This window comes from Mycoplasma sp. 744 (assembly GCF_034863305.1).
Taxonomy (GTDB): domain Bacteria; phylum Bacillota_I; class Bacilli_A; order Mycoplasmatales; family Metamycoplasmataceae; genus Mycoplasmopsis.
Window position 1 is genome coordinate 1 of sequence record NZ_JAYFFF010000002.1, and the last position, 57,671, is coordinate 57,671.

The window sequence follows — 57,671 nt, forward strand, 5'->3', positions numbered from 1 at the left end:
GAATTAATTTATCTTTTTCTTTTTGACTTAAATGAGAATTATTTTGAATACTTTGCTTAATTTTTTCTTTTTTAAATTCATAATTTAAATCACCATCAAGTGCTTCTTTAGCCTCAATTAAATCTTTTTCTAATTGATTAACAGCTTGAGAATCAAAATTTTGCATTGAATTAGTTTCTAATAAATCTAATGCTTGATTTTTTAATTTATCATAATTATTTTTATTTCTTGGACTAGCTGCTTTGTAAGAATCATTATTTTCTTGATTTAATTCATTTTCTAAATTTTGCAACGTATTAGCAAGTTGTTGCATTAAATTATCTAAAGTTAGAGCTTTATTAACTATATCATCTACATCAGCAATTAATAAAGCATTATCAATTTCATTTTTTAAATCTTCTTTTTGAGCATTATTTAATTTAGTTAATTGATCAATTTTTTCTTTAGCTTGATTTTGTTTATTTTTAAGTAATTGTTCACCATCTAAATCATTATATTTAACTTCTAAATCTTTTGCTAATTGTTCAATTGTTTTTTGATCAATAACATTAGCACCTTTTTCTTTATCAACCAGATTTGCTGCTTGATTTTTAATATCTTCAAAAGTAAGTTTTTTCTCACTTGAAGCATTTAAGTATTTTTTATCAGTAGCTAAGCTAGCATATTTAGCTAATTGATTTTTAAGATTTTGCATTGTTTGATTAATATTATTTGCTAAATCTTTTATTACTAAAATTTTCTCATTTTCAACTTCTTTATTAACTTGAGCAATTAAATTTTCTTTTTGTTTATCATTAAGATTATTTAATTGATTAATATAATTGATTACTTGCTTACGAGTTTCGATAATATTATTACCATTTAAATTATCAATAGCATTATGAAGATTTTGATTTTGTTGATTTACTAAATTTTCATTTAATAAATCATCATCATTATTATTTTCTAATTGTTTTAATAAATTTTGAGTTTTGATAATTTCTTGATTATAAACTTGTTTTTTATCTGGTGAAGCATTAAGATAATTATTGTCTGTTTTTAAAGTTTTTTCCTTAGCAAGATAATCTCTTAAAGTTTGCATTTGGCCATTTAATACTTTATTTTCATTATCAGCTTGATTAATTTGTTCAAGATTATTGATTTGATTAATTTTTTCAATAGCTTTAGTTTTTTGTGCCTCAGTTAATGAACTATATTCATTATTAATTCTACTAATAGCATTTTCTTTAGCTTCTTTAACTTTTTCTTGACCATTAAGATTATTTTCTGCTTGTTTTAATTCATTAATTTTAACTTCAATTTGTTCTTTATTTAAGTTTAAACCATTTGTTTTATCAATGATACTTTGGCGCTCTTCTAAAGCATTATCATAAGTTTTTTGTGGATTTTCATCAGCTTGTGAATATTTAATATCATTTTTATCCACAACTTCAATTGCTTTATATTCTTTCATAACATCATCTAAAGCTTGAATTTTAGTTTTTAATTGATCTATTTGATTAGAATGAGCTAAAGTAATTTCATTTCTTAAAGTTGTTTTTTGCGCATCATTTAGAAAATTTTTGCTTTCTAAAAATTCTTTTAATGCTATTTTTTGATTATTAATAGTTAGAGCTTCTTCATAAAATTCTTGAATATTTTGATCTCAAATTTGGTCATTTTTACTCGCTAAATCAATTTTTTGATTTATTTCATTTTTTTCAATTTGATTTAAATTTAATAATTGATTAATTTTAGTTTTAATATTTAATTTAGCCTCTTCAAGAGCTCGGTTAATAATTTGATTTAATTCTGCTTCACTTAAATTTTTATTTAAAGAATTTATTTGATTATTAAATTGATTTTTTTCTTCAGTGGTTAAATAAAGCATTTTTTCAATATTAGATACTAAAAATTTTCTTTTACCATCTAAAGCATTTGTTATTTGAATTAAATTCTCATAATCAGTATTTAAATTATTAATTTGTTCATTAAGATTTGATAAATTTATATTATTTAAAACAGTTTCTAAAAATTGATTTAAATTATTTTTAGCATTATCCAATATTGAATCATATTGTTTTTGTGTTTTTAATTCTTCAGCTTGATATATTAAAGAATTTTTAATTTCATTTTCATTATTTAATTGATTATTTATTAAATTTAAGTTTTGATCTAATAATGAAGTTAAATCATTTATTTGATTAATATTTTTTAAAGTATCTTGTTGATTAATTAGAGCAATAAGTTCTTTTTTATGCTTATCAGTTATATTATTTAATTTTTCAATCTTATCAATTGTTTCTTTTTTAGCTTGAAAAATATTATTACCATTTAAATTATTAATAGTTTGGTTAATATTATTAATAGCATTTTTAACATTAGAAATTTCAAGTAAATTATCATTATCAACAGTATTTAAGTTATTTAATAATACTTTAGAATTTTCAATAGCTTGATCATAATTATCTTTAATGTTTTTAGTTGCATGAATATAATTATTATCATTTTGAATATTATCTTTTTGATTAATTAAATTTCTCATTTCAAGCATTTTTTGATTTAATTCATTGGCTTGATTTACTATTTGTTCAATAGTTGTAAAATCATTACTTTGATCTATTAAATTAATTAATTTATTTTTTTGTAATTTAGTTAAATTATTCAATTGTTCAATATTATCTTTTGCTTGTTTTTTGCTTTGATTTAATTTATTTAAACCGTTTAAATTATTTTTAGCATTTTCTAAATTTTGTATATATTCTTCAATAGTTACTAAATTTAAATTTTGCTCACTATTATTATCAACAATTGTTTTTCTTAAATTATTTGTTTGATCATAATTATCTTTTAAATTACTATCAGCTAAAATATAATTTAAATCAGTATGATCTATTTCGCTAATTGCTTGATAATTTTGCATTGCTTGATCAAGTTTATTTATATCATTTATAATTTGTTGTTCATTTATTTCATTAGCTGTTTTAATAATTTCTTTAAAATTATTTTTTTGTCCTTGATTTAAAAAGATTTTTTGATTTAAAGTATTTAATAAATTTTCTCTAAGTTTATTTAAATCTTGCGCTTGCTTATAGATATTAGCTATATTTTGATCTAAAATATCATTATTTAAATCTGCTTCTAAAATTTGTTCTTTAAATTGTGCTTTTTCTTCTTGTGATAAATTATTTAATTTATCAATTTCTAAATTAAGATTTTCTTTAGCCTGTGTTAAAGCTTGATTAAGAATTTGATTTTTGGCACTTTGATCAATAGTATTTTTGTCTAAAAAATTAATTTGTTCAATAAAATTATTTTTTTGATCTTTATCTAAATGTAAAGCTTTGTTAATTTGATTTTTTAAATCTGTTTTTCTACCATCTAAATTATTTTGTGCACTTTGCAACTCACTAGTTATGTTTGCACTTTGATTAATTTTTTCAATAATGTCATTAGTATTTAAATGAGTAAAATCTAAAGTTTCTAAACTATTTTTAATTATTTGAGATTGATTCAATGTCTCATCATAATTATTTTTAATTTCTTGATTTTCCAGTTGATAATCTAAAGATTCTTTAACTGAAGTTTCTTGATTAATTTGTTCTTTTAAAACACCAAATGTTGAATCTAAAACAATAATTTGATCTAGTAGATTTTTAGCTAAAGTATTATCATTTTGTGATAATAAATTAGTTCTAATTTGATTTTTTTGTTCTTTAGTAAAATTGCTTAAACTTTCTAAAATTTTAAATTTTTCACTTAGTTCTAAATCAAAATTTAAATTATTAAAATCTGTTTTTAAATTATCTCTAATTTCTTGATAAAACCTTAAATTATTTAAATGTAAATTACTGTTTTCTTTATTTTGTTGTGCTTTTTCTCAAGAAGTTTTGAACTTATTAATTATTTGCTTGGTTTTATTAATAAAAGGAAGAATTTCGTCAATGTTATTGGTTTTAGTAATATTTATTATTTGATTAATTTGATCATTAATTTCAACTACAACATTTCTTTTAAGTTCTATTTCTTGATAATTATTTTGAATAATACTAAATTGATTATCAAAATCATCATTAGAAGGATTTAATTCATCTAATTGATTAATAAAATAATCTTGATCATTTTTAGCAATAAATTGATCATTTTGAATAATTTTTAATAAATTAACTTTTCTTGGAAAATTGGTAACAGTTGTTTTATTTGGCTCATTAGTAAAAAGTTGTTTTAAATATTTAGCTTCTTGTTCATTGTTTAATGCATTATCATCAATTAATTCTTGAGCATAATCTAATACTAAATTTAAAAGACTTAGTTTACTATTTTCATTATTAGTATCTAAATCTAAATCATTATCAACATTGAAATTACTAATATAATTAATTAATTTGTTTTTATCTTCTAAAGTAAAAGTTTTACTATTAATATTATCTATTAAATCTAATTTAGCTTTTATGCGTGTTAATTTATTGATTTGTTCTAAGTTATTTTGAGCATGATCAAAAACTACTGATAAAATTTCAGCATCAATTTTTTCTTTAATAGCATTTTCTAAAGTTGGATTTTTAGTAGCAGCATTAATTAATAAACTTAATTTGCTTTGATTATTGTTTGTGGCAATTTCATAATTAATTGCATTAGTAATTTGTTCTTGTGTTAAAAGCAATGATCAATTTGCTATTTGACTTTTAAAATTTTCTAAAGTATTATTATCAATACTATTAATATTATTAACATCATTTAATTTATTAATATTATCAATAATAATATCTAAATTTTTTACAGCTTGTGAGGAATTATCACCCAAAGTAATATCACTAGTATTCAAATTAGCAACTGAAGTATAAAGAATCATTTTGTCTTGATCTTTTAAAGAAGAATTTTTAATTTTATCTAAGAGAGATAAACGATTTTCAATGTTAGTTTTTACAGTTTCTAATTGATTAAAATCAGTAGTATTTTTAACTTCTTCAATGTATCTATTTAAAATGGTTTCAATATTATTTTGTCCTATTTCATTTCTATTATTAATTTGTTCATTGATAGGGAGCATTTGTTTAATTTTACTTAATTCATTTGCAAAATTAACATTAGTATCAGTAGTGTTTTCTTGATTAACTTGAATTCAATTAATTGTTTTTTCTATTAAAGTGTCTTTTAATTCATTTTTAGCATTAGAATTTTCGATATCTTTAATTTGCTGTGCTCTTTTATATTCATTAGCTAATTTATTATCTAGATCAATATGATCTTTAGGCATGATATTAAAATCTGTTATTACTGAAGTATTAGGTTTGTGATTACTAGCTATTCTTAATTGACCAATTTGGGCTAATGTTTTTGCTCTTTTTAAATAATCATTAGTAAAACTGACATAATCAGAAGAATTGATATCTTTTTGATCAACAATTTCTATTATTTTTCTTATTTCTTCATAAGTAATTAAAGATGTATCAATTGTATTTTGTCCGTTAGGTTGATTAGTATTATTAAGTTGAATTAATTTAAAAATTTCAGTATAAGCGTCAGTTGTTTTTTTTGTTTCTGTAATTTTTTGAGTAATATCATTAATTAATTTTTGTTTTTCTTCTTCACTTTTTTGAGGATTTGAATTATCAAATTGATTTATTTTAAAAATTTTAGCAATATTTTGCATTAAAATGTTTTTATCATTTTGAGGAATATATTTATTTGTCCCAATCTCTTTAATTTGTTGTGTTGCTTTTTCTAATAAATCGTATTTTTGTTCTTGTTTTAAACCATTAGTTTGTTTGTAGTCTATAGCATTAATTTCTTTTAATAAATCAGCTTTAAGATTATCAGCACTATTAGAAATATCACCTTGCATATTATCTAAAACAATAGCTATGGCTTTTGATTTTTTAGTTGCTTCTTCTAATTTAGTGGCAAAATTTTCTTTATTATTATCATAATCTTTCATTCAACCACTAACGGTACTTAATCATTCTCTTCTGGTTGTTCAAGGAATATTGTTATTATTATTTCTAGCATTTTCTCATTGTTGTTTAATATCGGCATTAATTGGTTTATTGTTTTTAATTTCAGTCATTGCGTCAATGTATAAAGCAATATCATTGAATTTTTTTGTAAAAGCTTCAACATTATCAGGCGATTCTTCTAAAACAACTCTATTTAATAAAGTAGTTAAATCTAATTGCACACCAATATTTTTATCATTAGGATATTTTGATGTATTAGTATTATAAATATTAGTTGGTATAGGTCAAGAATTATTAATTTTGGTAATTATTTCCGCTCTTAAATGTTCATTTTTTAATTTTTTCTTAATATTTTCTAATTCTAATTCATCAATTTTGGCTGCGTTCATTGGGTTAGGAAAACGATCTATTAAATCTTTCATAGATAAACCAGTAACAATACTTTGCATATAAGTAGTTACTCTTCCTTTTTGATTGGGAACGGTGAAAAAATTATTAGATTCGCCATTCATAAAAGCAGTTTTTTCTTCGTTATTAGTATTTAAATATTTTCCTCCGGCTATTAAATCAATACCTTTAGCAACTTCATAAAAAAAATCTAATTTAGCAAATAAATTGACTTCATAAGTTTGATTATTCTTTTTTTGTTCCTTAATACGATCTAACTGCTTAATAAGTTCATTATTTTTATAAGTAGATTGATTATTTTTATAATTAGGTAATTGTCTAATTTGATTTTTGATTTGTTCAATTTTCTCATTAACAGTTATATTGGTGTCATGATTGACTTCAGTAGAAATAATAGGCACAAATGTTAAAGCAGTTAGTAATGGGCTTACAATTAGTAATTTTTTCTTTAATATTTTTTTAACTTTTTTCATTTATCTCTCCATATTTAGTTTATGTAAAAATAAACTTTATTTTTAGTAAATCCTTAAAATTAATTTAATAATTTTATTAAAAATAATTATAATACAGATACATATATATATATATATATATTAGCATAAAAAATAAAATCAGGATTTTTCCTGATTTTTAATTATTTTATTTTTTATTGTTAAATTTTTTAACTAATAATCAAACTAAATAAGTTAAACCAAAAGTTAAAATGATACTTGTTCATAAAAGAATAAGAATTAATCAATCAATATATTTATTGTGTTCTTTATTTAAAGCATTTTCGTGATTTACTAATTGATTTAAAATCTTTTTAACTTGATTAATATCTTTGGCATTTTGAATTTGTTGTTTAAATTGATTTTTTTCTTCTAAAGAATAATTTTCTAAATTATTTACTTTTTTATTTGCTTCTTCTTTAAATGAAACTAAATTAATTTGTCCATTTAAATTAGCTATAGCATCTAAAATATTTTGATTAGTTGTTTTAATAAGATTTATATTGAATAAATCATTATTTTGTTTAATTAAATTATTTAAAAGTTTTTCACCATCATTAAGAACTTGATCATAATTATTTTTATTTTCTTTTGAAGCATCATAGTAATTATTATTTGTTGTAATTTGGAATTTATTATTTAAATTTGCTCTTAAAGTTAGCATTAAATTATTTATATTTTGATAATTAGCATCTAATTCTTTTAATGTATCTAAATTATTAATTCGATTTATATTTTCAATAGCTTTATCTTTTTGTTTATTAGTTAAAGCTTGATATTCTTTGTTAATTTTATTTTTTATCAATTCTTTTTGTTTATTTACTTTAGCATAACCGTTTAAATTATTAATAGCATTTCTTAATTCATTGATAGCTTGATTAACTTGATTTAAATCTAGATTATTTCCTTTTATTTTATCTATTATTTGTTTTTGATTATTTAAAGCTTTATCATAAGCTTGTTTTAAATCTAAATCGGCTTGTGAATAATTAATATTATTAGTATCAATTATTTGAATATCATTGTAAGTTCGCATTGCTTGATCTAATAAAATAATTTTATTTTTTAAAAAATTTTGATTTTGTCAATTAAGATTTGCAATTTCTTTTTCTAAAGCTTCTTTTTGTGCATTATTAATATATTTAGTTTGTTTTAAAAATTCGCTTAATTCTTTTTGAGCATTTTGATCTTTTTGTTTATTAATTAGCTCGTTAAATTTATTATTAAATTCATTAACTTTATTAGCAAAATCTTTATTTGTAGGATCTAAATTATCAATTAGATTATTTAACGTTTCTTTATCTGCTTGATTTAAAATTGGTTCATTTTTAACTTTTTGATAAAGATTTTCTTTAGTTGTTAAATTAATTTTACTTTCTTTGAAATTATTTAAATTATTAGTTTGATTTTCTTGATCATTAACAACTATATTTAATAAATCATCTATTAAATCGTTTTGTTGTTCGTCAGTTAAATTAGTTTTATTTTTAATTTCTTGAATTAAATCTTTTTTATCTAGTAAATGATCAACTTGTTCATTAAATCATTTGATTTGTTCAGCATTATTTACATCGTTTGGTACTTTAATGTTATCAATTTGTTGAATTAATTTATCTTTTTCTTTTTGATTTAAATGAGAATTATTTTGAATACTTTGCTTAATTTTTTCTTTTTTAAATTCATAATTTAAATCACCATCAAGTGCTTCTTTGGCTTCAATTAAATCTTTTTCTAATTGATTAACAGCTTGAGAATCCAGATTTTGCATTGAATTAGTTTTTAATAAATCTTGTACTTGATTTTTTAATTTATCATAATTATTTTTAGTTCTTGGACTAGCTGCTTTATAAGAATCATTATTTTCTTGATTTAATTCATTTTCTAAATCTTGCAAAGTATTAGCAAGTTGTTGCATTAAATTATCTAAAGTTAAAGCTTTATTAACTATATCATCTACATCAGCAATTAATAGAACATTATCAATTTCATTTTTTAAAACTTCTTTTTGAGTATTATTTAAATTAGCAAGCTGATCAATGTTTTCTTTAGCTTGATTTTGTTTATTTTTAAGTAATTGTTCACCATCTAAATTATTATATTTAGCTTCTAAATCTTTTGCTAATTGTTCAATTGTTTTTTGGTCAATAACATTAGCACCTTTTTCTTTATCAACAAGATTTGCTGCTTGATTTTTAATATCTTCAAAAGTAAGTTTTTTCTCACTTGTAGCATTTAAGTATTTTTTATCAGTAGCTAAGTTGGCATATTTAGCTAATTGATTTTTAAGATTTTGCATTGTTTGATTAATATTATTTGCTAAATCTTTTATTGCTAAAATTTTCTCATTTTCAACTTCTTTATTAACTTGAGCAATTAAATTTTCTTTTTGTTTATCATTAAGATTATTTAATTGATTAATATAATCAATTACCTGCTTACGAGCTTCAGCAATATTATTACCGTTTAAATTATCAATAGCATTATGAAGATTTTGATTTTGTTGATTTACTAAATTTTCATTTAATAAATTGTTATTATTATTTTCTTCTAATTGTTTTAATAGATTTTGAGTTTTGATAATTTCTTGGTCATAAACTTGTTTTTTATCTGGCGAAGCATTAATGTAATTATTGTCTGCTTTTAAAGTTTTTTCGTTAGCAAGATAATCTCTTAAAGTTTGCATTTGACCATTTAATACTTTATTTTCATTATCAGCTTGATTAATTTGTTCAAGATTATTGATTTGATTAATTTTTTCAATAGCTTTAGTTTTTTGTGCTTCTGTTAATGAACTATATTCATTATTAATTCTATTAATAGCATTTTCTTGAGCTTTTTTAATTTTTTCTTGACCATTAAGATTATTTTCTGCTTGTTTTAAATCATTAATTTTAGTTTCAATTTGTTCTTTATTTAAGTTTAATCCATTTGTTTTATTAATGATATTTTCACGTTCATCTAAAGCATTATCATAAGCTTTTTGTGGATTTTCATCGGCTTGTGAGTATTTAATATCATTTTTGTCTAAAGTTTGAATTTCTTTATATTCTTTCATTAAATCATCTAAAGCTTGAATTTTAGTTTTTAATTCATCGATTCCATTAGAGTGAGCTAAAGTAATTTCATTTCTTAAAGCTGTTTTTTGCGCATCATTAAGATATTGTGTATTATCTAAGAAATCTTTTAAATCAGTTTTTTTCTTATTAGCTTCATTAGCTTTATCTAAAATCTCTTGAAGTTTATGATCAAGAATATTATTATCAATTGGAGCTTTTTCAAGTTCATCATATAATTGATCTTTTTCTTCTTGCGCTAAATCTTGTAATTGATTAATTTTAGTTTTTACGTTAGTTTTAGCTTGATTGAATGCTTCTAGTTTAATTTCATCAATTTTATCTTGATTTAAATCTTTATCTAGAGCATCAACTTTATTTTTAAAAGCTGATTTTTCATCATCGCTTAGATTTAATGTTTTATCAATTTGTGTTTTTAAAGTATTTCTTTTACCGTCTAAATTATTTTGAGAATTTTGTAAATCATTTAAAGCATTAGTTGTTTGGTTAATTTGATTTAAAATAGTTGATACATTTAAATTATCAAAAGTTTGATTTTCTAAATTTTGAATAATTTCTTCAGCTTTGTTTAAAGCATCATCATATGCTTTTTTATTTTGAGCATTTTCTAATTGATAAACATCATTATTAATTAAATTATCTTTTTCTTTAACTTGTTCTTTCAAAGCATTTCAAACATTATCTAAAATTAAAACTTGATCTAAAATTGCTTTAGCAGTTGTATTATCATTGATATCTTTTAATTTATCTTTAATTATTGTTATTTGATTTTTATTAAAAGCTTTTAAATTATTTAATTGAGCTAATTTTTTAGCTAATTCACTATCAAAATTTAAAGCAGCAAAATCAGCATTTAAATTATCTCTAATATCTTCATAGAATTTAAGTTCGTTTTTTAATAAATTATCGTTTTCTTTATTATTAATTGCATTAGTATAACTAGTTTTAAATTTATCAACAACAGTAGTTTCTTTATTTAATTGTTTAACTATTTCATTCAAAGTAGTTGAATTTGTAATTTGATGAATTTGATTTAATTTATTGTTAATTTCATTAATAACATTCCTTTTTTGTGTTAATAAATCATAATCATTTTTGATTTTTTGATAGTCACTAACAAAATCATTATTTGAAGGATTAAGTTCATCAAGTTTATTAATTAATTCATTTTTATCATTATTACCTATGTTTTGATCATTTTTAATAGTTTTAACTAAAGAAACTTTTTGCTCGAAATTATTTACTGTTTCCACAGATGGATCATTGGTAAATAATTGTGTTAAATATTTTTCTTCTTGCACATCATTTAAATCAATTTCATTAATAATTGTTTGTGCATAAGCAATTGTTTTTTCTAAAGCATTGATTTTACTATTAAGATTGTTAGTGTCAAAATCATCAATATTAGCAATATTGAAATTAAGAGCAAATTCAACTAGTTTTTGTTTATAATCTTCTTTTAATTGTTGATTATATATTTTTTCCACTAAATCTAGTTTATTTTTAATTCTTATTAATTGTGATTCCTTATCTTGATTATTATTATTAGTATAATCAAAAACAACATTTAAAATTTCTTGATTTAATTTAGTGGCTTGAGCTTCTGTTAATTTAGTTGTTGTTTTATTAACAATATTTTCTAATAAACTTAATTTGCTATGTTCATTATTTTGTGCTATTTCTTCATTAATAGCATAATCAAATTGTTCTTGTGTTAAAGTTAAAGGTAAAGAAGCTAAATTATTGCTTAATTTAGCCTTATTATCTTCAGTTATTATTGAGCTATTTAAAAGAGGAATTTTTTCTAAAATAGTTTCAAGATTTTTTACTGCTTGACTTTTATTAGGAGTTAATTCAATAGCATTAGTTTCCAAATTTGCTATTGCAGTATATAAAATTTGTTTATCTGAATCTTTTAAAGTAGATTCTTGAACTTTTTTAATCAATTCTAAACGATTTTCATTATTTGTTTTAACTGTTGTTAATCCTGTTAAATTGTTTGTATTTTTTACTTCATTAACATAACGATTTAAAATGGTGTTTCTAGAATTTTCGTTTATATCACTAAGTTGATTAATTTTTTTGCCTAATTCCAACATGTTTTTTATTAGTTCTAATTCACTAGCAAAATTAGAATTAATAGTTGTATTAGTATTATTTTCATTAACTTGTGGATAATTAATAGTATCATTAATTAATTTTTCACTTAATTGATTATTAAAATTATTATCTTCAATTTCTTTAATTAATTTTGCTCTATTTAATTCATTTTCTAATTTTTGTTCAATTGCAGAATCATATTGAGGAATAATATTAAAATCGTTTATAACATTAACATTTGGTTTATGATTTTGTTGTATTTCTAATTTTCCTATTTCAATTAAAGTTTTATTACGTTTTAAATAATCTTGACTTTGTTTTAAATAATCTTCATCATTAACATTTTTTTCATTAATTTTTTGAATATTAGCATTAATTTCTTCATAAGTTAAAAATGATTTATCAATAGTATTTTCACCATCAGGAGTTGTTGAATCTGTTTGCTGAATATTTCTATAAATTTCAGTTAAACCATTAGTTATATTTTTTATTTCTTGATCTTTAGCTTTAATATCTTCTACTAATTTAGTTTTTTTTTCTTCAGGTGTATTAGAAGCATCATCATAAACATTAGGAGTAAAAACATTCGCTAAATTTTTAATTAAAGTATCTTTATCTTTTTGTGTTAAATATTGATTGGCACTAATTTCTTTAATTTGATTAATTGTTGCTTCTAAAAGTTCATATTTTGTTTCAATTGCAAGACCATTATTTTTTGTATAATCAATAGCATTAATTTTTTTAATTAAATCTGTTTTGGTGTTTTCATCATTAATGCCAATTGAACCATTAACACTATTCATTATATCCATTATTGCTGTTGATTTAATTACAGCTTGTTTTAAAATTTTGTCAAAATCTGCCTTTTTGGTATCATATTCTTTAATTAAACCTGAGGTAGCTTCAATTCATTCTTTTCTTGTAGTAAAAGGTAAATTATTTTGATCTCTAGTTGAAGCATCTCATTGAGCTTTTACTTCATCTGAAGTAGCCACATTATCTTTTATATCTGCTATTGCTTTAATAAATGTTTCTATATCTTCAAATTTTTCACTAGCTGCAGAAATATTTACTGGTGATTCATTTAAAGTCATATTCATTAATTCAGTTAAATTTGTTTTAATACCATATTTAATATCATTAGGATAAAAATTTTTTTGTTCAGGTTTACTATATCCATCAATAGGTCAATGACTATTTATGTAAGTAATTGTTTGTGCTCTTAAATTTTCATTTTTTAAACGTTGCTTCATTTCTTCTAAGGATAAATTTTTATTTTCTTCTTTATAAACAATGTCTGCCATATAGGAAGCAACATAAGATTTTTGATTACCCATATCAAAATATATACCAATTGAAGTTGAACCAGCAAAAAAAGCTTGTCTTTTTATATTATCTTTATCTAAATAATGTCCTCTTTGTTCTTCATCAATAATTAAAATATTATTAAAAATCGTTTCATGAAAATCAACTTTATCTAAAAGATCTTGCGTAATTGTATCATCGCTTGTATGAGCTGCTTTGATTTTATTTAAACTTTCAATTAATTTTTCTGTTATTGGAGTATTTCTTTCTCTTTGGATTCTTTGAATAATTCTATTGGCTTTTGTAGTTAATTCACTAACAGTTAAATTAGAAGTTGCGCTTGTACTAGATAAAACAGGAATTATTGCTAAAGGAGCAAAAATCAAACTGTTTGAAATAATTTTTTTCTTTAATAAATTTTTTGTATTATTTTTCATAATTTCTCCAAAATAAAAATAATATTTATTTTATTTTTAGTAAAAAAGCAAATATAAGTTAAAATATAATATTTTTTGCTTTAATTAAATTATATATATATATATATATATATTCATTAAAATAATAATGAAAAAATAATTTTTTTGATATTATTTGTGAACTTTTAATATATTTTTTTATTTTTTGTTGTATTTATTAAATTTATTTAAGTAAAAATTAAGTTATTTAAATAACTTATTATAATTAGTTTATGCCAGAAATGCCAGAAGTTATTACAGTTTGTAAAAATTTAAATGCTTTAATAGTTAATAAAACAATTAGTAAAGTAGAAATTTTTAAAGATAAAATGATACAAAATGTAACAGTAAATGAATTTATTAATAATTTAGAAGGAGAAACAATTTTAAGTATTACCAATTTTGGTAAACATATTATTTTTAATTTAACTAATGAAAAACATATTATTAGTCATTTAAGAATGACGGGCAAATATAATACTTATAAAAGAAGAAGAGAATTAGAAGCCCACGATTATGTAGTTTTTACTTTTAGTGATAATAGTGCTTTATTTTATAATGATTATCGTCAGTTCGGAACTTTTCATTTTAAATATAGTAATGAACTTTTTAATACTTTACCTTTAAGTAAATTAGCACAGGAACCAGCTAAATTAAATATTGATCAAACTTGAGAAAAAATCAAAAAACGTCGTATTAAAATTAAAACTTTACTATTAGATCAAAGTATAGTAGTAGGTATAGGTAATATTTACGCAAATGAAGCTTTATGAGATCAAAAAATTCATCCAGCAACCAATATTTGCAATTTAACTAAAAAAGAATTTAGACAAATTATTAAATCAGCTCAATTAATAATGGAAAAATCAACAGCTTTAGGCGGTTCATCAATACAGTCTTACACTTCTGTTGATGGTAAAAAAGGATTTTTTCAAAATTTTCTAAAAGTTCACGGTCATGAAAACGATCCTTGTGTTCGTTGTGGTTTTAAAATCATTAAGATTTTTCTAAATCAAAGAGGAACATATTTTTGTCCAGAATGTCAAAAAACAAGAGAAAATTAAAATATAGTATGAAAATTGATAATTACCATCAAGCTCTAGATTTACACCATTTAAATCAAACTCAAGCATTAAGTAAAATATCTTTAGCTTTAATTGAAGCTAAAGAAACTAATAAAAATAAACTTTATATTATTACAGGTAAAGGCAAAAAGGTTTTGCAAAATACTTTGGATAATGTTTTATTAGAAAATAATTTAGAATATGCTCTTTATAATCAAGGTAGTGTTTATGAAATTCAAATACCTTCTAATAATAATCAAAAGTTTAATTTGAATATAGAAAATGCTTTTAATTTATGAAAAAATTTAGATCAAGAAAGTCAAGAAGATTTATTAAATTATATTGATGAGGAATTTAATTAAAATGTTAAGAGTTATTTCAGGTAAATATCGTTCACGTATATTAGAACAACCACCATTAGAAATTACAAGAGCTACAATTGACCGTATTAAAGAAGCTATTTTTAATAGTATTCGTTTTAATTTAGAAAATAAAATTGTAGTTGATCTTTTTGCTGGAAGTGCCAATTTAGCAATTGAAGCTTTAAGTAATAATGCACAAAAAGCTTATGCTGTTGATAATAATTTAATGGCTATTAAGTGTATAGAAAATAACAAAAAAAATTTAAATTTAACGAATTTAGAAATCATTTGTTCTAATGCAGAAGATTTTTTAAATAAACTTGATTTTGAATGTGATTATTTTTTCTTAGATCCACCTTATAAAAATATAAATTTATTAAATAATGCTTTAAAAATAATTAATAATTCTAATTTATTAAGTCAAAACGGTTTAATTATTATTGAAACTGATAATGATAAAGAAATCATAATTCCTTCGAATTTACAAATTAAACGTAAAAAACAATATGGTAAAATTAACATAATTTATTTAGAAAAGAAAGAATAATAAAAATGAAAATAAAAAGAATATTATGCTTAGGAATTTGTATTATTAATGCGACTTTACCAATATTAATTGCTTCTTCTTGTGTAAAGAAAAATGAAAACGAAAATGTTATAAAACATAAAGATAAAAACAAAAAAGATTCATCAAATAAAGATAATCACAAACAAACAAAAGTTGAACAAACTGTTATTAATTTTAGCGATCCTTCTGGTAATGTTTTAAATACTTTTGTTTTAAAAAATATTTCAAATAATTTATTAGAAGAAATTAAAGTTTTAGTACCACAAAATTATTTATTACCTCAAAGTGTTACCAATGAACAATTAAAAGTAAATGATATTAATGATATTAAATTAATTCAAACAAAAGTATCTGATGAGTTATGAAATCAATATATTCAATTAAAAACTCAAATTGAGACTTTGCTTAAAGAAAATGAAAATAATCAAATAATTGCTAAAAGAATAAGTTATTTAAAAAGTTTGTTAAGTGATGCGCCGAGTGAAAATAAAGATTTAGAAGATATTAGAATTAGAAATTATCTTTTTTCTTTTCAAAGAGAATTAAATATTAATGATGATTTAATAAAACATTATCAAAATAAATTTAAACATTTAAATAATTTAACTTCGCAAATTTTAACTTTTTTAGACAGTTTATTAAATAAATTAACTGATAGTGAGAATAAAAATAATTTAAGTAATTTAAAGAATCTTTTGTTAAATTGAAAAGACTATAATTTAAATAGTCCTTATTGAGAAAACGAACTTAATTTTCTTTTTGGTAGTTTTGTAAATTTATTCAAATATTGATTTAATAGTTTAGAACAAAGCACAGAAACACAAACTAATATTAAACAATTTAATGAATATTTAAGTGGATTAAATGTTTTAACTTTAAGAATTATTAAAGCAGGCGATGAAAACGATCCTATTAATTTTAGCCCTTATTTATTTAATGAATTATTTGAGAATATAATAAATTTTTGGTCTAATGATTTATTAAATTTAGAAATTAAAACAATTAAAAATCAATTATCAACTTTTAATAATGTATTTGCCAATAAATTAGCATCTTTGAATAACGAATTTAATAGTAAAAAAGACTTTTATGCTGATAAATATTTACTTACTTTTAATGAATTTATTGATATTAAAGATCAAGATTTAAGAACTTTTAAAACATTGACTTCTATAATTAATAATCTAAATAATCAATATCTTAATTTAGTTGTTGAAATAGATAAATTAATTGCTAAATTTAGTTTATTAAATTTTTATAATCAAAAATTTGATCAAATAAATTTTGATAAAAAATATCAGGAATTAAAAAATCAATTAGCTAATTTAATAAATAAATTTAAAAATGATAATCTTAAACTCATTCATACAAATTTCATCAGTGAAATAAATAATGTTTACAATAATTATTTAGATAAAGATAATAAAAATGTACAAGAAAATCTTATTCAAATAAATGATATTTTGCAAAATCTTAAAAAGTTAAATTTAGAAGAAAATAACGCATTTGTTGATTTGGTAAATTTATTTAATAATTATTACGGTGTGATTTTAAATATTTTAGAAAGTTAATAAATTATGACTTTATTTGATTTATTAAAAGAAAATAAAGAAAATAATCAAATTTTACATAAAAAATTATATGAAGTGACTATTTGGTCTAAAACTTTTAAAGATTTTGATAAAACAAAACAATTAAAAAATTTACAAAAATATTCTTATTTATCTGCAAAACAAATAGAAGAATTAAGTGATAATAATGGAAATATTAAATTATTAAATTAAGAATTAAAAGAAATTGTTGCCCGTCAAGCTATTTTACGTAACGAAATTGATAAAATCATCAATGAACTTGAAGGATAAAAGTAATGAAATTATTTGATGAGTTATTAGGAAAAGAATTAAATTTAAATGAAAAAAAATTATCAGATATAGCTAATGTAATTGTAGGTGAATGTATTACTAGAAAAGAAATTTCTGAAAAGGGGAATTTTCCTGTTATTAGTGGCGGGGTTAATCCATTAGGTTGATACAATAAATATAATTCTGATAGTTCAATAACAATTTCAAGAGCAGGAACAGCAGGATATATTGGGTTTGTTGAAACAAAATATTGATTAACAGATAAATGTTTCTCTGTATCACCTATAGATAAAAAAGAAATTAATACAAAATTTTTATTTTATTATTTGATAAGTCACAAAAGTAATATTGATAAAATAATAAAAAAAGGCACTGTAAATACTATTAGGATTTCTGATTTGAAAGAAATAAAAATAAAGTACCCAGAAATAAAGGTTCAAAACAAAATAGTTGAAATTCTTGACAAATTTAACGAGTATTCGGCGGAACTGAAGGCGGAACTGAAGGCGAGGGATGAGCAATATAAATTTTATAGAGACAAATTGTTGTTAAACAACAATTTGTCTACAAATTCTAATTTTATTTCATACAAATTAGAAGACATTTTAATCAGTCTAAAAACAGGTTTAAATCCTAGGAATCACTTTAAATTAAACACTGAAAATGCCAATAATTTTTATTTAACAATAAAAGAAATAATAAGTGGAAAAATTGTGTTTAATGAAAAAACAGATTTAATTAATGATGAAGCAATGTTAAAAATACAAAGTAGATCAAATTTAGAAAAAGATGATATTTTATTATCAAGTATAGGAACTTTAGGAAAGGTTGCTATTGTAGATATCCCCATTAACAATTGAAATTGCAGTGAATCAATTTTTTTATTAAAACCTAATAAGCAAATAGTTGTTCCTAAGTTTTTATATTACATTTTATCAAGTTCAAAAAGTCAAGAATACATTAAAAAAAATTCATCAGGTACTGCTTTAAAGGGTATAAGAAAGGATATTTTAAAAGAATTAGAAGTGAAAATACCTTCTTTAAAAACTCAAGAAAAAATAGTTAAAGTTCTTGACAATTTCGAATCGATTTGCAAAGATTTACACATCGGTCTTCCTGCTGAAAAAGTAAAAAGACAAGAACAATACGAGTATTATCGCGATGCAATTTTCAAATACCTTGAAACCCGAATTATAGATAATAAAGGTATTGGAGAGAGAGAGAGAGCAGCTAATTAAATTGCTTCTTTTGATTTTTGAAAAAGTAAATATTCAATTAAAAGATATAGTTAATTTTCAAAGAGGTAAAGTTATAAGTAAAGAATATATAGAAAACAATAAAGGTATATATCCAGTATATTCTTCACAAACATTAAATAATGGTAATTTAGGTTCTATTAATACATATACTTTTGATGGAGAATATTTAACTTGAACTACCGATGGAGCAAATGCGGGAACTATTTTTTATAGAAATGAAAAATTTAATATTACTAATGTTTGTGGATTAATAAAAACTAAAGAACAATTAAATGATTGAATAAACTTAAAATATTTATACTTTCATTTGAATAAATTAATTCCAAATTATGTTAATAGATCCATATCAAATGCAAAATTAATGCTCAAAGATATAATTAATATTAACTTTGTTTTACCAAATATTAATATACAAAACAAAATAGCAAATGTTTTAGATAATTTTGAAGCTATTTGTAAAGATTTAAATATCGGTTTACCTGCAGAAATAGATAAAAGAGAACAACAATATGAATTTTATTTAAATAAAATATTTGATTATTTTCAAAAAAATTAATCTTTTCATATTCAAAAAAACAAATTTTTGTACTTTTTAATTTTTAAATAAATTATTTCTATTCAAATATATTAAAAATACACATTTTAAAACTAAAATGTGTATTTTTAATAATTTAAATATTTAATTTAACGGTCAATTTTCTAAAAAATTTATTTAAATTTATGAAATTAATATTGTTTGGTATTATGATTTAATTTATTTTTTAATATTAATAATTAATTTTTGTGTAATTGTTTAGGATTAAATACTCATTCAGGTATTTCGATTGTACTATCTCAAGCACTTAATTTTAAAAAAGTTGAAGCAAGAGAATTTTTATTAGCTAATTTATATAGTTGTTCAATATTAGGAGTAAAACCAAATCAATTAAATTTTTCATATTTATTTTTATCTTTATTTCAAGCTACAGAATAATTGTAATATGAAGTAGCAAAATTATAGAATGACGCAGCATTTAAGCTAGTAATATAATTGCCTCTATCATCTACTACTCCCGTACCACTTAAACCGCCTCTAAATAATATTGGGGAATAACTAGTTTCTACAGAAGTTCTTTGATAACTTTCTCTTGCTGTTCCTATAGTACTATCATTATAAATATAACCAATTTGTTTATAACCAGGAAAACCTGTCATTAAACGATTAGTTGAAAAATTCAATTTATTTGCAAAACTAGGTTTTTTATTAACAGCTTTATGCATTTCTAAAAAGTAAGTAATATTATCTTTATTGTAATCGCTTATGCCTAAATTTGGTAATTTTTTCAGATTTTCAAATCATAAAGCAGCACTAAATTTACCTTGTTTTTTAAGATTATTAATAATATTATTAACATCAATCATGTAAGTAGATAAATCAGGTAAAACAGCTAATTTATTTTTACTATCAACATTTATTTCGCCATCATCATTATATTGTTTATATCCTGTTCAGAAAGTAAAAATTCGTGTAGAAGTAGCGTTTTCATTGTCAATGCCCTTTTGATAATCAGCCGAAATAACATGTTTATTAGTTCCATTTAAAGTGAAATTAGCATTTGTTTTTCAGGCATTTTTTCAAGGTGTTTCAATTGTATTATTGTTATTAACTACATGATTATTAGTAATAAAATAATATTTGCCATCTTTTTCATCTTTATTAACTTTACCAAGCATTAAAGAAGAACCATTATTAAAGGCTAAAACTCGATTATTAACATCTTTAATTCTTTGATCTTTATAACTTAAATGCATAAATTCAACTGAAGGTTTATATCCTTCGTGTCATTTATAAATTAAATTTTCATTAGGATTATATTTAAATAATTCACCATGATTATAGCCTTCATTATAAATATAAAAAGGCATATTCTCAGGAGTTATACTTAAATTTTGATAATCAAATTTATTACTTTGATATTTGCTAAAAGTCTCATTTTCAATTTCATTTTGGTATTGAATGTTAACATTAGTTCCAAAATTTTGATTAAAGTAAATTGCTTTATTTTTATCGAATTTAACTTCTGGCAAAGTTTTTTGGTGATAATAAAGAGTTTCAGCTATATTGTTAGCTACAATTAAATAATCATTATTATCATCTAATTTATAACTAAAATTAATACCTTCTTCATTTAAAGTAAAACTTAAAGTAAAATCAATTTTAATATTATTAACGTTTTGAGTTTCTTTTTTAAAAATAAGAGTTTTTTGTTTTACTAATTCATTTCAATCTAAAGTAATATTTAAATTTTGTTTAGAATCTAAAACTCTGTTATAACGATTTTCATCTAAATATAAAATATTAGTAAAAAATTCAAAATTAATTTTAGCATTAGTTACTTTATTTTGTTTTAATAATGGTTCATAATAATCTTTTTTAAATAATCATGTTATTTCTTTTTTATTATTACTTAAATCAAAATAATTATCTTTGTAATTTAATTTAATTTTTCTTTGTCTTAAAATTTTGCCATTGGCTAAAAAAACTTTTTTCATATTATGTTGAACAGTTAAAAAGTTTAAAATTTGTTCATCAGTCAAATTATCATCTGTTCAATCACTAAAATGTCCAATTTCATATCATGTATCACCTAAAATATTTTTAGTTATATTGGAATACTGTGGAAAAATATATTTTGAATATTTTATTCTGATAAAAATTCTATTTTTAATATTTTTTACTTCAGCTATTTCTAAATTATTTCAATTAGGTAATTTTCAATTGTTATAATCAATTTCTGTAATAGTAAAATAATCATTATCAATTTTTTTATTAGTATTAAAATAACTAATTAAACTAGAAGTATTTTGTTTTTTAAGTGTTTCACTTTTAAATTTAAAATTTTGCAAAGTAATTTTATTAATAAGAGCTTCAGGATAAGCTTCTAATTGATAATCATTATAAAGATTTTCCAAAATAATTTCTTTATTAGAACTATATCTTAAATTGCTATTTGTTTTATTAATAAAGCCTAATTTAAAAGTTAAACTATTAGTTTTTGAAGACTTAACATCATAATAATAAACATAATAATCTCTTAATAAATTATTAATATTAACATTATTTACTGAATCAGTATTGTTTTTAAGCAAATCATGTTGTTTTTGTGAACTATTGTTATTAATCATTGTTAATAAATGATTCAATTGAGCATAAGCTTTTTGTTCAACTAATAATTTAGGATCTAAAGTTCTTCTGGTTCTTAAATCTTTTTCATTATTCGGTGAACCTTGCACGAAATTATAAATAAAATTAGTACTATTGATTTTATTTATTTCATTAATAATATTTTCTTCTGGTTTTGTATATTTAGTATCATCATTAAAATCATCAACATTAAATCATTTATTTTCAGGATAAAAATCACTATGTTCTCTGGTTTTAAAATATTTTAGAGTATAACCTAATGTACTAATACCTGTATATTGACCATTTTCAAATAAACCAAATTGTACAATTGCTTCACCTTTAGCATCATCAAAATGATTTACTGGCCTAATAGGGGAACCTAAAGTAGTTTGATCTTTAGTTAAAAATTTAATTTGATAACGCCCATTAGAAAGTAATTCATAAAAATCATTTAAATTATCATAAATTTTTGAAGCTAAATAATTTTGGTGCGTATCATTTTCTTTTTTAAATTTAACTTGTGATAATATTTTGGAAATATTATTTCCTGAAATTAAATTTACAAAGAAAGCATCTTCTAGTTGATTGATATCATAGTTAAAATTATTAAAAATTAAAGGGAAATAAACTACTTGATCATTTTTAGTTAATTTTAATAATAACTTAATTAAATTATTTGGTTGAACATAAAAGTAATTAAATTTGTCATTTTCATTATTTAAATAACTAACTACTTCTTCTATTTTTCAACCATTTAATTCAAAATCAAAACTTTTTAGAACTATTTCTTTAAATAATTCTTTATTAATAGCATCATTTTGGTTTAAAGTAGCATTTCTACCTTCTATTATCACATCTTTATATTTATCATTAGTATTTTTAATTTCTTTTGCAGTATTATTTATGTATGTTAATAAAAATTCATCAGTTTTATTGTTATTAAATTTAGCACTAGTTAAATAATATTGACTAGGTTTATATGTGACGTTAAAATCATTATTAAGTAAATAAGTATATAAATAATTACCACCAAAATAATCGTGTGGATTACGATTATCAGCTGTTTTTAAATTATAAAAACTTTTAATAGTTTTACCATTTAATTTAACATCAACAACTAAATTTCATTTTAAAACAAAAGCTTTAGCATTTTTTTCTTGACGATTAATATCTCTAACTTTTTTTTCTACTTGTGTTATATCATTTTTTGATTTTTGTCAATTAATTTCATAATCAAATAAATTATTTAATTTTTCTACTTTTTTACTAAAAGCACTATTTAATAAATTAGTTTTATTTCTTAAATCATTTCCTGCTAGAGAATTTAAAAAAGCATAATCTACATCATATAATTCTTCAATTGAGTTAAAACTCAAACCATTAGTTAAAGAAGCTACATCATTTTTAAAAGTAAATGTTCTTTGTTCTTCTTTAGTATAATCACCCTTTTGAGCCACTAAAGTTAAACTAATTTGATTTAAATTATTATCATCTATTTTGATATTTTTAATTTTTAAATTTATTTCTTTATTATTTGCTAAATTTAAAAAATAAGGAGCATTTTGTTCTGAAATACTAGTTGAATAAAGTTTAATATTTAAATCTTGATTAATTAAAGGATTTTCAGCAATTGTATATGATGCTAAAAAAGTATCTACACTATTTTGATTTTCAAAAACTTGTTTATTTTTAAATCCTGAAATAGTAACTTTTTTAACATTTGAAGATATTTTTTGTCCATAAAAATTTTCTATAAAAATTTGATATTCAAAACTTATACTATTTGTTTTTAAATCATAAGTAAGATTTTTTAACTCTTCATTTTGATAATTATTATTTGTTGTAATTTGAATTTTTTCTAATTTAGCTTCTTCGGTAAAAGTATTTTCTTTATTGAGATAAGCAAAAGTAAAATTAGTTTTATTTAATTTTTCTTTTTCATTAGTTATTAATTGCTCTAAAGATAAACCTTGTTTAAATCCAGATATTTCTTTAGTTAAAATATCACTAATTATTTCAGCATTTAAATTAGTTTTTAAACTTTTTAAACGATATTGTAGAGTTACTTTAGCTTCCTGATTAACTTGTTCAATTATTTTTGGTTCAACTAATTCTATTTGATCATTAGAATTAGTTAAAAACTGTTCTGTTTTAGCATCTAATGCGTAAGTTTGATTTTTATTAGGATAATTAAAGTCAAAATTATTAGCATTTAAACGTTTTAATTCTTCATCTATAGCCTCACGATTAGCATTATCGTTAGTTTTAAAACCAAACATTATTGCTGATCAAATATCACTTTTAATTAACATTTTTTCTACTTGTGTAGATAATTGATATTTAATTTCTAAAGAACCAATATCATCATTAGCTTTAATTTCTTTAATTTGAATGTCAATATTTTTTTGTTGAGGATTAAATAAAGCTACTAAATCATTTTGCAAAACATTTGAAGCTTTAAAATCTTTAGTATTGCCCTTGCGATATAAAAAAATTTTAGAAACTTGTTTATCTTGAGCTATTTGATTCAACATTTGTTTATATTGATTTTGTAATTTTTCTAAATTATTAAAATCATTTAATTCAATAACACGAATATTTGAAGAAACATTTTCAAAGTTATTTTTTAAAGAAAAAAATTGATAAGCAACTTTTAAAGTTCCTTTAGTATCATTTTTTTCTTCTATATTTATAATTTGCAATTCAAAGTCATTATTTTGAGAATTGAGAATAAATTTATCTGTTTGTACTTGTGAAGGCAATGTTTGTGCTTTATTTTGATAATCAAGATTTAAAGTATTTATTAAATGATTTAATCTATTTTTTTCATTTTGTAATTCTTTTTGTTTTTGTTCTTGATTATATTTTTCTAAGGATTTAAAATTTTCAATAGTAAAATATTTAACATTTTCTAAAGTTTGTTTTAAATAGGAAACACTTAAAGTATAAGTTAATTTGACTTGACTTAAAGTATTGTTTTGTTCTATAAATTCTATGTTAGAAATTTTAATGTTATCATCAAGATTTTTTTCATAAATTAAATTATCTAATTGTGCTTGTGAAGCTAAAACATTACTTTTATTGACATAATCAAAACTAATTTCTAAGTTATTTAATTTTTCTTTAAGTTCTTTTATTTTTTTGTCATTGCGTTTATTAATACTATCAAAGATATTTAAATTAATAGTTCTAGTATTAGATGTTACTTCTTGTAAATTTTCTTTTGTGCTTTGTATTTGAATTTCTAGATCTAATGAACCATTTTGATCATCAATATTTTTAATAGCTAAAATTTTTAAATTAGCTTGATATAAAGAATTAATTAACGAAAAAGAATCTTTTTGATTTTCTGAAGGCAAAATTTCTTGAGCATTATTATAAGTTAATTCAAGATTATTTAAAAGCTCATCTAAACGTTCTTTTTCTTTATTTATTAATTCTTTAGTATTTTGATCATTTTTTGTTTGTAAATTATTGATTGTAAAATGTTTTTTAACTTGATACTTTTCATTATTAACTAATTTTTCTAAAGTATATTCAATTATTAATTGACCAGTTGTATCATTTGCTTGTAAAATGTTTAAATTAGTAATTGTTAAAGTTGAATCTAATTCTTTAAGATTATTTTTAATTTGTTCAATTTGAACATCTGAAGCTAAAATATTTAAATCATCCAATGAAAAAGTAACATTAATATTATTTAATGTTTCTTTAATTTCCATTTCATCACTTCGATTGTTTTCTTTACCATTCTTTTGTTTATTAACAAAAGTTAAATTAGTTAATTGCGCAATTCTTACTAAACTAGTGTAAGTTTGTTTTTTATAATTAAAAGTTAAATTATAAGTAAAGTTAATTACTCCATTGGCTTTATCAATTTGTCCTATTTGTAAATTGATCACTTTCATTTGATATTGATTATCTAAAATTGAATATTCAATTAAATTAGGATCAATTTTATCATTAATAATTTTGTCTTGCTGATAATTAAAATTGATTTTTGTTTGTGCAAAAATTAATGAACTATCAATTTTTTCTTCATTTTCATTAGTACAACTACTTGCTAAAGCAATTAACGATAAAGAAGACAAACTAAGCAAGGAAAAATATTTTTTAAATTTTAATTTCATAGTCAAACCTTATTTATAGTTATTTTTATTGTGCACAAATTTAATTAAAAATTATTTTTTATTGCGGCCTTGAATATCTTTTGCATTGTAAATTCATTCAGGTATTTTAATACTTGGATCATAAGCATTTAATTTCATAATGTTAGCTGCTAAAGAATTTTTATTTGCCATATTTCAAATTTCTTCTTTATTATCGACATAGCCAAAAAAGTTGTATTTATTAAAGGCTTTTTCACTTTGATTTCATAAATTTTGCTGATCGATAAAGGCTACTCCATAATAATAATGAGCAGCACTATTAATAGCACCAACAAAATTATTTTTATCATCCACTATTCCAGTACCACTAGATCCACCTCTTATTAAAATTGGCGTATAACTAACAGTATTTGAAAATCTTTGATAAAACTCACGATTTTCTAAAATAGGATTTCTATTAACAATATAACCTATTTGCATCGAAGCAGGAAAACCAGTAATATAACGATGAGTAGAAATAATTAATCTATTTTTAAATCTAGCAACATTATTAATGTTAGTAACATTATTTGCTTCTTGTACGCTATTAATAAAGTAGAAAATATTATCTTTATTAGTATCATGTAAATTTACATCATCTAATAAAAGCATTCTTTCTAAATTTTTAGCAGGACTAAAGCGCCCTTGTTTTTTACTATTTTCAATAGCTTGCTTAATATCTAAAATAAATACAGTTAAATCCACATCTAATTTATTTAAATTAGCTTTATTTTCACGATATTGTTTAAAACCAGTTCAAAAAATTAAAGAATCAACGTTAGTAACATTATCAAAGGTGTAAATAAATTGTTCAGCATCAGCAGAATAAGTTTCTTTAAAAGGGTTAGCTTGTGTAAATCTAATGCCTTGTGTTCAAGCTTGTTTAGTTGGATCATCAACAGTATTATTGTTATTAACCACATGATTATTTGTTACAAAATAATATCTGCCGTCATTAGGATCGTCACTAACTTTAGCTAACATCATAGCTGAACCGCCGCTTAAGCCTCCATTTCTCGAACCTATTCTTAAAGCTAAAGAACGATCATTATAATTTTTCATTCTTTGATCATCATAACTTAGATGCATTATTTCAATTGGTAGTTTATAACCTTCGTGTCATTTATAAAGTAAAGTTTCATTGGGGTTGTATTTGAACATTTCACCATGATTATAAGCTTCATTATAAATGTAAAAAGGCATATTTTCGTGTGTAATTGTTAAATTTTGATAATCAAATTTATTACTTTGATATTCGCTAAAAATTTCATTAGCAACATTATTTTCATATTCAATAGTTACTGAAGTACCATAATTACTATTAAAATAAACTGCTTTATTAGGATCAAATTTTTCATTTGGTACTTGATCATAATTAAATCTATATAAAGTTTCTGCAAAATTATTGCCAACTATTTTATATTCTTTAATGTCATTATCTATTAATTTATAAGTAAAATAAATACCATTTTCTTGTAATTCAAAACTTAATTCAAAATTAGCTTGTTGATTATTAACTAAATCTGTTTGTCCATATTTAATAATTTTTTTCTTATTAACTAATTCATCTCAATTTATTTCTACATCTAAACCTTTATCAAAACGCGCAATTCGATTAATACGATCTTGATCTAAATAAAGTAAATTAGTGAAAAAATGAAAATAAATTTTTGCATTTTGTTGTTCTCTATCAAATAATAAAGCTTGATAATATTCTTTTTTAAATAATCAAGTAACTTGATCTTGTTTTTTATTAATATCAAAAATAAGATCTTTGTAATTTAGATTAATCCTTCTTTGTCTTAAAATGCGATTATCATCAGCTAAAAAGATTTTTTTCATATCTTCTTTAACATCTAAATAACGATAAATAGATTCAATAACTTCTTTACTATTAGGTAATAATTCTTGATTTTTAAATCCTTTTAATTCATATCAAATATCACCACTTATTGTAGGTCTGCCACTTAAAAGTTCAAAATTTTTATATTGTAATTTAATAAATACTCTTGTTGCACTGCCATTATTTAAAATTCTAAAATCAGAAATTTCCACATTATTAACATTAGGCATTTTAAAATTATTATAAGCTACATCTTTAACTCTAACAATATTATGATTATTCAAAGTTTTATTTCTAAAACTTATTGCAAATTCTGTAGTAGTAATTTTACTTAAAGCCTCATAATTAATAATTAAATCATCATAAGTAAGATTATTAATTCAAGCATAAGGATATGCATTTAATTCATAATCATTATAAAGATTTTTTAAATATATAGTTTGCGGTGTTGCATATCTTTCTAATGGATTATTTTTTCTAATAAATCCTAATTTAAAAGTTAATTCAGTTTTGCTAGGACTTTGAACATCATAATAATAAATAAAATAATCTCTTAATAAAGTAGAAACATTTTGATTATGTTTAGGATCATTTTCTTGACTTATTTGTATAAATTGCACTAAATTATCATTGTTATTGACAATGTTTAAAAGTGAATTTAATTTTGAATAAGCTTTTTGTTCAACAATAATTGAAGGATTAAGAGTACGTCCAGTTCTTGAGCCAGGATTAGAACCATTATATGATGCTTGTACAAAATTATAGTTAAAATTACGACTATTTAATTTATTGATTAAATCTTTGGTTGTTTGATTAGGTTGAGTATATTGTTGATTTACAAAGTCATTTTCACTAAATCAATTATTGTTAGGCAAGTGATAATTAAAATCAATTTTTTGAAAATTTCTTAAAGTAAAGACTTTATTAGTTTTTAAATTAGTAAATTCACCATTTTTAAATAAACCTACTTGTACAATAGCAGTACCATCATAAAGATTATATAAAATATTATTTATTCTATGTGCTTGAGTTGAATCTAAAAATCTTAATTCATATTCACCAAAAGAAGGTAATTTATAAATTTGATTTAACTTATCATAAATTTGATCTGCGTAATAATATTCATGTGTTTTATCTGCTTGAATTTGAGTGTTTAATCAAATATTTTCAAAATCTGAATTTTGGATTCAACTAATATATTGATATAGTTGTGTACTTTGATCATCAACAAATAAATTATTAATAAATATTGGATAAATTATTTCTTGATTTTCTTTAGTAAATTTAACTAACATTTTGAAATTATTATTATCTTGTTGTACGAAAAAATTGAATTTATTATCTGTATTATTATCTTTAACTAAAGATAAAACTTCTTCTAAAATCCAATCATTTGTTTCAAATTCAAAAGTATTTAACAATATTTCTTTCATTAATTGACGATTTAACGTATCATCAACATTTAAAGTTTCAAAAGTGATATTTTTGTATTGGGGACTTTGAATTTTAATTTGATTAATTAATTTAATTAAATAATCTTTAACATATCAAGTTTGATTATTTTTAAGAGCTTCAATAAAAGTTTGTTTAGGTTTATATGTAATATTTGTTTGTTCTTTTTGAATAAAAGTATAAATATGTTTTTTATTGAAAAAAGAATTAGCTAAAGTAAAGTTACCCGCACGTAATTCAGCATCACTTATTTGATCATCAAGTAAAAGATTAGTAAATGATTTAATTAAATATTTATTTAAATAAAGATCAATAGTTAAATTTCATCTTGCCTCTTTGACATTAACTTGCACAATTTCATTATTAGTATTTCTGATATTTTTATTTTCTTCAATTATTTCAAATTTAGATTTATCTCAATTAATTTGATAATCATATAAATGATTTATTTTAGCAGTTTTTTTAATAAAAGCTTTATTTAAAATTTCTCTTTGATTATTTAAATTTTTACCTGATAATCAATTTAATAAATCTCAATCAATAGTATATAACTCTTCTATTTTAGAAATATTTAAATCTTTTATTCGTTCATTAAAATCATTTTCAAAATTAATCGTAATTTTTTTTGAAACTTCATATTCATCTTTAGAAGCCACTAAATCTAAATTTAATTGATTTAAATTGTTTGTATCAATATTTAAATTTTTTATTTTTAAATTTACATTGTCTTGATTTGTAAGGTTTAAATAAAATGAAGCATTATCTAAATTAATACTTGTTGCGTATAATTTGATATTAAAAGCATTTAAATCTTCTTGTTTAGTTTTTAGATCGTATTCATTAAGATATTGATTTAAATATGCTTTGGTTAAAGTTTCTTTTTTATTTAAAAAACCTTTTATAGTTACTGTTTTTAAATCAGAAATGATTTTATGTCCATAATAATCATCTTTAATTAAACGATATTGAAAAATTAAATTATTGTTTTGTTCATCTTTAACAATATTTTCAAATTCACTAAGATAAAAATCTTCTAAATCTTTACTTAAATTATTTTTTTGATAAATATTGTCTATATTTGCCTCTTCTATAAAAGTATTATTCTTATCATGATAATCAAACATTAAATCAAAATCATTAGCTTTTTTAGTTAAATTAATAACTAAATCTTCTAAAGATAAACCTTGTTTAAAATTAGTCAATTCTGTTGTATAACTTTGAGAAATTAAATTTTCTAAATTTTCTTTAGTACTTTGCAATTTGTAACTAAAAGTTATTGTTCCAAGACGATTATTTTTTCTTAAAATATTTAAATCAATAATTTTTAAATCTTCTAAATTAGTGGCAAAAAGTTGATCTTTAGTTGTATCAATAGCATAAATTTGTTCTTTATTTGCATAATCAAAACTAATTTTTTGTTGGTTTAATCTTGTTAATTCTTGATTAATTTGTTCTTGTAAAATTTCTTGATTAGTTAAAAAGTTATATAGATAAAATTGATAATTTTTTGAATTAACTTTAATTAAATTATCTTCATAAATTAAACGATAGGTAATTTCTAATTGACCTATTTGATCATCACTATTTAAAGTAATTATTTCAATTTTAGTGTTATTAAAAGTTGGAATTAAATTAGTTAATATATCTTCTTTATTAATAGATGAAGCTTTAATTTTTTCAATATTTTTATTAATTGCAAAAACTTTATTAATTTGATTATCAAGAGCAATATTATTAAGTTCTTGAATTTTATTTTCTTTCAATTGTTCTAAAGTAAGAAAATTGGAAAAAGTTAAATCTTTTTCTGCTGAAAATATTTCTTCAAAATTATTTTTTAAACTTTGTAGTTGAATATTTAAAGTTATTTTACCCATATTGTTATCATAATTTTGAATGTTTTTAATAATTAATTTAGCTTGTGAATCAATTTGATTTGCTCAATAAAAATTATTAATTTGTGCTAATGACGCTAGTGTTTTTTCTGAATTAGTATATGACAAAACAATATTATTTAACAATTGATTTAAGCGATGTTTTTCATCTTGCTTTAATTTATTCTTAGATATAAAACCATCTAATATAAATTCTTTTTCTTCGGAATTAATAATAACATTTTGTTTTTGAGTTTGTAATTTATAAGCTAATTTTACATAACCATCTTCATTATTAATTTCTTTAATGACTAATTCAACTATATTGAGATTGTTTTTTATTTCATTTGGCAAATCATTTTTTAATTGAGTTAAATCAAATTGATTTACAGTTTCTTGTTCTTTATTTTCATAAATAAAATTAATATTAAAATTATTTAATTGTTTGATTAAATTATTAATTTCTTCTTTACTTAAAGTATTTTCAATAACACTAACTGCTGGAATTTCTTCTGATGGTAGTTCTTCTTTTTTTATTTCTTTTAAAAAATCAGTTAATTTATATGTATATTTTTTACTTTGATATTTTCGATTTTTATAATCAAATTCTAAAGAATAATTGAACAAAATAGTTCCGTTAGCATTATCAATGTTAACAATATTAAAAGAAACAATTTTGATATTATATGAATTATTTAAAAATTCAATTTTTAAATTTTCTTTTGCAAAATCTTTTGCTTGAGTGTTTTCTTTGTTTGTATAAGCAAAATTAATTTTTAAATCATTAAAAATTTTTTCACTATCAAATATTTGTTCTTCGTTATTAAAACAACTAGTTGCTATTAAAGTTAATGATAAAGAAGAACTAAGTAATAGTGTTTTTTTAATTTTATTCATAATTACTCCTTTTTTAATTTAAAGCATAAAAAAATAAATTATAAATATTATACGTATAATATTTATTTAATCTTAGTAATTTATATTAAAATATTAAAAATTAAATAATTATCAAATATTTTTTAACTATTTTATAGTCTAATTAGTAAAAATTATAAATATTATTTTATTTTATAATTAATTTACTTATTAAAATAAACTTATTATCTAGTAGTATCATTATAGAAGATTCAAAAGATTATTAAGTTTTATATTAGAATAATTTCTAATTTTATTATCAATAAATAAAATTTTATTTTTTTTATTCTTTTAATTAGTTTAATATTTTGATTAATTGTTTTTAAATTTATTAAATTTAAAATAAAAATCGAAAAATTGTAAATGATGAAGTTATAAAAGAATATAAATTATTAATAAAAACAATAGTTAAAAATAAACATAAAATTTATTATAAATATTTTAAAAAAATGAAAATTAAATGATTTAAATAAGAAAATTAATTTTATTTAAATTTTTAAAATTTAATATTTTTACTTTTAAAAAGTAATCTTTTTGTTTAATTATTTTTTTATTTTGTTTTAGTTGTTAAAATAATTGTATGAATTTTAAAATAGATTTAGTTAAATTACCAGCCAAAATTTTAAGACAAAAATCACAAGAAGTTAAATTACCTTTGAGCGAAGAAGATGATTTATTGGCTCAAAAAATGATTTGACACGTTGATATTAGTCAAACTGAAAATAAAAAATATAATTTTCAACCTGCAGTTGGAGTTGCTGCCATTCAATATGGTATACCTAAGAGAATGTTTTACATTAATGGAGCTAATTTTATTAAAAATTCTGCAATTCCACAAAAAATATTAAAAGATGTTTTAATAAATCCTGTTATAATTTCTACTTCAGAATCATCAATAGCTTTAGAACAAGGTGAAGGATGTTTATCTGTTGGTTCTAATATTAAAGAACAAGATGGTTTTGTTCATAGAAAAAGCAGAATTTTAGCAAAAGCTTATTCATATACACAAAAAAAAGAAATAACTTTGGATTTGAACGGATATTTAGCAATTGTTTTTCAGCACGAATATGATCATTTGGAAGGAAAATTATTTGTTGATCATTTAAATCTTAAAGATCCTTGAAAAATTCAAAATAATTGTCGTTATATTGAGACAGAGGAGGCTTAATGTTTATAACCGAATGAATAAATAAATATTTTAATTTTAATCAGAATAATTATTTTTGATATATTCCTTTAATTTTTATAGCATTAACTATTTTAATAGCTTTTATAATTGGTTTTAAAAAAGGTTTTTGAAAATCAATCGGTTCTTTAATTGTTTCCACAATTAGTTGAATTGCTGCCTTGCCTTTAGCATTAATAATTTTTAAATTAATTCAACACTCTATTGTTTCTAAATTTTTTGAAGAAACAATTGGTATTGATGATATTTCTTATAATGAAATAACTACTATTTTAAAACCATTAATTTTAAGCTTACTTATAGTAATTGTTTATATTATTATTTGATTATTATTTTCTTTGATATTCTCTATAATTGCTAAATTAACAAGAATAAAAAAATTATTAACAAGACAAATAAAACCTAGAAAAAGAATCATTTCTCGTTTTTCAGGTGGATTAATTAAAGTTGTATCAACTACTCCATTTTTAGTTTATGCTACAAATGTTTTAGGGTTTGCTACAGGAAATAATTTTGTTGATACAGTAAATAATAAATTTTTTAATGTGGCAACTTTTAATCAAGCAAAAGGTATTTCAGATTATTTACCAGGTATTTTAATTGGTGCAGAATTAGCTACTCAAGAAGAAGCAAGAAATAATTTTACTAATTTTTTTGCTGCTTTAACTGATAGTAAAAACTTTATGATAGAAAATAAAGTTTTTGATGAAAACATTAGCAACATAACTTTAGATAAACAAGAATATAGAATTCAAATTGATCCATTTCAAAGTAAAATAACTGAAACTAATTTTGATAAATATTTAGAAGGCATTAAAAACGCGATTGAAAAATTAACTATTTTTGCTTCTAAAAACGAATCAACAGACATTTTTAGAGTTTTACTTTATAGTACTATTGAATATATAGATAAAGATCAAATTAAGCAAAATATTAGTAATTCTACTAAATTTCTTAATTTATTAAAAATAGATCTAAGTCAAATTAGCTTTACTTATAAACACAATCTTGATCCTAAAGTTAAAAATATAACACAATCATTATGAATGTTTACAGAAGATCAACAAAAAGCTATTAAAGAAACATTTTTAAATGTCTTTGGTTATCGTGGAATAGAAATTCCTAAAAAAGAAGATGGTAATATTAATAGCAAAAGTGATGAAGAAAAATATATGTATGTTCTTAATGAAATTATTGATAATGTATTTTTTGCCAAAGAATTAAAAAATGAAAACAAATAAAAAGGGTATAACACCCTTTTTTATTTATAATATTATTATGAATTTAAAAAATATTTTTGCAATGCAAAAAGAACTAGATCAAAAAATTGCGCAAAGAAAAGACTTAGCACTTAATAAAATCAAAACAAATAATAAACATCAACAAATGATGTTAGCTACTTTGATTGAAATTGCTGAATTTGTTAATGAAGTACAATCATTTAAATATTGAAAAAAACATAAATATGTTGATAAAGACAAAATTTTAGAAGAATTTGCCGATGTTTTACATTTTCTTGGATCCTTAGGTTATAAATATCATGTAGATGAAGAAATTGAACCATTAATTGTAAATTCAAAAAATATTAATGAACAATTTACCTTATTATTTTCTGCGGTAACTAAAGCAATGTTTCATACTAATAAATACAATATAAGTGAAATTTTTGCTTTAGTTTTAGGAAGTGCAAAATTACTTAATTATAGCGAAAAAGAAATTTTAGAAGCTTATGAGAAAAAAAATTTAAAAAATCATCAACGAATAATTGATAATTATTAAATTAATTTTAAAGGGGAGGAATATGAAAAAAAATAAAACTATATTAAATAATAATTCAAATAATATTAAGAATAATTTGCTTAATTTCTCCCAAATGAAACAACAAGAACTTTATAATTATTTTAATTCTAGTTCAAAAGGTTTAACACAAAATCAAATTGAATTAAATAAAGAAAAATTTGGTTCTAATAAATTAATTAAAAAAAGTAAAAACACTTTATGAAATAGATTATTTCATGCTTTTATTAATCCTTTTAATATCATTTTATTAATTTTAGTTTTTATATCTTTAGTAACAGATATTATTTTGCCTTTAGTAAGAAAAGAAAGTTTCGAACCTATTAGTGCTATTTCTACGACGATAATTATTTTAATCATGGTAATTATAAGTGGTGTTTTAAATTTTATTAATGAGAGCAAAAGTGCTGCTAGTGCCGAAAAATTAGTTAAAATGGTAAGAACTACTACAAGAGTAGAAAGAGAAGGAATTTTTTATGAAATTCCTTTAGAAAATGTTGTAGCAGGAGACATTGTTAATTTAGCAGCTGGTGATATTATTCCCGCAGATGTGAGAATTTTACGTGCTAAAGATTTATTTGTTTCGCAATCATCATTAACGGGTGAAAGTGATGCTATTGAAAAATTCGCACAAAACATTAATAATGAAAATGATACTAATATTACAGATATAAATAATTTAGCTTTTATGGGTTCTAATGTTATTAGTGGATCAGCTAAAGCAATAGTCATAATTACTGGGAATCAAACTTATTTAGGTCAAATAGCTCAAAAAGTAAATGAAAAACCTACAGAAAGTGATTTTGAAAAAGGAATTAAAAAAGTTTCTTGATTATTGATAAGAATAATGTTAATAATTGTTCCTTTAGTTTTTTTAATCACAGGATTTAAAGGCGATTTTCACAGAGATAAAACTTGATTGGATGCTTTAGCTTTTGCTATGTCTGTTGCTGTAGGTTTAACGCCGGAAATGTTACCTATGATAGTAACAAGCACCTTAGCTAAAACGGCTTCAAATATGGCAAAGAAAAAAACAATTGTTAAAAATCTTAATTCTATTCAAAATTTTGGAGCAATTGATATTTTTTGTACAGATAAAACAGGAACTTTAACTTTAGATCAAGTTATATTAGAAAAACATTTAGATGTTAATGGACAAGAAAATACAAAAGTTTTAAAATATGGATTTTTAAATAGTTTTTTCCAAACTGGTTTGAAAAATTTACTAGATTTATCCATTATAGAAAGAACTGAAGAATTGGCTGATGAAAATCAAATCTTACAAAATTTAGAGAAAAAATATTTAAAAATTGATGAAATTCCTTTTGATTTTCAACGTAAAAGAATGTCTGTTATTGTTAGTCAAAAAGAAAATAAAACTAATATAGAATTAATTACTAAAGGAGCTATAGAAGAAATTTTGAGCATTTGTAAATATATTGAATATAACAACAAAATTCAATTATTAACTAAAGAAATGATTAATAAAGTTTTAAAACATGTAGATTATTTAAATGATCAAGGAATGCGTGTTTTAGGTGTTGCTCGTAAAGATACCTTTAAAACAGATAAATATAATATTAATGATGAACAAGAAATGATTTTAATTGGTTATTTAGCTTTTTTAGATCCTCCTAAAGAATCGACAGCTTCTGCCATTAAACACTTACATAATTTAGGCGTGAATGTAAAAATTCTCACAGGAGATAACGCCCGTGTAACTAAAGCTATTTGTGCTAAAGTAGGCATACCTGTTGATAAAATAATGCTTGGTAAAGATTTACTTGATATTAATGATGAAGAATTAATTAAAATTGCTAATGATTATGATATTTATGCTAAATTAAGTCCTGATCAAAAGGCTCGTGTAATTAATGCTTTAAGAGCTAATAATCATGTTGTTGGGTATATGGGTGATGGTATAAATGATGCTCCAGCTATGAAAGTAGCTGATGTTTCAATTTCTGTTGATACAGCAGTAGATATAGCTAAAGAAACAGCCAATATTATTCTTTTAGAAAAAGATCTTAATGTTTTAGCAACTGGAATAATTGAAGGAAGAAAAACTTATGCTAATATGAACAAATATATCAAAATGACTGTAAGTAGTAATTTTGGTAATATTATAAGTATTGTTTTCGCTTCAATTCTTTTGAATTTTGTTCCAATGCTTGGAATTCAAATTTTATTTTTAAATTTAATTTATGATATTTCTTGTGCTGCCATACCTTGAGATAAAGTGGATAAAGATTTTATTAATAAACCACGCAAATGAGATAGTAAAAGTATTTACAAATTTATGTTTATTTTTGGACCAATTAGTTCTTTAATAGATATTTTGTTTTTCATAATTTTAAGATTTTGATTATTAGATCATTTAAATATAACAATGGATAATCAATTATATATAATGATTTTTCATACAGGTTGATTTGTTTTATCAATGTGAACTCAAGCCTTAATCATTCATTTTATTAGAACGGAAAAAATTCCTTTTGTTAATTCTTTTTCTTCGATAATGCTAATTTCTTCGACTTTTTTAGCTATTTTAATAGCTACATTAGTTCCATATTTACCATTTATAAATACAGCTTTAAAATTAACTCCTTTACCAGCAATTTATTTTGTTATTTTAATTGCTTTAGTTTTCTTATATTTAACTTTAATTTTAATTGCTAAACATTTTTATGTCAAAAAATTCAAAACCTTACTTTAAAAGATATTTATTAAAATATCTTTTTTAGTAAAATCTAAATATGCAAAATTATTTAAAATATTTATTTAATCCAATTGAACCTTATGAAAAAAATTATTTAAAAGTTGATCAAATTCATCAAATTTATTATGAAATAAGTGGTAATCCTAACGGACAAGCAATATTGTATGTACATGGCGGTCCTGGTGGTGGTACTTCTAAAATATCTAGAAGATTTTTTGATCCTCAACATTATAAAATTGTTTTATTTGATCAAAGAGGTTGCGGAAAATCTCAACCCTTTTTAGAATTAAAAAATAATACTACTTGAGATTTAGTAGAAGATATTGAAAAATTACGCAAAAAATTAAAAATTAAAAAATGAATTCTATTTGGTGGTTCTTGAGGAACAACTTTATCATTACTTTATGCTATCAAATATCCAGAAAATGTTTCAAAAATGATTTTAAGAGGTGTTTTTTTGGGTAGAAAAAAAGATATTTCTTGATTATATCAAGAAGGAGCTTCATATTTTAAACCATATGAATATCAAGAATATATAAATTTATTAAATAAAAAACAACAAAAAAATATTGTTGCTTCATATTATCACTTAATACATAGTGATAATAAACAACTTAAAGAAAAAGCATTATTAGCTTGAGCAAAATGAGAAACAATGCTTGTTTCAGTTAATAAAATAAAATTTAATCCAAAAAATCTTAAAAATCATAGTGCATTAGCACTTTTAGAAAATTGATATTTTTATCATAATTGTTTTATTGAAGAAAATTATATTTTAAATAATATTGAAAAAATTAAAGATATTCCTACTTTTATAGTACATGGAGAATACGATTTAGATTGTTTACCTTCAGCTGCTTTTGAATTGCATCAAAAACTTTTAAATTCTAAATTATTTTTAATTAAAAAAAGCGGTCATTCTCAAAGTGAAATTGGAATAACTAAAAAATTAGTAGAATTAACTAATTTTTTAAAAAATAACATTAAATCTACTTAAATTTGCTCAAAATTATAAATTAAAGCATTTTTTAAATATTCTAAAGCTTTTTCATAATTAATTTTTTTAGTTTTATTCAAATAATTAAATAATTTATTAATTTGACTTAATTTATTGATTTTTAAATAAAAAATTTGACAAAAATAAAGAAAAATATTTTTTATAGTATCTAAAAGAAAATCATTTTGTAAAAGTCAATGTAAATGATAAATTAGTATTTCAAAAGCACAATATGATAATTGTTTTAAATCAATTTGCATTTGTTTGTAAAAGGTATCAAATTCTAATGAAATTTGATATTTTTTTCAAATTCTTTCAAAAATTTCATATGTATTATTATGTATTAAAGAAATAATAATTTGATAATTTTTATCATTTGTTATTTCTTTTAAATCAAATAAAATTTGATACTCGTCATTTCTTTCTTTTCATAAAATTTGATAATTAATTAAGGTTTGTGATAATAAATCAAAAAGAATAGCCTTTTGATGCCCTGTATTTATATCACCTATTAAAAGAGTTAGTTTTTTGCGCATTTTTTCCTTTAAAAGCAAATTATTTATAATTTTATAATAAATATTATAATTAATATGTAAGAGTTAATATACTAATATATATTAACTTTAAATTTATTTATTTAATAATAATTAATTTAAGGAGAATTTATGACACCACATATTCAGGCTAAAAAAGAAGAAATTGCAAAAACAGTTATTATGCCAGGAGATCCTTTAAGAGCAAAATTTATTGCTGAAACTTTTTTAGATCCAGGTTATAAATTAGTTAATTCAGTAAGAAATATGTTTATGTTTACAGGAACATATAAAGGTAAACCAGTTACTGTAGCAGGTAGTGGAATGGGTTGCCCTTCAATAGGCATTTATTCTTATGAATTATTTAAATTTTATGACGTTGATAGAATTATTAGAATTGGTTCAGCTGGTTCTTATCAAAAAGATTTAGGTTTATATGAAGTTGTTTTAGCTTCAGAAGCATATGCTGATGGTGATGCTTATAGAAGAATTGCTTTAGGCAAAGAAGGTAGAATTGCTTTACCTTCAAGTAAATTAAATGAAGAAATTAAAGCAATTGCTAAAGCACAAAATACTAAATTAAATATTGGAAGAGTTCATTCTTCAGATGTCTTTTATTCAGCAGTTCCACTTGAAGAGAGAATTTCTGAATCTCAAGCACTTTGTGTAGAAATGGAATCCTATGCTTTATTTACTAATGCTGAAATAACTGGTAAAGAAGCAGCTTGTTTATTAACTATTAGTGATAATTTAATTACTCATGAAGAAACTAGTGCTCATGAAAGACAAACAGCATTTACTAAAATGATGGAAATTGCTTTAAATTTAGCTAGATAATAAAAAGTTTTATTTAAAGGAGAATATATTATATGACACCACATATAAATGCTAAAAAAGGCGAAATTGCAAAAACAGTTATTATGCCAGGAGATCCTTTAAGAGCAAAATTTATTGCTGAAACTTTTTTAGATCCAGGTTATAAATTAGTTAGTGATATAAGAAATATTTATATTTATACTGGCACTTATAAAAATAAACCAATATCAATAGCAGCAAGCGGTATGGGTATGCCTTCAATGGGTATTTATTCATATGAATTATTTAAATTTTATGATGTTGATAGAATAATAAGAACCGGCTCAACCGGTTCTTACTTAAAAGAATTAGGAATGTACGAAATTGTCCTTTGTACAGAAGCAATAGCTGATAGTGATGTTTTTAGAAAATTAGTAGCAAAAAAAGAAGGAATAGTTAATTATCCTTCTGCAAAATTAAATGATGAAATCAGAGCTATTGCCAAAAGTAAAAATATTAAATTAAATGAAGGAAGAATACATACGTCTGATGTATTTTATTCTTGTTTAAATTTAGAAGATACAATTGCAAAAACTAAAGCAATTTGTATTGATAATGAAACTTATGCATTATTTACTAATGCAGAAGCCTTAGGCAAAGAAGCAGCAAGTATTTTAACAGTTAGTGATAATTTAATTACTCATGAAATTATTTCAGCTCATGAAAGACAAACTGCGTTTACAAAAGTTATGGAGATTGCATTAAGTTTAGCAAAATAAAATGAGAGTAGTAGATTTAATTGAAAAAAAACGTTTTAATCAAAATTTAACAAAAGAAGAAATTGAATTTTTATTAAATTCTTATGTTAAAGGAGAAACTCCTGATTATCAAATGTCAGCTTTTTTAATGGCAGTTGTTTTTAATGGTATGAATAGTCAAGAGTTAGCTCAATTCACTAAAACAATGATGTATTCTGGTGCAACAATTGATTTAAGTGAAATTCCAGGAATAAAAGTAGATAAACACTCTACTGGAGGAGTTGGTGATAAAACCACTTTAGCAGTTGGCCCAATTGTTGCGGCTTGTGGCGTACCGGTTGCTAAAATGTCTGGAAGAGGATTGGGTCATACAGGTGGTACAATTGATAAATTAGAATCAATACCTGGTTTTAGTGTTGAATTAAGTGACAAAGATTTTATCGAACAAGTAAAAAAACATAAAATAGCAATAATGGGACAAAGTCAAAATTTAGTTCCTGCTGATAAATTATTATATGCATTAAGAGATGTTACTGGCACAGTACAATCAATTGAATTAATAGCTTCAAGTATTATGTCTAAAAAATTAGCAACTGGATCTGATGCTATTCTTTTAGATGTTAAATGTGGTAATGGTGCATTTATGAAAAATCTTGAAGAAGCTAAAGCTTTAGGTAATGCTATGATTGCTATTGGTAAAGAATTAAATGTTGATGTTAGAGCAGAAATAACTAATATGAACAGACCAATAGGAAGAGAAATAGGTAATAAAAATGAAGTTTTAGAAGCTCTTTGAACATTAGAAGGTAAAGGTCCAACTGATTTTAACGAATTAGTATATTCTTCATGTGCAACTATTTTACTTCAAGCTAAAGCAGTTAATACTTACGAAGAAGGTTTAGAAAAAGTTAAAGAAGTTATCAAAAATGGCACAGCTAAAGCTAAATTTAAAGAATTTATTACTTTACAAGGTGGTAATTATAGTGCTATAGAAGATCCTAAATTCTGAAATCCTAAATATAAATTAGAAATAAGATCTGATCAAAAAGGTTATTTAGATATTTTTGATTCATTAACTTTTGGAAAAGTAGCAATGAAATTAGGTGCTGGAAGAGCAACTAAAGCAGATAAAATAGATTTTGAAGCAGGTATAACATTAAATAAAAAAACGAATGAATGAGTTGATAAAAATGATCTTTTATTTACATTATATTCTTCAAAAGAAATTGATATTGAATTAGTTAATGAATTGAAACAAGCTTTTAAATATAATAATGAAAAAGTGGAAAATAAAATTATTTTAGCTAAATTAAGCTAAATTATTTAAGAGGTTATTATGAAAGAACAATACAATAGAATGATTGATCATACTTTATTAAAAGCTGACACTACAAAAGCTCAAATCGATAAATTATTAAATGAAGCAAAAAAATATAATTTTAAAACAGTATGTATTAATAGTGCTTGAATTCCTTACGCAAAAGAATTTTTAAAAGGAAGTGAAACTGGCATTACTACAGTTGTTGGTTTTCCATTAGGAGCATCATTTTCATCTGTTAAAGCTTTCGAAGCATCTGAGTCATTAAAAGCTGGTGCAGATGAAATTGATATGGTTATTAATATTGGTAAATTAAAAGATAAAGATTATGATTATGTGTTAAATGATATCAAAACAGTTAAAGCAGCTTGTGGAAAGAATATTTTAAAAGTTATTGTTGAAACTGCATTACTAACACAAGAAGAATTAGAAAAAGTAACTGAAATTGTTGCTAATTCAGGTGCAGAATTTATTAAAACTTCAACAGGTTTTTCAAGTCGTGGTGCTTCATTAGAAGATGTTCAAATCATGCAAAAAATTGCACAAGGCAGATTATTAATAAAAGCAGCAGGTGGAATTTCTAATTTAAATGATTTAGAACAAATGTATCAAAGTGGCGCAACTAGATTTGGTACTTCTCGTTCAGTATCGATTCTAGAATCTACAGAAGCGGATCCAAATTCATATTAATATTAAAAATAAAAACGGTATTAACCGTTTTTTTAATGAAATTGTCTATTTTTTTTTTTTTTTTTTTGAAGTTTATATTATTTTAAAATTAATGTAATATGTTATTTATATTTTGCTTCGGGAGAAATTTATAATGAAAAAATTATTTAATTTTAATCTTTCTAAATATATATTTGCAATAGGTATATCTCTGATTGGTTCTGAAGCATTTAAAATTTCTTCAGCTATTTATATTTATAAAATATCTGGTGATTTTTGACTAGTTACTTTATTATATTTACTTATTCAATTACCTTCGATAATTATTTATTTTTTCTCTCATAAATTAATTAAATTATTTAAAGATAAAACAGCATTATTATTAACAGATTTATTAAGCGCCTTATTTCTTTTAGTTGTTTTTCTTATATCGCTTTGATATTTAAATTTTCATTTCTTTTCTATTATTTTAATTGTTTTATCAACTTTGTTAGGCACTATACACTCATACCGTTTTATTCATTTAAAAAATATAATTTATCACTTAGCAACTAATGACAAAACATTGAAAGCATTTAATATAGGCAATTCTTTTGCAACGTCAATTGGATTTGTATTTTCGCCTTTAATGTCATTTTATTTATATAATTATCTAGAATTTTATTGATTAATAGTTTTTAATATTTTAACTTATTTAATTTCAGGTTTTTTATATTATAGTTTAAAAATTAATCAAGAACCTTTTGAATTTACTATTGAAAAACAATTTACTAAGAATAAAAGGAAAATTTTAAGTTGAATTTTTGTTTTTAGTTTCTCTATTTTAATTGGTATATTACTTTATCCAAGACAAACTGGATTAATACAATTTTTTAATTATATTAATGATTATAAGTATAATGAATGATCTTTTTGATTCACATTAATTATGTCTATCAGTGGATTATTGGCAACTATTTTATTAATGTTGTTAAATCATTTTAATAAATCTAAATTAAAATTACATCTTTTAATGTTAATAATGCTTATTTTAGTTTTTTCTTGAATTATTATGGATAAAATAATAACTTCAAGATATTGAATTTTTATTTTATATTTTGTTATTAACGCTATGCAACAATTTATTTTTAATATTTCATTGCCTTCTTTTTATTCACAATGTTATAAATTATTTAATAAAAATGATTTTCACAAACAAAATGGTTTTTCGCTAATAATTAGAATTATTATTTCTAGTTTATTTATAATTTTGTTTACTTTTATAAATAATCAATTTAATTATTATTGAGCATATTTAATTTATTCATTTGCAATATTATTTTTATCTATAACAATAATTTTTTCATATATTTATATTTTTAAAACAGAAAATAAAAATACAAAACTAATTAATAAATTTTATTCTTCTAAAAAAACTTTCAAAGATTACGAAGAATATACTAAAAATGGTCTTTGATATTCTGAAAAAATAATATTTAAAAAATATTTTCCAAACAAAGAAGCAAATTTAAAAATTTATGATATTGGTTGCGGTTTGGGTAGAACTACTTTTGCTTTAAAAGAACTCTATCCTAATGCAATTATTGATGCTATAGATATTAATAAAAAATTTATTAAAATCTGTAAAAAAAGAAATAATAAACAATCTTCAATTAGTTTTAAAGTTAAAAATATTACAAAAATTATTGATAATAAAAATAAATATGATTTAATATTTTTCTCATTTAATGGTATTACTAATATTTTAGATGAATTAGAAATCAAAACTACCTTACACAATATTTTTAATTTATTAAAAGAAAATGGTAAATTTATTTTTACTATTCATGATATGTTTTCTAGACAAGAATATGCTAATTATTGATTAAACGTAGTAAAAGTTAATGATTTAGAATTATTTTCTTCAAAAAAGGTTTTAACTAATAAACAAAATAATATTTTAATAAAAAATAGATTTTATACTCCAAACGATATGCAAAAATTATTATCTCAAGAATTTAATTTTAAGATTTTAGAAGTTTTTAAAAGAGATGAAAATAAAGAAGAAGAATGAGTTAAAAAAATTTCTACACCTTTATTATTTTATATTGTTGAAAAATAGTTTAATAAACTATTTTTTTAATTACAATAATTAAATTTATTAAAATATTAATTTATATATTAAAATTAATTAAGTTATTACAATAAAATAAAAAGGAAAAAATGAAATCAATTGAAAAATATATAGCTACTTATTTTTTAAAAACTAGAACTATTTTAGAAAAATATAATGCTAATAATATCATTAAACTACAATTTTTTCAAAGACACAATCAAGCACTTCTTGGCGGAATGAATGAAGTTTTAGAATTATTAGAAAAATATACTGACATTTCAAAATATCAAATCAAATATTTGCCTGAAGGCACAATAATAAGTGCTAAAGAAATTGTTTTAGAATTAGAAGGCAAATATCAGGATTTTGGTATTATGGAAGGTTTGATTGATGGAATTCTCTCACGTTCAACAACTATAGCCACTAATGCGTATGAGTGTGTTCAAGCAGCAAAGGGTAAACCAATAATTTTTATGGGTGATAGAATGGATCATTTTTTAATGCAAGAAAGAGATGGTGATGCTATAAGATTGGCAGGTGTAAATATTATGTCAACTGATGCTCAAAATTTACCAAATAGTCAGTTGGAACCTTTTGGTTCATATCCTCATGCGTTAATTCAAAATTTTAATGGTGATATTAAAGCTGTAACTAAAGCTTATTATGAAATGTTTCCTCAAGAAAATGTTATTTCTTTAATTGATTATCATAATGATGTAATAAGAGATGCTAGATTATCTTATGAAGCTATAGGAGATCAACTTTGAGGAGTGAGAGTAGATACATCTGCTTCTATGAAAGATCATATGTTTGATAATGAAGAAGATAATCCTAAGTTTTATGGAGTTAACGTTGAACAAATAAAAAGACTAAGAAAAGCTTTGGATCAAATGGGAGCCAATAATGTTAAAATAACTGTTTCTTCTGGTTTTACTCCTGAAAAAATCAAAGAATTTGAAGATAATAACACTCCAGTAGATTTTTATGGTGTGGGTCAATTTATTTTTCAACCGCGTTGTTATTTTTCCGCTGATGCAACAGTTTTAAATGGTCAAAATCAAGCTAAAGAAGGACGTCAATATCAAAACAATTCAAGATTAATTAGATATAGCAAATAATGATTATTTTTTATAATGTCCTAATTAATTTAGCCTTTTTTATAGCTGGTTATTTATTCATTGGATCATTTAATACTTCAATTATTCTAAGTTATTTTTACAAAAAAGATGATGTAAGAAAATACCATAGTCAAAATGCAGGAGCTACTAACAGTTTAAGAACATTTGGTAAACGTTTTGCTTTAATTGTTTTTATAATTGATTTTCTTAAAGTAGTGTTAACTGTTTTAATAGCTGCTTTAATAGTACATAATATAATTAATGTTTATTTTCCTTTTCAAGTTTTTGTATCTCCTCAAGTAGCAGGATTTGGGGTTGTTGTTGGACATATTTTTCCTATTTATTTTAAATTTAAAGGCGGCAAAGGTGTTGTGTGTGCAGCGTCGTTAATTTTAATGATAAACGTTATTGCTTTCATTATTGCTTCAATAATTTTCTTTAGTATATTAGTTAAAAGAAAAATAGTTTCATTAGCATCAATTAGTGTAGCATTAGTTATGTTGCCAATGATGTATAATCCTTGATTTACACAAGGAATTTTAGGATTTTGAATTAATAATGTAGAACATAATGATGATATTATTAAATTTTTAGTTTCTTATTGATATGTAACACCTATTATTTTTACTTTGACAGCACTTTTAGTCATAATAATGCATCATTCGAATATAAAAAGATTAATTAAAAAAGAAGAAAGAACATTAAATTTAAATAAAAAATAACATAAAAAATATCCATAAAATATTGGATATTTTTTAAATATTTTGTCAATATATATATATATATAAACATATCTTATTAAAAAATATGTTTTTTTTATCTTCCTTTTCTTTGTTTATATTCTATTTTGTTATTGTTTAAATCATATATTAAAGAAGTATGTACTCCATTATTAATATCATCTAAAAACCACTTATAAATAACAGAGACATAACTTTTGACTAAATTATTAATATCTGGATAAAACGTATAATATTTTTCATCATCATCTATTTCTTGTAGTTGTTTGTCTTGTTGGAAGAAAAGCGCTTTCTCGATAAAATATTTAGTATCTCCGGCGTAAAAATCCTTTAATAATAAAAACTTGTCGGTGTTAGAAAAGTCTTTATCTATGCTTTGACAATGTTTAGTCGCGATTTCTTGATAAAATAATTCATTATTTTCTTCATCAAACAGACTATTAACCTCATCTTCACTTAAATAATCTTGACTATCAGGAATAAAAAGGTCTTTATTATTAATCATACTTTTAATTTCTTTTAAATAATCTTGGTAAATTTCTTTAAATTTTTTATCTCACTTGGTTAGTTTTAATGAAGTATGTGGAACATAATAAAAATTATTTTTAAATCTTTCAAACTCCTTTTCATTGTTCAAATAACTATCTATGATAATATTAATATTTTCAGGTTTGTATTTTTTTACGTAATCATTCATTTCTTATCTCCATTATTTATAACCTATTATATTGTAATATAAACAAGTATTTGTTTTGTTTTAAACCAAAATAAACAAAAAACAAAGTTTAACATTTTTTCATTCTTTTTCTTATACTTCTAAATTGATGACTAATTCTTCATTATCAACATAATTAGAAAGTTTTTGTTTATTCCTTTTAAAGTCATTAATTATTCTAATTTTTCATTTAATAAACCAAGTTTTTCATTTGAACTTAATTTTCTATTATCAATTATTTTTTGTTTTTCTAAACAATTATTCATTCAAAAATCTAACTACTCATTTTCCTTTTGAATTAAATTTAAACTGCTTAAATCAATTTCATTAAGTGCTATTTTTGCTTTTTGGATTGTTTCCAAATCATGCAATGTTTTTGGTTGAATATTTTGTATCGTTTCTTTTCTACTTTGTTCTATTTCTTCTTGTGTTTTAACACAACAAGAAATGACAATCATAGAAAATAAACCAGTAATAACAACTGCTTCTAAATCTAAACTAACTAATTTTTTAAATAATTTCATAATTTCAATGTTTCTTTTGATATTTTGTTTTTATTCTTATATATATATATATATATATTAAAAATATAAATAAATTTAAAGAAAACATTTTTACTGCTAAAATTCAAATCATTAAAATTTAAAAAAAAATAATTACTGAAATTAAAAATAATAATTTTACTGCATATTAATGAAATTGATGTTTATTATGATAGTTCTATTATATTTCAATTTTTTTATTTAAAGATTTTAAAAACTTATATCAATATCATATTGATAAATTAATTAAAAAAGTTTTATATTCTAAATTTGAAAATACTATGTTATATTTTTATATCATTAATAAATAAACAACAAAAAAATAATATTAAAATAAAAAAACACCTTTTATTTAAACTTACCAGTTTATTTAATAGGTGTTTTAAAAAAATATTTTTAAGCCTCTTTAGCTAAATTAATTAATAATTTAAATGTGTTTGGTTCATTAATAGCAAGTTCTGAAAGCATTTTACGGTTAACAATAATGTTAGCTCTTTTTAAACCATTAATAAATCTAGAATAACTTAAACCCTCAGCTCTTGTAGCTGCATTAATACGAGCAATTCAAAGTTTTCTAAAATTACGTTTAACTTGTTTTCTATCTCTAAAAGCATAAGTTCATGATTTAACTACTGCTTGTTTTGCTACTTTATAACCAATTGATTTATGTCCAAAATAACCTTTTGCTAATTTTATTCATTTTTTACGTCTTGCTCTTGTAACTGTTCCACCTTTTACTCTCATTATTTCTCCTTTACAACAAAATAATTAAATTACTGTAATAGTCCATAAATGTAAAAGTTATTAAAACATAGCTTTAAATCTTTTTAGATCAGAAGCATGCATTAAAGCACGTTTACGAGAATGACGTTTTTGTTTAGTAGTCTTATTTTGGGCTAAATGTGAACGATAAGCTTGTTCACGTAGAACTTTACCAGTTCCTGTAACTTTAATACGTTTTTTTAACGCACTTTTAGTTTTCATTTTAGGCATAATCTCTCCTTAAAAAGTAGAGTGTGAATGTAGAATTCAACTTTAATCAACTCTAACTTTATCTTTTGTAGTTGATTTATCTACTAAGTTATTTTCTTTTTTGTATTTACTTATTTTAGTTTTATTAGGTTGCAAATATAGATCTAAAAATCTTTCATTAACTAATGTTGCTTCTTTGGTAATGTCTGAAATATCTTCAAGTAATGCATAGAATTGGTTCAATTTTTCTTCACCTAATTCTTTTCTTGCTAATTCTCTACCTCTGAATTTTAAACTAACTTTAATTCTATCGCCTTCTAAAAGAAACTCACGAGCTTTTTTAGCTTTAATTTTTAAATCATTATCACCTATCATAGGTGTTAATCTAATTTGGCGGTTTTGTACAAAAGTTTGTTTTTCTTTATTAGCTTTTTCTTTCTTTTTACGTTCATATTTAAATTTTCCATAATCTAACATACGAACAATAGGTTTAGGATCTACACTTATTAAAACTAAATCTAATTTTTTTTCTTTTGCTTTTTCAATAGCTTCTAATGTGTTAGATACACCAATTTTTTCACCATTTTCACCGATTACAAAAACTTTCTCAAAAGGAATATTTTCATTAATCATATGTTCTGGTGTAGGTTTTTTACTTTTGTTATTTACTTGAATAATAAACTCCTAAATAGATAAATTTTTTATATACTACTTAAAATACACTGACTTTAATTGTAGCTTAAGACCCAAGATAAATATTATCTTCGGGTGAGATAATTCTACTTTCTGCAATTATTAATATTGCTTTTTTATTCTAACATATTTTTTATTTTTTAAAAATAAAATGTAGTATATATACTACATTATTTTTTTATTACGCACCAAAAGCATCATAATCGCTTTTGTATTCTTCTTTAGTTGTTAAATTATATTTATAAGCTCTTTCAATTGCTAAAATATTTTCACTTATCATTTGACCTTCACTATTTTCAAGTGAAAAGTGTAAGTGATCAGCTCCATAACGAATGATTTTAAAATAATCTTGTAATTTTAAAAGTTCAGTTTGTTTTCAATATCTAGGATTATCTTTTCAAAAAATTTGTAGTTTTAAAAATACTCCTTCAGGTCTTTCAACATTAGCAACATATTTATAATCTATATTTTGATTTAATTTATCATCATTAAATTTAAATTTTATTAATCTACGTGCAATTAAATATTCAGCAGTAAATTGTCTTAAATTAAAATTTAAAACTTGAGGAATTTTATTTATTTGTTCATTTATAACTTTATTATCACGATTTAATAATTTATTTTCTTTAGCTAAATTTTGAATTTCTTGAATTTCTTTTTCGATTTGCTTTTGATCTAAAAATAAAGTAAAAGCTTTATTATTAATAGGATTTTCATAATCGTTTTTAAAATCATTATAATTATAATTTTGATTAGTATCTTTACAGCTTGTAGCAAGAACAATTGGTAAAGTTGAACAACTTGATAAAAGTAGTAAATTTCAATATTTTTTTATTTTCATTCTAATTCCTTATTATTTATTTTTTATGCATTTATTTTATAAAAAATAGTGTTTTTTTCATTGTTTAGTAGCTATTCAAGCAATAATTCTTAATATGCGTGATTTAGTATAACGCTTAGATGTAGTTTTGTTTAAAAAAGAATTCAAATCTTGTTCACTTACGTGTTTTAAAAGTAAATTTTCTATACCTTCATTTATAACATTTAGTTTAATTATTTTATTTCAATATTTTTTATTTTGAATATTTTGTTGAAATTTTTTATACATTTTTTGGTTAGAATCTTGATATTTAATTTTTTTAATAGGCGAATATTTATTTAAAGTTTGATTATTTTGTATTAAAGTTCTCAAATAAGAAGCTGAAGCATAATTTGTTTGAGGTTCTAAAGAATGAAAAGCAATATTACGCTTTATTGTATAAACTTTAATTTGATACTTTTTGTTAAGAATTTCTTTAATGTATTCAAAACCTAAAATATCATTTGGTTGTAAATAATTTTTGCCACTTAAATCTTTTAATGCCAAAGCATAAGCTTTAGGATATGCTAATTTTTCAATTTTTGAGTAATATTTGATTTTTTTATTTAATTGTTCTTGATTATTTTTGATTAATTTAGCTAAATAAAACATTTCTTCACAATCATTACTTTCAGAACCAAAAACTAATTTATCAATTTTGACTTTAACTAATTTTTTAAGTGCATTTTGAGCGAAAATATGTGCTGCTTGAACCGTTTCTCTAAATTTAAGCTTAATTATTTTATTAACACCATATTTTTTAGCTAAATGTTTTCTTTTTCTATATGATAGAACTATTTTTTCTCCACGCTGTGAATATTTATAGCTCATGACGATTGTAATTTTTTCATTAGGAAATTTTTCTTTAATTCAATTTAATTGTCTAATATGACCGTTATGAAAAGGATTATATTCTACTACTATTCCAATCATTTTTTACCTCAAAAATCTTGAAAAAAATAATTTTAAGCTATAATATTAATATATTTGCCCAAGTGGTGGAATGGTAGACACCGTAGACTCAAAATCTACTGCAGAAATGCGTGCAGGTTCAAGTCCTGTCTTGGGTACCATATATTTTTAATACCGCCTAACAATTTTGTTAGGTTTTTTTATTTCAATTTATTTAATTTAATTAATTTATAATTAATTATAATTAAAAATAAAATATAAGCTTGAATTATTTAGTATCTTAAAAGGAGAAAATTATGATCAATAAAAAAAACTTAAAAAAGAAAATAGTTTTTAATAGTGTAATTGGTACTAGTGCTATTTTACCTTTTATTTTTTTAAGTGTTAATACTCAATTATCACAATCGACTGTTTTTAATGAAACTAACACAATTGATAATAATACTTTACAAACTAAATATCCAAATGAGAGAATTTGAACTACCAAATATTTTGTTAACTCTAATAATTTGAATAACAATTTGGCAACTGATAATAATTTATTTAAAAAAGATTTAAATCTTTATAAAGTAACATATAACAATAATAATGCAATAACCACAGAAGTTAATAATGCGTCTCAAATTAGTGATATTTGAAAAAATCCAGGACAAAATAATAATTTATTTTTGACACAATTTCAATTTGGTAATTCAAGTAGTTCATTAGATAATTTTCAAAGATGATATCAAGGAGCTATTTATATTTCCAAAGATTTACTTTTTAGCAATCAAATAACTTTTGAATTATTTAGAAGAGAAAATAATCGTAATGTAGGTGTAGGTCAAACTATTGGTTTAAGACCAGTAACAAGCGGTTCAAATACTAATGTTACAAAACAAATGTTTAGTAATTCAAAAACACCAAGTAATCAAAGAACTTTAGCTAATTTTAATATTTATGAACCTTTTGAATATGGTGGAGATTTTGATCCTCAAGGTTCTGAAAGAACGGGTAAAATTGTTAGTTTAAAATATATACCTCTTTATGATGGAGCAAAAAATAATAGTAAATTTAATAGTGATAGAGTTGCTGATGCATTAATTACTAATTCATTTAAAAATGCCACTAGAGAAATTGATTATGGAATTGCAAATCGTTATTTAAGTTTACCTATTAATACATCTTGATCAAATTTAAATTATCATCCTAATTACAAAACCACTAAAGATGCTCTAAAAAATAATTTAGGTGCAGTGATTTTTTTTGAAGCTCGTTCGGCAGTTAATTCTGGCGTTGCTCCTTTTTTAAATGTTGTTTTCCAAGTTAATCAACACAATAAAAATAATTCTAATTATCAACATGGTTATGAATCTTTTTTAGGTATTGGTTTAAATAGACCTAATGCTAATAATACCACTCAAGCTCAAGTAGGTTTTGTAGCTCATAGTTTTAAAAACTATACAAATAAAATTAATGTTATTACAACTGAATCAGTAGATCAAAATACAATTAATTTAATTAAAAAATATAAAATTGATCAAAAAGAAAATTTACTCTTTCCTAAAAATTCAATGTACGTTTATAAAAATAACACTAATAGTAATAATGCTAATAGAGTTTTTGATATTAAAAAGAATAATTTTAATCAAAATGCTAAAATTGATTATACTTATAAAACTAAAACTTCTTATGTTTTCAATGATATTGAGCAAAGAATTCAAGATTATAAAATTCATATTTCTAATTACGATACTAAACTTTGAAAATATACTGTCAATGATTCAAATAATCATAATTTCATCAATTCTAAAACCTTAGGAGAATATAGAACTAACTGAGGCCAAGTTGATATTACTTGAGATTTAACAGATCGAGCTAAATTAGATAAAATTTTAGAAGTTCAAGAGTGATTAACAAGAGCTCAAAAAACACAAATTAAAAAAGAATATGCACGAGATTTTGCAAATAATAATGCAGTTAATTTAAAAAATAATCCTTCTAAAAATTTAAATCAATGAATTAGTTACATTGAAGAAAATAATACTAATCAACAAATATTTGAACAAGAATATTGAAAATTATTCAATCGTATTTTTGATGGTTCAGCAGTTGATGCTAACAATACTTTATTAAATTGAGTAAGTCAAAGAGCAAATTTTATTTATTGAGATGATGAAAATAACAAATTGACTGCTTTGTATTTACTTTTGAATAATTTAAAATATGCTGCTTTTAGATCTAATTTTAATCAAAACAGTAATGATTATTTAGTTAGAACGCTTAATAATGAAAATGATTACAAAGATTTAACTTATATTAAAAATCAAATTAGTGAATTGCAAAAAATTAATAAGTTAACTTTTAATGGTTATGCTAACATTAAAAAAATTTATGATAATCTTAATACTTTAGATATTATTCAAGAGCAAACTAATAATCATTACAATCGTCAACAAGTTTATAGTTTTTTAAAAAATGAAATTATTCAACTTTCAACCCAATTAGTTACTGCTCCTACAACACAAAGCTATAATGAAGGTCAATTAAAAACTTTTATTACTTATTGAAATGCTAACAAAATCACTCCTTTAAAAACAATTGAACAAGCTACAATAAGAAAAAATAAACTATATCAAGCTATTAAAACTTTAATTAATCAAATCAATCAAATTGAAAAAACCATTTATTTTACTGGTGGTAAAGATTTTACTAATTGAGAAGGTTATAAATATCGTTCAACTTATCAAACTAATAAAAATAATTTAGTTAATACTTTTAGAGAATTTCAAGGCTCAAATCAAACACTAAATACTAATTTATTTAAAAATAAAGAAGAATTAATTAAAGACAATGATCTTTTAGATTATCAAAATGTTAATAATAACACTTTATTAGCAAGAAAATATAAAGAATTAGCTAATAAAACTTTAGAATCTTTATCAAATATTTTTGCTAACGGTGCAGATTTAGCAGCATGAATTAATCAAAATTGATATTTAACTGAAGAACAAAAGCAAAATTTATTATTTAAAAATACTTTCATGCATTCTTTAAAATCAAACAAAGATTTTAAAATTAATAATCATTTAATAAGTTTAAATAATTATAGTTTAGATACTAATAATAATTTTAGTCTTATTGATAAAACTAATGAAGTTGATGAAGCATTAACTAATTTTGCTAGTGTAGTTTTTAATATGACAATTGATAATTGAGTTAATAAAATTAATAAGGAATTAACTAATTTAACTTTAGCAACAAAAAATAATATCATCACCAATATAAGAAATATTATTAATCAACAAAAAGATATTGTTAAAAAAAGTGATCAAGAAGCTAAGAAACTTTTTGAGCAAGCTAAATTAATTGATCAAGAACAACAAAGAATTAATCAATTAGTACAAAATTATCAAAATAATCAAAGCAATACATACTCTTTTGATTATAGTGATAAAGCAATAGGAACTAATAGAGCTATTTTAGATCAAGTTACTTATAATTTGAATAATTTAGAAGATGTTGCAATTGAAAAAATTAGTATTACTGATCGTACTGAAACAACAATTAAAGTTATTTATCGTTTAATTTCAACTAAAAAACTAACTTATAATAATGAACAAATCAAAACAACAATAGCTTCTAATACTTTAACTTCCAAAGTTATAAGTAATTTTGCTAATAAACAAGATAGTGAACGTTATGTTAATCGTATTGATTTACATAGCAAAGCAAGTAAAATTATTTTAGAATATCAAGATAATTTAGCTAATATCACACCTGATGAATTAAATACAAGTAAAATTATTTTTAAAATTAAAAACGATAAAAATCAACTTGTAGATTTAGCTAGTGAAAAAATGCTTGTAAGAAATATTATCATTAACACACCAACGCATAATGATTTAATTAATGGTAATGTTTTTATTAGTTATACTTTAGAAGAAATTAATAATCCTACTAATAGTTATTTAGTTAATGCAAATAATTTTAAACAAAACACTACAGAAGAAGAATTAAAAACTATTAGATTAAATAATTTAAAAACGGAAATTAAACGTTTAAATGAAGCTATAACAAATAATCAAGTTTTTAAAAATATTGAAAATATCAATAATCTTAATTCTAGAAAAGCATCTAGTGTAACTAATGAAGAAATTAAATTTTTAGACGTAGTGCCATTAAATACTTTTGCTAAATTAATTTTGACTAAATTAGAAGCTGATGATAATAAAGCAACTTTAAAAATTATTTACAAACTTGAATCAACTAAGTTAAATGTTAATAAAAATACTTATTCTACTCAAACTAATGAAATTATTGTTAGAGGTTTTTTAAGTAATTTAGATGTTATCAAACAAGAAGCTAAGTTAAAATTACAAACTTATAATAATTTAACAACTGATAATAATACTTTCTTTACTTTATCTATTGATTTAGCTAATAATGAAGAAGAAATTAAAACAATTGTTTTAAATGCTTTAAGACAAAATTTCAAAAATAGTTTAATTAAACAATATGAAAATTTAAATACAAAACAATTATCTAATTTAAATAATGAATTAGATCAAGCATTAACTGAAGATCAAATGAATCAAATTGCACAAAATTATTTTATTCTTGATCAAGAAATGCAAACTTTAAAAATAACTTTTGAACGAGTTAATCAAGCTTTATTTAATTTAAAAGAACAAACTATTTATACTTATGCTTCTTTAAATTTAAAAGAACAATTAGAACAAGCTTTAACAAAAACACAAAATTTATTAGTTTCCAATACTAATGATGGTTTAACTGATAATTCATTAAATATTTTACTTAGAGATCCAATTAATTCACTAGAAAATCTTTTTGCACAATTAGATCATGAAAAGAATTTTTACGCTTTTAAAATTGATAATTATTTATATTTAAGCGCCGAAGAAAAACAACTTTTTAAAAGAACTATATTAAATATTAATTTGATTACTAATAAAAATAATGCTAGTTCTTTAATTAAAGCTTTAGTACAAAGAGCAGAGAAAACCAACAGTGATAAAGCTTTAATTTACAATAATTTTAAAATTACTTACCCATTTTTAAATCAAGCTCAATTTATTAAATATCGAGAATTGATTAAAAATACTAGATTTAATCAAATCAATAAACAAATAATTGAAATTGTGCAAAATTTAAATTCACAAATGCAAACATTAAATAATAAAGTAACTCATTATAAACAATTAATTTTAACTAATGATAATAAATATAAACAAGCTTCAAATCAAATTAATTTGGATAATATTTTAAATAAAGCTACTAATTTATTAACTTCTACTACTTTATTAGGTAATGAAACAGATTTCAACTTAGCTACTTTAATAGCAGATAAAAACACTATTAATTCAATTGACAATATTTATGAAAATTTAAATGGTTATAATGTTAATGAAATTAATCATATCAATAAACAAATTTGATTAAGTTCTCAAGAAAAAAGATCATTAATAGAAAAAGTGAATAATTTAAATTTACTTGATGAACTTTATTTAAATAATTTAGCTCAAATTTTTAGTGAAACTTTAGATCTTAATAAAAATAAAGAAAATTATTTTAACACTTTAAAAACGCAAAATATTTATTTAAATAATGCTTATTTGAACGTTTTAGAAAAAGATATAATTTCTACTTCTTTTGAAGAAAAAAATAACCTTGAAACTAAATATAATCAAATTAATCAACTTTTAGAAACTTTAAATAATTTAATTTTAGAGCAATTAAAAAAACTTGTACAAGATGAAAATTTAAATGATATTCAAACAACACAAGAAAAAAATTGAGAAAACTATTTGTATGCCGATTTTGATCTTAAATTAACTTATGAAGAAACATTAGAACAAGCTCTTAAACTTTTAAATAAAAATAATGGTTCTAATTTAGATAAAGAACAAATAAATAATTTAATAGAAAATTTAAAAACTAAATTTAATCAATTTAATACAACTAATACTAATAA

32 protein-coding genes and 1 tRNA gene (1 of these 33 running past the window's edge) are annotated in these 57,671 nt (G+C 21.6%); 21 read left to right on the forward strand and 12 right to left on the reverse strand.

Features of this window, described 5'->3' with window-relative positions:
- A partial coding sequence (locus VBM87_RS01295; RefSeq protein WP_323177035.1) for a hypothetical protein occupies positions 1-6,817 on the reverse strand: 6,817 nt, incomplete at its 3' end.
- A 166-nt stretch (positions 6,818-6,983) separates the two neighbouring features.
- Positions 6,984-13,751, reverse strand: coding sequence for a hypothetical protein (locus VBM87_RS01300; protein WP_323177036.1), 6,768 nt, complete (start codon positions 13,749-13,751; stop codon positions 6,984-6,986).
- A 251-nt stretch (positions 13,752-14,002) separates the two neighbouring features.
- Between VBM87_RS01300 and mutM the strand changes: the two genes are divergently transcribed.
- The 7 genes from mutM (at position 14,003) to VBM87_RS01335 (ending at position 19,440) form a co-directional block, all read left to right on the forward strand.
- Positions 14,003-14,833 carry a DNA-formamidopyrimidine glycosylase gene (gene mutM / locus VBM87_RS01305; RefSeq protein WP_323177037.1) on the forward strand — a complete coding sequence of 277 codons (831 nt, stop codon included), beginning with the start codon at positions 14,003-14,005 and terminating at the stop codon, positions 14,831-14,833.
- Positions 14,809-15,195, forward strand: coding sequence for a Smr/MutS family protein (locus VBM87_RS01310; RefSeq protein WP_323177151.1), 387 nt, complete (start codon positions 14,809-14,811; stop codon positions 15,193-15,195). Before mutM ends, VBM87_RS01310 begins: the two co-directional genes overlap by 25 nt.
- A 1-nt stretch (position 15,196) precedes the next feature.
- Positions 15,197-15,742, forward strand: coding sequence for a 16S rRNA (guanine(966)-N(2))-methyltransferase RsmD (rsmD, locus tag VBM87_RS01315; RefSeq protein ID WP_323177038.1), 546 nt, complete (start codon positions 15,197-15,199; stop codon positions 15,740-15,742).
- A gap of 5 nt (positions 15,743-15,747) precedes the next feature.
- Positions 15,748-17,334 (forward strand): hypothetical protein, encoded by a 1,587-nt coding sequence (locus VBM87_RS01320; RefSeq protein WP_323177039.1) that lies wholly within the window; start codon positions 15,748-15,750, stop codon positions 17,332-17,334.
- Between the two features lie 6 nt (positions 17,335-17,340).
- Positions 17,341-17,547 carry a hypothetical protein gene (locus VBM87_RS01325; protein WP_323177040.1) on the forward strand — a complete coding sequence of 69 codons (207 nt, stop codon included), beginning with the start codon at positions 17,341-17,343 and terminating at the stop codon, positions 17,545-17,547.
- 83 nt (positions 17,548-17,630) lie between these two features.
- Positions 17,631-18,863, forward strand: a complete 1,233-nt coding sequence (locus VBM87_RS01330; protein WP_323177041.1) for a restriction endonuclease subunit S — start codon at positions 17,631-17,633, stop codon at positions 18,861-18,863.
- Positions 18,835-19,440 (forward strand): restriction endonuclease subunit S, encoded by a 606-nt coding sequence (locus VBM87_RS01335; RefSeq protein ID WP_323177042.1) that lies wholly within the window; start codon positions 18,835-18,837, stop codon positions 19,438-19,440. The genes VBM87_RS01330 and VBM87_RS01335 overlap by 29 nt, the downstream gene beginning before the upstream one ends.
- Before the next feature lie 218 nt (positions 19,441-19,658).
- On the opposite strand, the gene VBM87_RS01340 is transcribed toward VBM87_RS01335, so the two are convergent.
- Together VBM87_RS01340 and VBM87_RS01345 are read right to left on the reverse strand one after the other, a co-directional pair.
- The gene (locus VBM87_RS01340) at positions 19,659-26,180 is read right to left on the reverse strand and encodes an MGA_1079 family surface serine endopeptidase (protein WP_323177043.1); all 6,522 of its coding nucleotides are present in this window, start codon (positions 26,178-26,180) and stop codon (positions 19,659-19,661) included.
- 51 nt (positions 26,181-26,231) lie between these two features.
- Positions 26,232-32,261, reverse strand: a complete 6,030-nt coding sequence (locus VBM87_RS01345) for an MGA_1079 family surface serine endopeptidase (RefSeq protein ID WP_323177044.1) — start codon at positions 32,259-32,261, stop codon at positions 26,232-26,234.
- A gap of 598 nt (positions 32,262-32,859) precedes the next feature.
- On the opposite strand from VBM87_RS01345, the gene def reads away from it, so the two are divergent.
- The 5 genes from def to pip are packed head-to-tail and all read left to right on the forward strand — an operon-like array spanning position 32,860 to position 38,978.
- Complete coding sequence (gene def, locus VBM87_RS01350) at positions 32,860-33,447, forward strand: peptide deformylase (protein ID WP_323177045.1); 588 nt, start codon at positions 32,860-32,862, stop codon at positions 33,445-33,447.
- Complete coding sequence (locus tag VBM87_RS01355; RefSeq protein WP_323177046.1) at positions 33,447-34,706, forward strand: hypothetical protein; 1,260 nt, start codon at positions 33,447-33,449, stop codon at positions 34,704-34,706. The genes def and VBM87_RS01355 overlap by 1 nt, the downstream gene beginning before the upstream one ends.
- The gene (locus VBM87_RS01360; RefSeq protein WP_323177047.1) at positions 34,693-35,244 is read left to right on the forward strand and encodes a dUTP diphosphatase; all 552 of its coding nucleotides are present in this window, start codon (positions 34,693-34,695) and stop codon (positions 35,242-35,244) included. The genes VBM87_RS01355 and VBM87_RS01360 overlap by 14 nt, the downstream gene beginning before the upstream one ends.
- Before the next feature lie 22 nt (positions 35,245-35,266).
- Positions 35,267-37,978 (forward strand): magnesium-translocating P-type ATPase, encoded by a 2,712-nt coding sequence (gene mgtA / locus VBM87_RS01365; RefSeq protein WP_323177048.1) that lies wholly within the window; start codon positions 35,267-35,269, stop codon positions 37,976-37,978.
- Positions 37,979-38,018: 40 nt separating this feature from the next.
- On the forward strand, positions 38,019-38,978 hold the full coding sequence (gene pip / locus VBM87_RS01370; protein ID WP_323177049.1) for a prolyl aminopeptidase: 960 nt from the start codon (positions 38,019-38,021) through the stop codon (positions 38,976-38,978).
- On the opposite strand, the gene VBM87_RS01375 is transcribed toward pip, so the two are convergent.
- On the reverse strand, positions 38,975-39,514 hold the full coding sequence (locus VBM87_RS01375; protein WP_323177050.1) for a hypothetical protein: 540 nt from the start codon (positions 39,512-39,514) through the stop codon (positions 38,975-38,977). The genes pip and VBM87_RS01375 overlap by 4 nt on opposite strands.
- 129 nt (positions 39,515-39,643) lie before the next feature.
- Between VBM87_RS01375 and deoD the strand changes: the two genes are divergently transcribed.
- The 7 genes from deoD (at position 39,644) to plsY (ending at position 46,986) form a co-directional block, all read left to right on the forward strand.
- A complete protein-coding gene (deoD, locus tag VBM87_RS01380; RefSeq protein ID WP_257076197.1) occupies positions 39,644-40,348 on the forward strand; it encodes a purine-nucleoside phosphorylase in 705 nt (234 codons plus the stop codon).
- Between the two features lie 32 nt (positions 40,349-40,380).
- Positions 40,381-41,085, forward strand: a complete 705-nt coding sequence (locus VBM87_RS01385; protein WP_323177051.1) for a purine-nucleoside phosphorylase — start codon at positions 40,381-40,383, stop codon at positions 41,083-41,085.
- Position 41,086: 1 nt separating this feature from the next.
- Positions 41,087-42,382, forward strand: coding sequence for a pyrimidine-nucleoside phosphorylase (locus tag VBM87_RS01390; protein ID WP_323177052.1), 1,296 nt, complete (start codon positions 41,087-41,089; stop codon positions 42,380-42,382).
- A gap of 18 nt (positions 42,383-42,400) precedes the next feature.
- Positions 42,401-43,072, forward strand: coding sequence for a deoxyribose-phosphate aldolase (gene deoC / locus VBM87_RS01395; protein ID WP_323177053.1), 672 nt, complete (start codon positions 42,401-42,403; stop codon positions 43,070-43,072).
- Positions 43,073-43,205: 133 nt separating this feature from the next.
- Complete coding sequence (locus VBM87_RS01400; protein ID WP_323177054.1) at positions 43,206-45,152, forward strand: MFS transporter; 1,947 nt, start codon at positions 43,206-43,208, stop codon at positions 45,150-45,152.
- A 101-nt stretch (positions 45,153-45,253) separates the two neighbouring features.
- A complete protein-coding gene (locus VBM87_RS01405; RefSeq protein WP_323177055.1) occupies positions 45,254-46,264 on the forward strand; it encodes a nicotinate phosphoribosyltransferase in 1,011 nt (336 codons plus the stop codon).
- Entirely contained in the window at positions 46,264-46,986 is a 723-nt protein-coding gene (gene plsY / locus VBM87_RS01410; protein ID WP_323177056.1) for a glycerol-3-phosphate 1-O-acyltransferase PlsY, read from the forward strand. Before VBM87_RS01405 ends, plsY begins: the two co-directional genes overlap by 1 nt.
- A gap of 94 nt (positions 46,987-47,080) precedes the next feature.
- Here plsY and VBM87_RS01415 read toward each other — a convergent pair whose 3' ends face one another.
- The 7 genes from VBM87_RS01415 to VBM87_RS01445 form a co-directional block, all read right to left on the reverse strand.
- Positions 47,081-47,701, reverse strand: a complete 621-nt coding sequence (locus VBM87_RS01415; RefSeq protein ID WP_323177057.1) for a hypothetical protein — start codon at positions 47,699-47,701, stop codon at positions 47,081-47,083.
- 296 nt (positions 47,702-47,997) lie between these two features.
- Positions 47,998-48,243 (reverse strand): hypothetical protein, encoded by a 246-nt coding sequence (locus tag VBM87_RS01420; RefSeq protein WP_323177058.1) that lies wholly within the window; start codon positions 48,241-48,243, stop codon positions 47,998-48,000.
- Between the two features lie 414 nt (positions 48,244-48,657).
- Positions 48,658-49,008, reverse strand: a complete 351-nt coding sequence (rplT, locus tag VBM87_RS01425; RefSeq protein WP_323177152.1) for a 50S ribosomal protein L20 — start codon at positions 49,006-49,008, stop codon at positions 48,658-48,660.
- A gap of 57 nt (positions 49,009-49,065) precedes the next feature.
- Positions 49,066-49,254 (reverse strand): 50S ribosomal protein L35, encoded by a 189-nt coding sequence (gene rpmI / locus VBM87_RS01430; RefSeq protein ID WP_323177059.1) that lies wholly within the window; start codon positions 49,252-49,254, stop codon positions 49,066-49,068.
- Positions 49,255-49,296: 42 nt separating this feature from the next.
- Positions 49,297-49,866 carry a translation initiation factor IF-3 gene (gene infC, locus VBM87_RS01435; RefSeq protein ID WP_323177060.1) on the reverse strand — a complete coding sequence of 190 codons (570 nt, stop codon included), beginning with the start codon at positions 49,864-49,866 and terminating at the stop codon, positions 49,297-49,299.
- A 241-nt stretch (positions 49,867-50,107) separates the two neighbouring features.
- A complete protein-coding gene (locus tag VBM87_RS01440; RefSeq protein ID WP_323177061.1) occupies positions 50,108-50,767 on the reverse strand; it encodes a hypothetical protein in 660 nt (219 codons plus the stop codon).
- A 36-nt stretch (positions 50,768-50,803) separates the two neighbouring features.
- The gene (locus tag VBM87_RS01445) at positions 50,804-51,718 is read right to left on the reverse strand and encodes a nucleotidyltransferase (protein ID WP_323177062.1); all 915 of its coding nucleotides are present in this window, start codon (positions 51,716-51,718) and stop codon (positions 50,804-50,806) included.
- 56 nt (positions 51,719-51,774) lie between these two features.
- Between VBM87_RS01445 and VBM87_RS01450 the strand changes: the two genes are divergently transcribed.
- Positions 51,775-51,858, forward strand: a tRNA-Leu gene (locus VBM87_RS01450).
- A 135-nt stretch (positions 51,859-51,993) separates the two neighbouring features.
- Positions 51,994-57,671, forward strand: the 5' end (the start) of a protein-coding gene (locus tag VBM87_RS01455; RefSeq protein ID WP_323177063.1) for a hypothetical protein. 6,184 nt of this gene lie beyond the right edge of the window; the window shows 5,678 of its 11,862 coding nt (coding positions 1-5,678); it begins with the start codon at positions 51,994-51,996; its stop codon lies off the right edge, out of view.